Below are 57,671 nucleotides of genomic sequence, written 5' to 3'. Positions count from 1 at the left end.
GGGCTTGCCAATACTTCCGAGGTGAGCCTGAAAAAGTTCCTTGATTCGGGCTTTGTTTTCAATGAGAAAGGCTGGTCAAACAGGGCTATCATCGTTGCGGCTATAAGCGGCAAGGCGGTAGAAAGTTTCAGTTCCTATGCAACAGGTGTTCAGGCACTGGGTGAGGAACGGGAGATAACCGATACTTTCTGTTCCTGCATACTTTCATTGGACGGCAAAGATGCGGCAAAGGAGTACCGTCTTGGCATAGGTGACGAACTGACTGACAGACCCGAGCTGACAAATCTTTTCCCTTACGTATATTCAGATGTAAGCGATATACCCATATTCGTTCGTTTTTCGGAAAATCAGTCACTGAACGATCTTTTTGACAAGAACGAACCTGTTATAAAGGAATTTCAGTCTTTGCGCCCCGAAAGGGATTATGACGAAAAGCGGGAACGGATATGCGCCAACCACAATGTCACTGTGGGCAAAAAGCTGAGGCGTGCGTTTATATACGACCGCAAGGTCATTGCGGATAACCGTTCGCTTTTCAGAAGGATAGAGAATTTTGAAAAGGCGGAGACACTGTTCGGATACTCCTGCATAGCACGATCGATGATATACTCAAACTGCGTAAAGTGGGAACTTTCGGCATATGAGAACTCAAATATATGCGGATGTATAACCGAGGGTGAGATAGCCAATGTGAGCGGCAGAAACACTTTTGCAAACTGCTCCTTTGTGGTTTCGGTAATAGGCGAAGCTCCAGCCACACAGGAGTATAATTCCTATGCTTTCTCACATACGGATTCATTAGTGGCTGATAACAGAAAGCTGCTGAACTATCTTTACGATATAGAAAACAAACTGAACGCAAATGAAGCTTTCTCCGCGGCGGACAGCCTGAAAGCTTTTGTACAGGACTGCGAGCTGAAGCTGCTGTATTCGGATACAGAAGAACTTCCGAATGCTGCTGCTCTGAGCATGGATATAAAACTCAACGGTTTCGACCGCATATGCATTATAAATGTATTTGAGACATACGCTATGAGCACTGTGTTCCCGAAGGCGATAATAGACCTGACCTATAAGAACTATATCACCAAGTGCATGAGTTTTGCCAAGCAGAAGGGCTATAAGGTCTACCATATCAAGGACTGGAACATCGCCATCGGTGCGCCGTCATATATGTACGCACTTTCGGAATTTGTCAGCGATATGGAGATACTGCAGAGAGATCTTTTTGAAACATCTGAGGACTATATCGCCATAGTTCCGCTTTTCAGCGTACTTGACGGCTGTACTGTAGAGAATATTGAGCAGGCTGTACATTCTGCAAGGATCACGATGTCTAGCAAGAACATACAGTTCTGCGTAAGGAATGCAAATTCCGATATACCCGATGAGGAGAGCATTCGCGAGCGGTATCATATGGTGAATGTGATAAACTACGCCATAAATCACGACAAGGTGATACCTTATTTTCAGGGGATACATGATAACACCACCAATACTATACACCACTATGAATCACTGATGAGGCTGGAGGACGAGAACGGGAAAATATATTACCCCGCAAGTTTCCTTGGGGTTGCAAGGTCTTACGGATTGCTTTATGATTCCCTCTCAATGCGCATGATATCCAAGGTATTTGAGAGATTCAAGGATATCACCGATAAAAGCGTCAGCATAAACATAGGAATGAGAGATATAAAGAACCGCGAGATAGTTGAATATATCTATGATTTTCTTGCCACGGTGAAACACCCGGAGAATTTCGTTTTCGAGATACTTGAAAACGAGGATATCGACGATTACGATATGCTTGTGGCTTTTGTTGACAAGATACATGACCTTGGCGGGCAGATATCAATTGATGATTTCGGCAGCGGTTTCTCAAGCCTGAAACATATTGCAAGCATACATTCGGATTATCTGAAGATAGACGGTTCTATCGTACGCAACTGCATACAGGACGAACAGTGTGCAAATCTGATAGCGCTGATAGCAGGCTGGAAGAAGCTCAGCACACATAAGATGCGGATAATAGCGGAATTTGTTGAAAATCAGGAGATACAAGACCTTCTGATGAGCTATGGCATAGATTATTCTCAGGGATATCTGTTCTCGAAGCCTTGTCCCGAGATATGACAGGGGTGAACTGATGGAAAATGTCAGAAAAACCGAAAAAGTCATCTGTATGATACTTGAAGAGATCAACAGTGATTTTTCAAAAGAACTGGTAAAAAACGTTTCCAATGCTATTTCAGAAAACAAGCATATAAGGCTGGTGGTACTGCCCGTAAAGTACGATTACGGCATTGAAGACGACTATATACACAGATACAGAAAAGTATATAACGAAATATTCAGATTCAGCGAGATATGCACTATCGACGGTTTCATTATACACCTCGGCAGTTTCAACGAACAGGACAAGAGGGATGCCGGCGAAGCTGACGGACTTCTTGAAAGACTTAAAGGTATTCCGAAAGTGCTGGTAGCTTCCGACCTTAAAGACGAGATCACGGTGAATTACAACAACGAGAGCGGCATACGTGAAGCTATCGAATTCATTGCAAATATCGAAGGTCTTACCAAAATATGTATGCTTGGCGGCAGAGATGACAACAAGGATGCCCGCGCCAGAAAAGAGATATTCATAAAATGCCTGAATGATTACAAACTGAGTTACACAGAGGAACAGTTTGAAAATACGGATATGACAGATGATTCCGTTGCGGCTGCCGAAAGGCTGCTTGACCGCAACCCCGGTGCAGAAGCGATATTCTGCATAAACGATGCAGTGGCAACGGGTCTGTACACTGCGCTGAAAGCCCGCGGAAAGGTCATAGGAACCGATGTGATGGTATTCGGCTTTGACAACACACGTATGTCCGGTGACTTAGACCCTCCCCTTTCATCTATCGGTGCTGATGATTCATCACTGGGACACAGGGCGCTGGAACTGCTGCTCGCTATGATAAACGGGGATGAGGTAAGTTCTGATACCGTTGATACAAGGCTTTACGGAAGAGCTTCACTGCCTTATGAGATGTATGATTACAACCCGATAGAGCTTTCAAACGGAGATGAATCCTTCATATACAAAATGTTCAACGACGGATTTTACAGATATCGCCTTGAATCCATCGACAGGGAGAAGATCGATCTCAGAAGGCTGTTCTATGAGTTCATGTCACAGATGCTTTCAGCCTGCAAACATTCATATATGAGTGTCGAGACTTTCGGCAGGCTGAATATGATGATAGACAAGTTCTTTGAAAAGGGTGCGATGCAGTATACCGACCCCATCAAACTCACCTCAAGTATCGAGAAGTTACAGGTAAGCCTTAACAGGACTGCACATTCGTTGGCGGCAACAGTATCCATAAACAGGCTGTTCTCACGTATGAAAGACCAGGCACTGGTGAACCAGTCTAAAAAGCTGATAAGCAATGAACGCAAGACCAGCCTTACGCACCAGCATATTAAGGAATACATAATATCGGGTATGGAAAGCACGGACTCACGAAGTCTGTACCGCAATTTTAACAAGCTTGGGCTTGACAATGCACTGCTTTTCATATTTGAAAGACCCGTGATACATAAGCAGGGGAAAGAAGCGGTATTCCCCAAAAATATAATGCTCAAATGCATGATGCACATGGGAGAATTGTACCTTATGCCCGAGGAAAGGCAGAGGTTCAGGGTCGAGGACATCTTCGGGTTCAACAAGCTGACGATGAGATGCAACGGATTTGTATCTTTCCCTGTGGTATGCGGCAGCAGACTGTACGGACTGCTGATGTGTGAGCTGACTGATGATATATTTGAAAACGGCGAGTTCATTGCTCTGGAGATAGGCAGGAACATCGCTTTAACGGAATGATACCCACGGCCCGTTGCTTGCGACTTCGGGCTGTTTTCTTTAGTGGAGTCACAGGTATCGCTATCTGATGCGGTAAATTCTCTGTCCGACATCTTTGCTTTCATTAACTCATATAGTTCTTTCATGGTATTACCTCATTTATCTTTGTCATATTTATTCTTTAAGATGTCTCAGAAAAAACATCTTTCACTATCAGGTAAAAATGCAAAAAAGTTGTACGTTTTTGTACAACTTTTGCAGAAATATGTCTGAGTTAAAAATAAAATCATTTGTTTGCCTGATGACAGAGGTGTTCCTTTGTATGAAATACACACAAAAATGCCGCAGAGGATATGACCTCTGCGGCTCGTTATTTTAGTCTTTCATGCATATCTCGGCGATAGCATTTGCGTACATATTAAGGTTCAGCTTGAATGTTTCCATGGAGATATGCTCGTCATCGCCGTGCATATTGTTGTTCTCCCAGGGGAATTCAGCGCCGAAAGCAACAGCCCCGGGGGTGTTGTGGACGTAGGTAATGCCGCCCTCGGCGATGCATTCGCCTTTTTCGCCCTTCACCCTTTCGTAGACCCTCAGCAGTGCCTGAACGAAATCGCTGTTTTCATCAACGTAATGGGGTTCCATGCCCTCGCAGGTATCGATAACAAAGCCGATACCGCTTACTGCGTCCTTGATGATTCCGCTTATCTCGGCGTAGGTACGGTCTATGGGGAAGCGGATATCGATACCGCCGTTAAGTCTGCCGTCCTTTGTTTTAAGAACTGTCAAAGCACAGGTCATCTTGCCCGACACACTGTCTTCAAAGCCAAGTCCACAGGTCTTTCCGTCGAATTCACCGTGGGGGAACAGCTTTTTCAGACCCATCAGGAGAGAATTTGTGCCCTCGTAGTCAGCAAGGAACTTGGTGATAGCATTATCGCCATTTTCGGGGCGTGAACCGTGTGCTGAAAGTCCCACGGTAAGAGAATCTCTTCCGTCAGCATACTCTACAGCGCATCTGTCGGGGATAGCGTTTATCGCCATGCCTGCATCTATGGACACTATCTCGCTGTCTTCAAAGGGTGCGGAGAAAGTCATGTGGACCATGCCTTTTTCACAGTTCAGCACAGGGAATGATCCATCGGGAGTGAATACCATGGGCGGAAATTTCTCACAGCTTTCGTAGTACTCCATATCGGTGCAGCCGTTTTCCTCGTTTCCGCCGAATATCACGCGGAAATTCTTCATGGGCAGATCCATCTCTCGTATAGCCTTTACTGCCCATAAAACCGCACTTGCAGGACCTTTATCATCTATGGTTCCTCTGCCGTAAAGCACGCCGTCCTTCTGTGTGAGTTCAAATGGAGGATAACTCCAGTTGCTGCTTACAGGTACGGTATCAAGGTGCGCGAGTATTCCGAGAACGGGTTCGCCCTCGTTATTATAATCGCCCCTTATTGCGTAGTTATCGAAATTCTTCGTTGCCATACCAAGGGACTTCATTTTGTTTTCGCCCCAGGCAAGCGCCTTTGCTGAGCCCTCACCAAATGGCTTGATCCCGGCGTTTTCGTCAGCGATACTCTCTATTCCGATTATCTCCGAGAGGTCGGCAAGTATCTCATCTGTGTGCTTGTCAAAATATTCCGCAAAAGCCGCGGCAAGCTGTGTCTTATCCATATCATTCGCCTTTCCTTATTAAAAATACAGGCGGTTTTCTTCCCATACCTAGCCGGGAAGAAAACACCGCGCTGTTTATATCTCGTTAAATATCCCACGCATGACCCTTCATATGCTTGGAGGGCTGCTTTTTGTTTGTCAGCGTCAGTAGCATTATCTCGGAGGGGTCGTTTATCCTGAATTTTCCAAGACCCGCCGTAACTGCCATGACAGTTTTTCCAAGCCTGTACAGACCCTTTGTGTACTTCGGGAAAAATCTGCGCTCGGGGGAAAGCAGGCCGCCTATTATCGGCAGACGTATAACACCTCCGTGAACGTGTCCAGAGAATACTATATCAGCGCCCCACCTTTCGTAGGCTTCAAAAAACAAAGGATTATGCCCTATAAGCAGATCGCAGTGATCGGGGTCGCACTGACCCAGATATCGGGCAATGGTATTGTGGTCGGGCACTGGCAGGTCTTTATATGAACCGTCCTTGTTTATGAAGTATCTCAGGGGCATCTGAAGACCGTAGATATTTATCCTGTCTCTTCCGCGGCATATGACTGCCATCTCGTTGCGCAGGGCGTTGATACCCATGCTTTTCAGCTTGTGGAACATTGCCACGCATAAGTCGGGATGGTGCATCTCGTGATTGCCCGGGGCGTAGTATACGGGCGCTATCTCGTTCAGCGCCTTGATGAACTTTACTTTCCCGTCCAGTTCAAATTCGTCCTTGCTGTAAAGATCGCCTGCAAATATAATGATATCAGGCGAGGCCGCCTTTACCGAATCAAGCAGAAAACACTGATCCTTACCGAATTTCTTATGATGAAGATCGGCTAAAAGCATGACTTTCAAGCCCTCAAAGGAATCGGGAAGCTTTCGGCTGTACACTACTTCCTTTGCAACGACCAGCTGTCTGTTGCCAAGAAAAGCATTAAAGCCCGCAAACAATGATCCTGCCGCGAGCAGAGCAGTTTTCCATTTCATTTTTTAACCCCTTCTATGCTGTCCTGTTTTTGGGACAGAATCTCTATTCGTAGTAAAATTCGTCTTCGCTGATAAGCCCGCGGATAAATTCCTCAAAGGTATCGGCAAGGGGAACTATCCTCATGTCGTTTTCCTGTTCGACATAGACCACCTTTGGTTCACCGTCTGTTCCACATTCGCGGTAATCGAGAAAGACCATCTCATGCCCCGCGGAGGGCGTATCGCATATGGCTACGCCTATTGCTGGATATTCCCAATCATCTATCCAGAATTCCGTACCCGTTTCACCGCATACGGAGTTATCCCTTTTTCTGTCAACGCCGTAGATACCCTCTATGGAGATGTGGTCTTTCGACCATGAGGTGGGGATAGCCGTGCGGAAAGCAGTATTTTTGGGCATACCGCCGTTGTGCTGTTTAATAAGGTATTTATATGAATCGGGCAGTTTATAGTTCATCTTCCACAGACTTTATATACTCCTCCGTCGGAGTCTCGCCCACATATTCATCGAGGGCATATTGGCTGTCATGCCAGAAATCGGAAAAATCAAAGTTTTCAAACATTGTATTGCTCTTTATTGTCACTTCTCAAGATAAGCTTTCAGCTTGTCCATCGCCCACAGAGCGTGCTTATAGCCGTGTTCGTAGAGCTTTTTCAGCTTATCGGCATTGCCCTCGATACGTTCAACGCCGAAGGTGGTCTTGGGCGTGAATACGAATATCTTGCCCTGTTTTGAGAGTTCCATTATCTCATCGACGCACTTGTTATAACGCTCCGCCCTTGTGGTCAAAGCTTTGGCAAATGCGGGATATTTTGCAAATCTCAATGCGCAGAGTTTTGTCATACTGTCGGAATGTTTGCGGTAATCTCTCGGGCGGGTGAGTATCACTATGTTCTTATCACAGCCCATCTCCATCGCCTTTTTATAGGGTATGGAGTCGGCAACTCCTCCGTCAAGATACCTTTTGCCGTCTATCTCTATCTCGGGGAAAAGCATGGGCATGGCACAGCTTGCGCGAAGCTTATACCATTTTCTGTCCTTTTCGTCCACCCGCAGATATTCTGCCTTACCCGTTTCAACATTGGTCGCCACGGCGTAGAATTCCCCCTTGTATCTGCCGAGGGCTTCATAATCATAAGACAGAAGCTTGTTTGGGATAGTATCATAGTCATAATCGAGATTATAGTAGCTTTTGTTGCGTGGGTCGATGAGGTGCTTTACACCCATATACTCGGAGGTGGGCATATATTCTGTCGCCAGCCTGTAATTTCTGCCATGCTGACGCGAAGCATAGCTCACGCCGAAAGCCGAGCCTGCCGATACGCCGAATATCTTATCAGCCATTATATCATTTTCCAGCAGTGCGTCCAGTATGCCGCAGGAGTATATCGTCCTGCTTGCACCGCCTTCAAGAGTAAGTCCCAGCATATATTACTGAGCCGCGGATTCTGTCTCGGATTCCGTACCGGTCGCATTCTCTATGGTATACTCTCTGCCCATTTCAGTAAGTGCATTGGTAAGATCTTCCATAGTATTCTGGGTAGCATTGTCATCCTCGATGAGAGCAACAACTTCCTTGTTCATCTTTTCCATTGAGAATGTGTCTTTAATGTCTTCAAGACTTACTTCACTGCCCTTGTAGAGGTATGTGCTGCCTGATACCTTGATGTTGTCATATACCTTTTTCACCTCAGCCTCAGAGCTTTCGTCTTCCTCTGCAGATACCACAACAGCTCTGTCGGGAGTACCGCTGCCGTCTTCGGTCTCCTTGCCCTTTCCGCCGAAACCAAATCCGCTTCCGTCAAACAGACCCAGCAGCTTCGCCAGCAGCAGTGCCAGTATCACGATAAGTATCAGCACAATGATAGTTGCAGCACGACCGCTTTTCTTCTTTTTCTGATTTTTCTTTTGCTTTTCAGCGTCTTCTCTGTACATCTTCTCAACCTCTTTCTCTATGCTCATAGTTTTATCCTCCTGTTATCTTGCAGTATTTATAAAGGTGCAGTAGAAATTCTTGTAGCTTTTACCAAGCCTGTTCACTGCATCACTTATCTCCGAAACATCGCGAAAAAGTGCGCGGCTTCCGTCGTATACAAAGGCGCACAGCACCACATCATCACTGACGATACCTGCTTTTGTCATCGCCTGACTTATCGCCGAATAAACATCGTTCTCCGAAGTCACAGCAGTTCTTGCAAGCTCGGTATCGCCGTTTGTGACGATAAGCTCACCCCCGGGTGAATACTTCAAATTTATGGTCAGCATCAGCCCTTTGCCGAAATTTTCCAGCGCCCGCTGATTAGCGGCGGCGTCCCTGTTGAGATTATCAGCCCTATCCTGCGCTTTTTTGATCTCGCTGTCAGCCTGTTTTCTCATATTTTCCAGCTTTTCTTCGGCTTCTTCCCTGACCTGTACCACCTCGGCTTCTGCTTGTGCGATACGGCTGTCAGCGTCCTCGCGGACTTTTGTACTTCCTTCCTGCACGTTTATCATCATCCAGAAAAGCATGATGAATATAACGTCAAGAAGCGCGGTCAGTTCGATGATGATGCCTTTATTTTTCCTCATCTTCATCACCCTCGGACATTCCGAAAAGCTCATTCAGCAGAGCTACGCCCTTTTTTGACGACCCGCTTTTCTGCGTTTCTTCCTTATACTCGGGGATATCCTCATCGTCATCTGTGATACCGAAAAGACTGCCCATCATTTTCAGGCTCTTCTTCGGTGAAACAGTGCTTTTATACTCCTCCATCACCGCGGGCTTTTCCTTTATGGTGCTGACTTTTCTCGGTGTCGGTGCAGGATCGGGCTCAACGTCCTCCTGCCTGTTGCGGAAATTTCTTGTAAGATAAAGTTCAACGCTCTTTTCGTTGTCCTCTATCTTAGCGGAAACTATGCCGTCAAGGAACTTGAATATTATAGCGAACACCAGACCCCAGAATGTGGAAGTCAGTGCGCCGTAGAAATTGCCCGTAACATTGGTGCTGTCCGAAACAAGACTCAGCAGGGAAATTACCGTGCCGAGTATTCCCAGCAGAGGGAATATTCCCGTAAGGTTCACGAACAGCGAATACAGCTTGCCCGTGTGGTTCCTCATCGCCACTATATCCTGCTCTCTAATTCCCGATATGTCCTTGTCAGCTTCTCGCCGTGATGCTCCGCCATCCGGAACGAAGACCGTCAAGTGCATTTTTTTGTACAGTTTATCAGCCGAATGCTTCAGACGGCGATATACCACTGCTGTAAAAAAAGCCGCAAAAAATATAAGTATATCATAACCCAAAAGGTTCATGAATATTACCGAAATGAGTTTCATAATGTGTCCCTCTTTATGTATTCTTTGTGCGGAACACCCCGCACACTATACATTATATAATAACACATTTATCAACAAAATGCAAGAACTTTTTCAATATTTTCATGTCATTTTACACAAATCAATTTTACAATGTCTGTAACAGCAAATGACGGATATACAAAAACGGACAGCGTCAAAAAACGCTGTCCGTGTAGTATTTATCAGTTATTATGAGCTTCCTCATACTTTCTGTGGTCGTTGTCCCTTATCTCAACACGGCGTATCTTACCGCTGTCGGTCTTGGGAAGTTCATCAACAAATTCGATGATACGGGGGTACTTGTATGGCGCAGTGGACTTCTTTACATAAGTCTGCAATTCTTTTACAAGTTCGGGAGAACCAGTATAACCCTTTGCAAGCACGATAGTCGCTTTAACGACCTTGCCGCGTATCTCGTCATCGGCGGCAGTAACAGCAACTTCCATTACTGAGGGATGTTCCATAAGTATGCTCTCTATCTCGAAAGGTCCTATACGGTAGCCTGATGCCTTTATAAGGTCGTCGGTTCTTCCAACATACCAGAAATATCCGTCCTCGTCGCGGTAAGCAGTATCACCTGTATGGTAGATGCCGCCGCGCCATGCGTTGTCGGTAAGTTCGGGATTGTTGTAATACTCCTTGAAGAGTGCGGGATGCTTTCCTCTTTCAGCCCTTATGATTATCTCGCCTGTTTCACCAACATCACAGCTGGTGCCGTCCTTGCGGATGATATCAACATCGTAAAGAGGCGAGGGCTTGCCCATGGAACCGGGTTTGGGCTTCATTCCGTAGAAATTCGCAACGATAACAACGCTCTCGGTCTGTCCGAAGCCTTCCATCAGTTCCAGACCAGTGTACTCCTTCCAGCGGTTGAATACCTCTGCATTAAGTGCCTCACCTGCGATACAGCTGTACTTTATGCCCGAAAGGTCGTAATTGCCCAGACCTTCCTTTATAAAGAACCTGTACATAGTGGGCGGAGCGCAGAATGAAGTTATATTGTAGTCCTGCAAAACTTTCAGCATCTTGTCGGGGTGGAATCTGTCCATATCATATATGAATTCTTCAGCTCCGCATATCAGCTGACCGAACATCTTGCCCCATGCGCATTTTGCCCAGCCCGACTCGGAAACTGTCAGGTGAATGGAAGTTTCATCAACATGGTGCCAGTACTTTGCAGTGGTTATTGAACCTGCCGCATAAGCGTTAGCATGGATAGCCATCTTTGGCTGACCTGTTGTTCCTGAGCTGAAATATGCCAGCATATAGTCGTTTTTGGACATTTCCTGCTTTTCAAGAGTGTCGGGATATTTGGACAATTCCGCCATAAAATCTGTCCAGCCATCTTTCTGTCCGCGGCAGATGAATTTCTCCTTTATGCCATCGTACTTTTTGCAGGCTGTATCTATACGATCCGCAACTTCATCAAAATAAGTAGCGCAGACGTACTTCACACCCGCCGCATTGAAACGGTATACATAGTCCTTGGGCATCAGCTGAGAAGTCGCAGGGATAAGTATGCATCCTATCTTTATAAGACCGTAAGCCAGTATCCAGAACTCGTAATGTCTTTTCAGCACTGCCAGCAGCATATCGCCCTTTTTAACGCCGTGAGCCAGCATCATATTGGCGCACTGGTTTGACAGTCTGCTCATCTCTGCATAGGTGAATTCCCTCTCACCGCCGTGGTCGTTTACCCAGTGAAGCATCTTTTTATCGGGATAGCGCCTTGCAAGTTCGTCGATAACGTCATAACCAAAGTTGAAATCATCTTTCAGATTCAGCTCGAACTTTTTAAGCGTGCCTTTCTCGTCAACCTCTACATTGACGAACTGTTTATAAAAATCGTTCATCTCGGACATAAATTTGCCTCCATTTTTCTATTCAGTATTTCAGTATATCTTTTGGTGTGCGGACTATATGGTCTGCTCCCGCTGTTATCAGTTCTTCCTCGGTACGGAATCCCCACGTACAGCCGATACATTCTATACCCGCATTGTGGGCTGTAGCCACATCTACATTTGAATCCCCCGAATGTATACATTCATCGGGTTCAAAGCCAAGTTCTTCCATTATCTGATACATTATATCAGGTGAGGGCTTGGTTGGTACTCCCTCGCGCTTGCCGTGTATGGTGTCGAAAATATCCTTTCCGAAGAGCGATTCAACCACATTGACAGTACAGTCATCAGGCTTGTTTGAAGCCACAGCCAGCTTACAGCCACGCCCTTTCAGTTCAGCAAGTAATTCTTTTATGCCATCATAGGGCTTGGTCTTGCACAGCATCCTCTCGGCATATACCTTAGAATACTCTGCGTGAACAGCCTGTATCACCTCGGGGGTGCGCCTATCTTCCGGGAGGACGCGCTCTATCAGTTTCACTGCGCCGTTGCCGACGAAGTACTTGTATTTTTCGGTATCATGAGTGGGAAAACCATGTCTCTCCAGCACGATATTTACCGAATCTGCCAGATCGCAAAGCGAATCCGCCAGCGTGCCGTCAAGATCGAATATATAAAGCTTTTTCATACGATAAACCTGCCAATATCCTTCAAATAATACATCTATCCAAAATTCTTACAAACATACGAATTTTATACATTAATCGAATTTTTATACATCTGTCAAAATTCCATAGCCTATTATACTATCCTCGCATGAAAATTTTGTGTTTGATATGTTACCATTTAATTAACTTATATGACCGATTGCAATATCAAAAAAGCAGTATTATATTAATATGTATCCAAATAAATCCATTCAGCTTGAATTTTATCCTCTTTGAACAGAAATCTAATAGTAATGTGAAAAATTGTGATGATATTCTAATAAAAGTCTTGCGAAATGAAAACAAGGTCTTCCAGTTTGACAACAAGCGGTTAAAATCCAGCTTTATCCCTTGCAATACCTCGGGATACGTGCTATACTGTCGGTGAAAGGAAACGAAGCGGATAACAGCGGCTGACATCGGACCGATCACCCGATGCAAAATGATCCTGCGTCTGTTGCTCCGCAGACATAACCTTTAGATGTACTTACGGTATACGGCATAAAGTACCGTAAGCCAACACTACGCGCGGCGCAGCCGATACCACTGCCGCCGCAGCCCATCAAGAAAAGAGGTGATTGCACTATGACTTCGCGGCAGCCCGAAGGCTGCAAAAACGCTGGCGCAATAAGCAGCTTGCGCACGGCATATTCATTAAATAATGTAAGTATAAACGCTTGCACACTCAAAAAACTATGCAATAAAAAAACGGGAGGTCGTTGTATGTGACCTCCCGTTTTTCGTTATTTTCTTATCAGAATAGTCTTACCCTGCCGTATTTCAGCAGATCCTTGTAAGGAAAAGGCATTGATATGGACCTTTCCAGACAGGCTTCTATCAGAAGTGCCGAAGAGAGCCTTTTTCCCTGTGCAACCTCCATAGATATATAATTCCTGATCTCAGCTATCTCATTCTCATGTTCTTTGCACCAGTCGTTTACTACATAATACTGGGGCGAGTGTCTGGTTTTATCTTTTTTCTTTTTTCCAAAAAACAACACAATCACCACTCCCTTTAATTATACATATTACATGATTCAATCAAGGTTCTTCCATCTACTTTTAATCATTATATCACATTAAACTTGAGATGTAAAGAGAAATTTATTTTTAAAGCTAATTATTCTTTAGATTTGTTGAAATTCATCAGATAATTAAGACGATTTTACCTGAATTTGATCAAAAAAATTAAGTCCGAAAGCAACTTAAACTTTCGGACTTATCCATATCTTTTATTCATCGCTTCCCGCGATAGTTCCGCGGACGCTTCTTCCTTTGTCGTAATCATCAAGGAAATGGTGGTACTCATCACCAATGTGATAACTGATTATGGTCTGAAGATTGACATTTTCAACGCTTCTGAAAATGTTCTTATCTATAGCAGGGCTGACCTGACGGAGTTTTTTCAGCAGTTCCTTGACTTCCTGCCGCTTGGAATTACTGCTGCCGTCCTCGTATACTTCCCTTTCCTCGGTGAAGCGGCAGGCGCACTGTATAAATGAAAGACCGTTATACTTGCACCAGTTTATGATATCCTCTTCGCGCACCATATATAAAGGGCGTATCAGCTGCATACCCTCGAAATTCTCGCTGTGTATCTTGGGCATCATGGTCTGTACCTGTGAACCGTAGAGCATACCCATAACTATCGTTTCGATAACGTCATCGAAATGATGTCCCAGTGCTATCTTATTACAACCCAGTTCCTGAGCGTTTTTATAAAGGTATCCGCGACGCATCCTGGCACAGAGGTAGCAGGGGTTCTGCTTAACGTTCACCACAGAATCGAATATCTTCGTTTCAAATATCTTTATAGGTATCTCCAGCTTTGCAGCATTGTCGATTATCTTCTGCCTGTTTGCGGGAGCATACCCAGGGTCCATGACGATATACTCAACATCGAAAGGCACCTTTGAATACCTTTGCAGGCGCTTCATACAGACTGCCATCATCATAGAATCCTTGCCGCCGGAGATACAGACAGCTATCTTGTCGCCCTCCTGTATCAGCTGATAATCCTTTATACCTTTGAGAAATCTCGACCATATGCCCTGCCTGAATTTTTTCACCAGCGAAAGCTCGATGTCATTTGGAATCTCCATAAATACTACCCCTTTATATTTTCATCATATCACACGCATTATTTAGCTGATAGGCTCGTATCCCAGCCCTTTCAGATACTCGTCCAGCAGGCTGAACCACTTATCGAGGGCTTTCTTTTCGTCACCCTCGGCTTTCAGCACACATTCAAAGCAGTCCTGACAGGTATTATCTCCGTAGTACCACTCAATGAAATCCGTGAAACCGTAGGGTATTATGATATTCTTAGTGCCGTTGAAAAGTCTGTCGGCTGTTACCATGCCGTCCATATATGTACGCAGGAAAGTTATGCATTCGCACCCAAGGAACTGTTCGGGCTTGGCTTTCAGCATCCTGTAAAATTTTCTTGCTTCGGGAGAGATGTCCCTGTCTTTGTATACCATTTCTTCCACCCTCTGATCTTTTATTTTTGTAGGAACGTCATTTTACCATCTTGTTACGCAATTTTTCATGTATTTCGACCCTGCTATTTTGTGATAAACATATTGAAGCCCATAACAGTCAGCAGTGTTATGATAGCAGCCGCCAGCAGAACGCCACAAATTACAGCGATAACGCTCTTCTTGAAATCAAGGTCCAGCATACTTGCCGCAAGTGTACCGGTCCATGCACCCGTACCCGGGAGAGGTATTCCCACGAAAAGCAGCAGTGCCCAGAACATTCCCTTGTCGCCTGCCTTTGCTTTCAGCTTTTCACCGCCGTGATGTCCCTTCTCAAGACACCATGTGAAGAACTTGCCGATAACAGGCTTATCCTTGCCCCATTCCAGTATCTTTCTCGCGAAAAAGAATATGAAAGGTACAGGCAGCATATTGCCTATCATGGAAATAATTACCGCCTGCTGCCATGGCACCTCGCACTTCATCACGCCGAAAGGTATCGCGCCCCTCAGCTCGACAATAGGAACCATTGAAATGAGAAATGTTATAAAATGACCGTATTTAGTAAGCATTATGTAGTCTCCTTAAAAGTATCATCAGCCGTGTGACGCTTGCCGTAAGCTTCCTCGACTTCAATCATCAGCTCTTTCAGGCGCACTGCCTGTGCTCTTGTCTCCACAAGTTCAGCCGCCGCAAAGCACATATCCTTGGCAGAAGCCCTGTCACCGCTTTGCAGATAGACTTTTCCCAGCCCTATGCAGCACTCGCACTGCAGGCCCTCATCATTCTGCCGCATAGCCGACTGAAAAAGCCTGTAAGCATTTTCCGTCCTGCCATTCAGCAGGCAGAGCATACCAAGTGTATGAAGTATGAACCCGCTGTGCTTTCCCATCACCGCACGGTCAAAGTAATGCCGCGCCTTGCGGTATATGTCATTGGCCAGCTCGGTATTTCCCTCAAGTACGGCGGAATACAGGCAGATGTTGAAGTACTCCTCCTGTTCTTTGCTGCTGAGTTCAGCAAAATCCAGTTCTTTCAGCATCGCACGACAATCAGCAAAACGTCCGCCTTCCAAGTACATCGAAGCCATAAAAAGCTTTCCGCTGCCGCTGTTTGTTGCATGGGAAAATTCAGCCAGCTTTCTGAAATATTCGTCATCATACCCCTTGGTCAGCCTATGCTTTGCCAGCTCATCAAGTTCGATATGCTTCATAACATCTATCCACGCTGAAACAGTCCCAAACAGGCAGAAAAGTGAAACCATCACAATAACCCATATGTTGAAGCACTCCATCAGCGAGATACCCATGCCATTTATCAGCCATACCGCTACCATAATTATATAACCGCAGACCATCGCATATGAAGCGCTGTGCAGAAGATTTACAACAAGACTGTTTACCTTGCTTATTTTCATAAGCTTCATACCGATGACCTCCTGTCCGAAAATTATCCCAGTTTAGCTATTATATCAAAATATCCGCCCAGAGCGGTGGCAAGCCTGTTATCATTGGTTATATCAAAGAATACAGCCTCTCCGCCCTCTTTTATATTGTTTTTCTCCAGCCAGTCAGCTATCTCATCCTCATTTTCAGCAGGGATAGCATCGTAGTATATCTGTGTGAAGATGTGTCTGCGCCTTGAAGCGTCATAAACCTGCGTAGAATGGTCGCATACCACGGAATATGTGTGTTCCTCCAGGAACTTCTTCACACGCTTTTTTGCGTCCTTATCGAGGTCGCTGTAAGTCTTCTTATCCGCAAAAAAACCATCATCGTCCAGATCTTTCAGCGCTTTCCATGCGTCCTCGAAACGCTTTTCCTTTATCATCTGTGCAACGCTCTCGCGAAGTTCGGGACTGTTGTCGAAAGTCGCGTTCTCGTCCTCGATAGTTCCCCTTGCCGTAACGATATTGTTCACGTAGGTCTGGGGCATATTTTCGTCCTTGACCTCATCAAGGGAAGTCAGCGCCGTGTAATCGAAAATGAAATCCTCGTCGATATTGAAAAGCACCTTGCCGTCATTGTCGGGAAGTGTACATTTTAATGACCAGTTATTTTTCAAAAGGGGCATCATATCAATAGTTTTCGTGAGCCACGAATAGCAGTCTTCTTCGTTTTCAATGCGGAACTTAGCATTGACCGAATCGCCCTTGCTGAAATTCAGAAGAAAATACTCATCGTAAAAAAGCATCTCCTTGATGCCCGCACAAACATAGCTGCGGGTATACTGTCCATGCTCGGAATAAGTGTTTTGCAGCCAGTTTTTATTGTTCATATCGGTCTCCGCCCAGTGCGTCCACACCATATCCGCAAAAACTGTCTGCATTATTTTGCTGAGCTGTGCCGATTTTCTGTGGCGGTCAAAAAACTTATAGTAAGCGCTTGACGGTTCAAGAAGATCGCATAAAGTGTTGATATCGCCCGCTTTCACCGCATCAAGAAAAGCGTCCGTCTGCTCACTTATCTGTTCAAGCTGGGCCGAATAGTCGACCTCCTTACCAACGCCCTGAAGCTGCTTGCCTAGTTCGTCGGGGTCGGGCTCATCGGGAACATTTATGTCCGTTTTATCGGACTTTTTATTTGTTGCGGAAGTGCTGATCTTCGTCTTGCCCTCACCGACACTTTTATCACTGCAGCCGCCCATCGAGATACACATCGCAGCGGCAAGCATCAAACATATAGACCTATGCTTCAAACTCATTTTCTATCCTCCGTTTATCTGTTGCCAAAGGCATACACATATACTTTAACAGTATATCACACTCCCGCATATTTTACAATAGCCGCACATTATTTTTGTGAATTTAGCCAAAACCGCATTCCAAAATACACATTATTAATACCTTGTTTTTCATCACGAAAAACAGCGCAGTATAACTTGATACTCTTCCGTCTGACTCACACAATTTATTAAAAAAATTTTCCGCACCATAATCTTTACATTTCGGGGGAAATATGGTATATTGAAAATAGTTTTTTATTTATTGAAAGGAGTTTTATCATGAAGAAAATACTAGTCTGCCGAGAGACAGACCCGAGAGAGACGCGTGTAGCGCTGATCCCCGATGACATCAAGCGGCTCATATCGATGGGCTACGAAGTAAAAGTGACCCGCGGAGCGGGAGAAAAAAGCGGCTTCAATGACGAGGCATATGAGAAAGCAGGCGCTGTTCTTGTATCCTCAAACGAAGCAGGATACGAGGGCAGCGAAATTATTTTGAGGATAATGAAGCCCGAAAGCATACAGGGCGTACCCTCCGGTGCTCTCCACCTCAGTTACCTCGATCCCTTCAATGAGAAGGAACTCCTTAACGAATTCGCAAAATCAGGCGTACAGGCAGTTTCTCTGGAAATGATCCCCAGAACTACCCTCGCCCAGAAAATGGATGTACAGTCCTCACAGACCTCCCTTGCAGGTTATACAGCTGTAGTTAACGCAGCTGCTAAACTGCCTAAGATACTGCCTATGATGGTAACACCTTCAGGTACTATCCAGCCCGCAAGAGTGTTCATCATCGGTGTCGGCGTTGCAGGTCTTCAGGCTATCGCAACAGCTAAGCGTCTCGGTGCTAGAGTTGACGCTTTCGATACTCGTCCCGTTGTTGAAGAACAGGTAAAATCCCTGGGAGCATCTTTCGTAAAGATAGACCTGGGTGAAATGGGACAGACCGATCAGGGCTACGCTAAGGAACTTACCCCCGAGCAGATAGCTAAACAGCAGGAAGCTCAGGCTAAGGTATGCGAAAGAAGCGATATCGTTATAACTACCGCTAAGGTATTCGGTAGAAAGGCTCCCCGCCTTATCGGCAAGGACGTTCTTGACCGTATGAAGAAGGGCGCTGTGGTCGTGGATATGGCTGTTTCAACAGGCGGTAACGTTGAAGGCTCAAAGCTCTTCGAGGACGTTGTTACCGAAAACGGCGTTACCATCATGTGCGGCGATATGCTGGAAAGACAGGTGCCCTATGATGCATCAAAGATGCTCTCGGGTAACTTCTATGCGTTCCTGACTCACTTCTATGATAAGGAGAGCAAGGAGCTCGTAGTTAACCTCGAAGATGAGATAATGCGCGGCTGCCTGCTCACACAGGGCGGACAGATAATCCACGAGCGCTTCAAGAATAACTAAGTCTTAAAGCAAATGAATCGGAAAATGTTTTCTTTAAATTGATCAGGAGGTAAAGTAAAATGGCGACAGGCGAAATTCTTTTGCTGGTATTCGTGTTCGTTATCGCAGGATTTCTGGGCGTAGAGCTTATCTCGAAAGTTCCCTCGCAGCTGCATACACCCCTTATGTCGGGTACAAACGCGATTTCCGGTATCACGATAGTCGGTGCGATTTCTGCTACAGCAGTTGCACTTCAGACAGATGGTATGCTCAGCAATATCTGCGGATTCGCAGCGATAGTTCTGGCAACTATAAACGTTATCGGCGGCTATCTGGTAACAGACAGAATGCTTGGTATGTTCAAGAAAAAAGGGGAGGATAAGAAGTGAATTTTGAAAATATCCGCACCGTCTGCACGACAGTGCTTTATATGGTATCCTCTGTACTGTTTATAAGAGGCATCAAGCTTCTGGGTAAGGCAGACACAGCACGTAAGGGCAACCTTATGTCTTCTGTAGGTATGCTTATAGCAGTAGTTACCGTGCTTTTCGAGAAACAGGTAACAGATACGCTCACAAACGGACCTGCAAGCAACGCTTATATCTGGGGCGTTGCGGCAATAGCACTGGGAAGCATCATCGGTGCTGTATGGGCTAAGAAAGTTGAAATGACAGGTATGCCTCAGCTGGTAGCTCTGTTCAACGGCTTCGGCGGTCTTTCAAGCTTACTGGTGGCACTTACACAGTACATGACCGACGAGAATATAAACACATTCTCTTCCATCGCACTGGGACTTACAGTAGCTATAGGTGCGATAGCATTCACAGGCTCCATAGTTGCATGGGGCAAGCTGAGCGGCAAGATGTTCAAGAAGAACGTAACTATCCCTGCCAAGAACGCTATAAACGGTCTGCTGGCAGCAGTCGGACTTGTGGGCGTTGTTATTTACGCTCTGAGCATCGCAGAAGTTCTTGATGCAAGTGTTGGTACAATCGGTATCATCATCGTAACAGCAGCTTACCTGATCCTGGGCTTCACAATGGTCGTAGCAATCGGCGGCGGCGATATGCCTGTTATCATCTCACTGCTGAACGCTTTCTCGGGACTTGCAGCTGCATTCGCAGGTCTGTCCATCTCGAACAGTGTGCTGGTAGTTTCCGGTTGTCTGGTAGGTACATCCGGACTTATCCTGACCCTCATCATGTGCAAGGCTATGAACAGAACTCTGTACGCACTGCTTTTCAGCAGCTTCGGCGCTGCCAAGAAGGGTGCGGCAGGCGAGCAGAAAGAGCCCAAGTCAATGTCTGTTGAGGACGCTTATCTTATCCTTGAGGCTGCAAGCAGTGTAGTATTCATTCCCGGTTACGGTATGGCAGTTGCACAGGCACAGCACGCAGTTAAGGAACTCTGCGACAAGCTTGAAGCAAACGGTGCAGAAGTAAACTTTGCTATCCACCCCGTTGCAGGACGTATGCCGGGTCATATGAACGTACTTCTCGCCGAGGCAAACGTACCTTACGAGCAGCTGAAGACCGCTGACGAGATGAATCCCCAGATGTCCAACACTGACGTTGCCATCGTTATCGGTGCTAACGACGTTGTTAACCCCTCCGCTATAAATGACGAGAGCTCTCCTCTTTACGGAATGCCCATCATCAACGCATTCGAGGCAAGAACAGTTTTCGTTCTCAAGCGTGGTAAGGGCACAGGCTTCTCGGGTGTTGAGAACCCTCTGTTCACCAACGACAACACTGTTATGATCTACGGTGATGCTAAGAATACTGTAGCTCAGCTGGTCAGTGAGTTTGAGGAATGAAATATAGAAGTACATTTTTGAGGACAGTTCGCTGTCCTCTTTTTTGTGCCATGAATAATTTTCACAAAACGTGGGATACTTCATATATGAGAGAGGTGTTCCGCAATATGAACGAACCATACTTCATTAACATGAAATCCGAACTGCTGCGTTCAGACCTTAAAACCAATCTTGATACAGCTCGTTCCGCCCTTGGTGAAACTGCTGACTTCAACATTATCAACATAGCCATCGGCAGCACCGACTGTGCAGTGCTTTCCATCGAGGGCATGGCATCGACACAGCTTATGGCAGAACTTGTTTTTGAGCCGCTCACCGGCTTTTCAAACAAAGAGCCTACCGCCGGCGATATGATCGAAATGCTTGAAAAACACAGCCTTATGTCCACAGACAGACAAATCGTCACCGATTTCGGAACGCTGTTTGAGCTGTTATTTTCGGGATTTGCCGCGATACTTATTGACGGCATACCCCGCGCAGTCTGCCTTGGGATACAGGGTTTTGAAAAGCGCCCAGTATCTATCCCCGAAACTGAGCAGACCATCAGCGGTTCACGTGACAGCTTCACCGAGACCCTGCGCACAAATATTTCCCTCGTCCGCCGAAGGCTGAAAACTCCCGCGCTGCGTTTTGAGATACTGAAAGTCGGGAAACTCTCCGTTACCGATGTCTGCATCGCTCACATCGAAGGCAGAGCCGACGCCGATTCTCTACAAACCATAAGGCAAAAGTTGCAGTCCATAGAATTGGACACTATTCTCAATGCAGGATATCTCATGCCTTTTGTTGACAAGACTTACAGCCGTTCTGTCTTTTCGGCGGTGACAGTAACCGAGCGCCCAGACAACGCCTGTGCCGCATTGAACGAAGGTAAAATCCTGGTCATCATCGACGGCACTCCAGGGTGTATGCTTTTGCCCACTGTCTTTGCAGATAACTTCCGCACAATGGACGACTACTGTGAAAAGCCTTTTTATGCCGCATTTTCACGGTGGATAAAATACATCTCATTCCTGCTTGCGGTACTTCTGCCCGGACTTTACACTGCCCTAGTCATGTTCCACCCCGAGGTATTCCCACTTAAATTACTGCTGAACCTTGCCGCTGCCGAGGTCGCCACACCATATCCTCCTGTTGTTGAAATGCTCCTGCTGATGGTGCTTTTCGAGATAATGCGCGAGGCGGGTGTACGTCTGCCACGGTCAGTTGGCGGAGCTGTGTCCATCGTAGGCGGACTGATAATCGGTGACGCGGCAGTAAAAAGCGGAATGGTCTCACAGCCATTGCTTATCGTAGTCGGCATGACCGCCACAGCCTCATTTGTACTACCCTCTCTTTATCCCGCGATAACCGTCCTGCGGCTTATTTTCATTATCGCAGGCGGTTTCGGCGGACTTTACGGCATCGCCGTCGCATTGACACTTCTTATATTCAATATCGCCGCCGTTGATCAATACGGAACGGCATTCACTTCGCCGCTGCTTCCTATGCGACCTCACGGACTCACCGATATTTTTTCGCGTGCGGGATTTCCCCAGCTTGCGAAACGTCACACTACTGTCACGAACGATACGGCAGACGAGCAATAATAAATCTGTACAATGAAACGGACAATTTATGACTAAACAAAAAATATCCCCTGCCGCGCTGATATGCCTGCTTCTGTGCGCCAGAAGCTTCACCACCATGACCCACTTTCCCGTCGGCATAGCAGACGGTCTGACCTATATGACAGGCGCAGTGATATCAACGGTATTGCAGGCATTTTTCCTGATACCTGCCGCAAAGCTCGCCGCACGCATTCGCAAAGACCCATGTGCCATCGCTTTCCGGCGCAGCAAAGTCCTCGGCAAAACATATGCGATCGGTTTTCTGCTGTACTTTATATATGCGGCCTTCCGCGTCCTTGGTGATATCGCCTGTTTCACCGACTATTTCTTCAATGTCAACATGACAAGAGTAATGACCGTGCTATGTGTCGCACTCACTGCGATATATGCCGCAAGAACCGGCATTTCCGTTATCAGCAGAACAGCTCGTATCACCTTTGCGGGAGTCATCATCATGCTTGTCATCATAGCCGCAGGCGCTGCCGATGATATGGATATCACCCGATTCAACTACGCCGTCAACGACTTTCCCGCCGAGCTAACAAAGGCTGTATACGCTGAATTTTCACGCTGCGAATGTCTGGTAATGTTCTGCTTTCTTGCGTCAGATACAGAGGGCGGTCCGGAAAAGACAGCTAGGTACTACCTCATTGCAAAAGGTGTCATGGTGACGCTGATCGCTGGCATAGTGACTTCAGCTCTCGGAAATTTTGCATCGCTTGAAAAACTTCCTGTATTCACCCTTGCAGCCTACTCCGAAAACATCATTACCGAACGCAGTGACGCAGTTTTTCTGCTGATATGGGTAATGACAGGCATCGTCAAGCTGACTACCCTGCTTTACTGTTCCGCCTGCTGTCTCCGTATTCTCCGACCCGCATCAACTGAACTCGGCAGTGTTCTTCTGGCTGGATTTCTTCCCGCAGCAGCAGCACTCCCCCTGCTTCTCGGCTACGGCTGGGATAAAGTCATCTACTCGCCGCGTCCTGCCGCCCCGATAATCATTCTTGGGCTGATACTTCCCGCATATCTGCTTTGCATCAAACATGAACCTGCCCCCGAAAGAGAGGTCTGACATGAAAAAGCACTATAAACATTCCGCCCGAACCGTTTACCTACTCGTCACCGCCGTCATGTGCTGTATCCTGCTTTCAGCCCGCGGGAGAAGCATCAGCATCGACAGGCGCGGTATAGTCCACGCAATGGGAATAGATACCTGTGAGAAGGGATACCGCGTATCTATCCAGATATTCCAGCCCGCGGGATCAGGCTCCGATACTGCGGTAGATGTTACTGGCGCAAACGTGGCAGTTGCCGTCAGCGAGGGCAAAACTGTCAGCGAAGCCCTTTCCGCCGCAGGCAGTTCAACAGGAAAAGAGTTATTTTTTGGACACTTACAACTGATATGTCTGGGCAGTGATATCAGACTCGATGACCCACGGGAGCTTTTTGCCTTTGCCCTGGGCGGCAGGAATATCAGTCCCTCAGCCGATATCTGCATGGCTCAGGGCAAGGCGGAGGAGCTGATGCAGCTGAAACTCACCGAGGACGAAACTTCTGCCGAAGCTCTTTCGAGCCTTATCAAAACCTCTGCCGAATACTCACGTACCATCGGCTGTGACCTTAGATCTTTGTTTTCGGACGAAGGCAGTATCGCCATGCCTGTGCTTGAAGTCATAAGTGAGAGCGATACCGACAGCAGTTCTGCCGACAGTCCGACTATATCACAAAGTGTCAAAGTCGCAGGGACAGCCGTCATCACGCATGAGGGCAAAAGCATACTGCCCGAGGACGCGACCCTTTTCGCGGCACTGCTTTCGGGCAAGGCTGAAAAAGGCAGTATAGTTACTATCCTTGATGACATAAGCATCACATCCGAACTTGACAACTGCCGCCGCAAGCGAACCATCACCGCCGAAAACGGCAGGCTGATGCTCACAACCAATATCATTGTATCCGCCCGTCCCGACCATGAGCTTGATACCGACCAGAGCAATAAACTCAGCACAGCAGTTTCCAATACACTCGTATCTGACTGCACTTACCTGCAAACCGGAATGCTCCGGAACGGGACAGATATCTTCGGCACATCGCTTCTGATAAAACAACGTTTTCCCAAACTGTGGCTGAAATACCAAAACACCCCTGAAATATTGCTTTCCGCAGTAGATGTTATTGTGAATATCACTGTAAAAGTCGTATGATGTCACAAAAGATAAATTTGTGATTTTTGAAATTATTCCATATTCTATCACACAGTTTTCACATCGCAAGGTTATTATATTAACATCAGCAGAGAATGCTTCATATTTTTTCTTCATATATTTTTTCTAAACTTCCTTAAAAACGACGTCCCGCATGGCAATGTGCGGGACGTCGTTTTTGCGTTGTAATTCAGTTACCCGATTTTTTCAGCAGAGCAAATCCCGTATGATTTATATTAAAATTTTAAACCTATACAATTTCAGAATATTCGCACACATATAATTCAGTATATTAACAATTTTAACACCACCGTCCAGCTTCACATCCGTGTACATTTTAATGTTAACAAAACTTTAAATTCATATACTCCGCATCACATCTTAACCCAAAATTATCTGTCAAAATGCGTTTTTCATCAACGGGTGACATTTTTTTCACTCAGCCATCACATTAAGTGCTAAAATGAAAGATATGTGATAGATACATACATATTCTTTCAAGCTATTTTCATTTCGGTTTAAATTAGTTTTTAAGTTAGTGAAATATACTTTAAGCATAGAAAACAAACAGCGGCACAGACCGCAAGATAATAAAATCAATGACAAAGGAGTATGTCTTATGGATAACATGGAAAACAACAACATTTACAACACTAATGAAAATTCAGATACTCAGACTTTCAAGCCTGCGGAGTATACCGCTCCCGTGACTGCGGCTCCCCGTACCAAGAACAGCAAGCTTCGTCTTGCGGCACTGGCAGTAAGCTTCAGCCTGCTGGGCGGCGCACTTGGTACAGGCGGAACTTTCGCAGCACTAAAGTACCTGAATGCTGATTCATCTTCCGCACAGACCAAGTCAGCATCTGCCGATACTAAGGCTGAGACCGAGAGCAATACCGAGAAAGGCAAGGCAGTCATCAAGACAGCTGAATCCGGTGAAAAGGCAGTAGCTATGCAGACAGTGAAGACCGACGGCACACAGCTTTCCGCTTCCGAGGTATATAAGAATAATGTAAACTCTACAGTAGGTATCACCACCGAGATAAGCACCAACTACTTCGGCTACACCACCACAGCCGCAGCCAGCGGTTCGGGCTTCATAATCACCGAAGACGGCTACATAGTTACCAACTATCACGTAATCGACGGCGCAAACAAGGTAAAGGTAACTACCTACGATAATACTTCCTACGACGCAGAGATCGTCGGAAGTGATGAAAGCAACGATATCGCTGTACTGAAGATAGATGCAACAGGTCTTGAAGCAGTTACACTCGGTGATTCCGAAGCACTAAGCGTAGGTGATAATGTAGTAGCTATCGGCAATCCCCTCGGCGAGCTCACATTCACCCTGACATCGGGTGTTGTCAGCGCTATGGACAGACAGATCACAACCTCCAACTCCGTTATGATGAACCTCATCCAGACCGACTGCGCTATCAACTCAGGCAACTCGGGCGGTGCACTGTTCAATATGTACGGCGAGGTAGTAGGCGTTACAAACGCTAAGTATTCAAGCAATTCAAGCACAGAAGCTTCCATCGATAATATCGGCTTTGCTATTCCGATTAATACCGTTAAGGATATAGTTACCAGCATCATCGAAAACGGCTACGTTGTTAAGCCCTACATCGGTGTATCTGTTGAGACCGTAAACAGCGATATGAAGTCCTACGGCATCCCCGAGGGCGCAGTTGTAAGACAGGTAAACGATGACTCTCCCGCTAAGGAAGCAGGTCTTGAAGTCAACGATATCGTAACTAAGATAGACGGCAAGGAGATCACATCTTCCACCGATATGGTAGCTGCTATCAGAAAGTGCAAAAAGGGCGATAAGATCACCGTTACCGTATACAGACAGGGCGAGACCAAGGAACTCAGCATAGTTGTTGACGAGACCAAGCCCGAGGACGAAGAAAAAGAAGAAAAGGAAAACACCGAAGATAACAAAGTACAGGGCAGCCCTGATGGCCGCGGCAATTATCAGTACGGCTACGGCGATGACTTCGCAGGCATGGATCCCTTTGAGTTCTTCGGCATGAGATGATAAATAAGATAAAAAAATCTCTTCATTGAGAGTTTTTGCAAAATAACTTCATAAAAACCTTCACCATAGGCAGCCGCGCTCCCTCCCCCTTTCAGCGCGGCTGTATTTTTTTCGTGCTGTATATATGAGAAAACTGCACAAAACTACTTCTTAAATATTTTTTAAGAAAATTTTGTGAAAACACTTGCTTTTTTTAGAGAAGTGTGCTATAATATCAAAGTACTCCGACGAGGAAGATGATTCTATCGGCGGTAAAGACTGGAAACAGATATCCGGACGTTGATTCGATCCGAGATATGGGTGTGCGGGTCCTGTACAATGAAACGCTGTGAACCATGTCAGGCGGGGAACCGAGCAGCATTAAGCGGTTTGTTTCGTGTGTTACAGTTTCGCCTGCACGCCTATATGTCGGATCGATTTTTATTAAGGGAGTGAGAACGTGTATCAGGCTTTATACAGAAAATGGCGTCCGAGGACATTCGATGACGTTGTATCTCAGCCTCATATCACGACAACCCTCAAAAACCAGATAATCTCAGGCAAAACAGCCCACGCTTACCTGTTCACAGGTTCCCGCGGAACAGGTAAGACCACCTGCGCAAGGATATTCGCAAAGGCTGTAAACTGTGAAAACGGCAAGGACGGTATGCCCTGCTGTGAATGTGAGATATGCAAAGCCGCAGATAACGGCTCACTGGGTGATATAATCGAGATAGACGCAGCTTCAAACGCCAGCGTCAACGATATCAGAGAACTGCGTGAGGGCGTTATGTTCACCCCCGAGATGTGTAAGTATAAAGTTTACATCATCGACGAGGTGCATATGCTTTCGGTAGGCGCGTTCAACGCTCTGCTGAAAACTATGGAAGAACCCCCTCCCCACGTAAAGTTCATACTGGCGACTACCGAGATACAGAAAGTCCCCGCGACTATCGTTTCAAGGTGTCAGCATTTTGATTTCAACCGCATAAAGACCGAGGATATCGTGGCAAGGCTAACGTATATCGCAAGTCAGGAGGGCTTCACTCTTCACGAGGACGCTGCTGAACTTATCGCAAGACTTTCCGACGGCGGTATGAGAGATGCCCTTTCGCTTCTCGACCAGTGTGTTGCTTTTTCCGATGATATCACACTGGATACAGTATCCAGCGCTTCGGGTATAGCAGGCAGGGATTACCTCTTTGATATACTCGAAAGCATAGCCGACAAGGACGCAGCAGGTGCCCTGAAAAGGATAAACGAGCTGCACTCGATGTCCAAAGACCTTAAAGTGCTGGCAGGCGAACTTCTCGAACAGATGAGGAACGTGATGCTGGCCGCTACCATAGATAACGGCAGGGAGCTTATCACCTGTCTCCCCGATGAACTGAAACGCATCGAGGATATAGCTAAGAAAATGTCACTTGACGATATACTTGGCTGCATTTCTCTTTTGCAGGAAAGTTCGGACAAGCTGGCAAGAAGCACTTCCAAAAGGATAGAGCTTGAGATGTGCGTAATAAGGCTGTGTACGTCAAGTTTCGGCAAGGCTGCCCCCGCGGCTGTATCTCAGTCCGGTATGCCCGACGGCGAACTGCTCAAACGCCTCACAAGGCTCGAAGATGCAGTGCGCAGCGGTTCAGTGGCAGATATCCCGAAGCAGGAAGTTGAAGCACCGCCCAAACCCGAGCCCGACCCCGATTTCAAAAAGATGGACCCGTCACAGATACAGCCCATCAAGAACTGGGAAGGTCTGGTAGATGAGATAAGCCGCAGAAATCCGGCCATAAGCGGATTTTTAAGGAAATCAAAAGCTTTTCTCGGCGGAAGCACGGTGTTTATCATCGTGGATAATGACTTTTTCTTCCAGCAGTTCAAAAAGCTCAACGCACATCTGCTTATACAGCAAGTGCTAAAGGAAAATTTCGGACAGACCTTCAATATCAAAGCAAAGTCAGCTAAAAACGTTTCGCCCGAAGATAAGGAAAACCCGATCAACAGGCTGCTTGAAAAGGCTAAAAAGCTTGATATCGAAGTCGATATAAAAAAATCAAATTGAATTAAGGAGTTATTGACAATGAAAGCAAGAGTTCCCAACGGAATGGGCAAAGGTCCTTCCAACAATATGAATCAGATGCTGAAGCAGGCACAGAAGATGCAGGATCAGATCACTGCTCTCCAGGCTGACCTCGAACAGAGAGAGTTCAAGGGCACCGCCGGCGGCGGAGTTGTTGAAGTTACCATCAACGGCAAGAGAAACGTTCTTGACCTGAAGATCGCTCCCGAGATCGTAAATCCCGAGGAGATCGAGGATCTGCAGGATATGGTAAAGGCTGCATTCAACGCTGCTGTTGACAACCTCGACGAGATCAGCGACGCTGAGATGCAGAAGCTGACAGGCGGCGTATCCTTCCCCGGCCTGTTCTAAGAAATGGCTGAAACTAACGCACTGCCTCTCGTACTGCTTACCGAGCAGTTCGCAAAGCTTCCAGGCATAGGTATGAAATCCGCCCAGAGACTGGCTTATCACGTTATGCGTATGAGCGATAAAGACGCCGAGGCTTTTGCCAACGCGGTACTTAATGTACATAAAAATGTACATCTCTGCAAGGAATGTCAGAACTATACCGACAGACACCTTTGCCCTATCTGCGATGATGACAGGCGCGACCACGGCGTGATATGCGTGGTGGAAAGTCCACAGGATATCACAGCTATCGAGCGCACGGGAGAGTATAAGGGCGTATATCATGTGCTGCATGGTCTGATATCCCCGATAAACGGAGTATCACCCGATGATCTCAAAATAAAGGAGTTGCTTGCGCGTATAAACTCAGGCACAGCCGATGAAGTCATCATGGCGACCAACCCCACAGTTGAGGGCGATGCAACAGCATTCTATATCTCAAAACTGCTGAAACCTCTTGGCGTAAAAGTCACAAGGTTAGCTTTCGGACTGCCTATCGGCGGTCAGCTGGAATATGCAGATGAGATAACGCTGTATAAAGCGCTTGAAAACCGCAGCGAAATATAAAACACAAAGCATCTTCGTTTTTCAGCGAAGATGCTTTTTCTTTACTAAAAACTAACCCCCTCCGCCACTGACAAAACCTCAATAACGAAGGAGTAAGATCATCTTATAAATTTAAAGTAGACTATCGCCGCAAGTGCGATCTCCGCAAAAAATATCACCGGCAGACCCACAGCGAACAAAGGCTTCTTCGTCTTGTGGTGACACACCACCATGCCCAGAAGAGCGCCTATTATCCCAACAGCGCCAGCTGTCATAAGCTTGATCTCGGGAGTTCGCCACGCGCCTTTCTTCGCCTTTGCTTTATCGGCGGCATACATACCGAACACCACCAGATTCACCAAGGCGTATACACACAAAAGTAACACCCATGTCTTATCCATCATTCTTAGCCTTTCTTATCCGCAGTCCCCTGAAAAACTCCGTAAGTGCCGCGGCACATTCTTCTTCCATCACGCCGCCGATACATTCGGGCTTGTGATTGTATGGCAGAGCAAAAAGATCCACCACCGTGCCGCATGATCCAGCTTTCTGGTCATACGCCCCGAATATCACACGCTCCACCCGCGAGTTTATCACTGCACCAGCACACATTGGGCAGGGCTCCAGCGTAACGTAAAGCTCACAGTCGATGAGCCGCCAGCCGCCAAGTCTGCGGCTTGCCTCCTCAATAGCTACTATCTCCGCATGGGTCAGGGGTGAACGTCCATATTCACGCCTATTGAATCCCCTGCCGACTATCTCGCCCGTACTCTTTTTAACGACTACCGCCCCCACAGGGACTTCGTCCTCCTCAGCCGCAAGAGCCGCCAGCTCCAGCGCCTTGCGCATATACATCTCGTCCCGCGTCACTGACCTATCCTCATATTAACTATCGTGAGTATCAGCGCACACACAAACCACATAGCCACAGTATTCGATGAAAGCATTAGCTTGACCTTCTTTGTAAATGTAAGTTCCGACTCATGGGTATCCGCGTTAAAAGTCCAGTCATTGCGGTAATTGAGCCTGGTATACGCCACCAAAGCGCCTATACAGATCAGTATACACAATGCTATCGCAACTATGCGTCCCAGTGTAGGATTGAGCGTGCCCACATATACCACCATATAATTCACCGTGGTAGTCACCGCGTGCATCAGTATCGCCGTAACAATAGAGCCCGAACGAACGGTGAATACGCCTATCACCATCGAACAGAGTATCGAAAAACCTATATATGTGAGGTCATAGAAACATAACCCGCAGGCTATACTCGCTACAGCCACAGCAAAGGAATCTCCGAACTGACGGAAACTCTGCAAAACAAGTCCCCTGAAAAGCAGTTCGCACAATACAGGCATTATTATGCAGTTGTATACAGCAGAAATGATCTGAACCAAAGGCTCTCTGCTGTCAAACATATAAATATACACGCTGTCCACATTAACAACACTGAGTATCACCGAAAGCAGAGTGTTTGCAAGCCTGCCCATAACTATTATCATGAGCATTATCATAATAGCCGTTGCCCTGAATTCCGCCGTGTTATTGCTTTTGCCCGAAGGCAGTGCGACCTGCCGCGGAAGCTTCATGCGCATCTGGTATATTATTATCGCAGTTATATATTTAAGTATGCTGACACAGGTATAAATTATACAAGCAAATGTTTCAGAAGTTCCGATGGTGTATCTTTTTGAAAAATATAACACTCCGCACGGACCGCCGTTCATATACATAGCAAGCAGATAATTCACAACATCAAACATCAGCATGACCAGCATAACAGCACCCAGCAGTCTCAGACAATTATGCAGCGTCTGGCTTTCAGCAGTATCAGCACCGTGCTTTATGAAGCCTCTTCCTGCCATATATGAATGTTCACGCGAATCGTGTACATAATTAAAGGAATACTGATTTGATTCATCTGCACGCCATTTGAAATAAGCGTCTTCATACTCCTCATTCTGATTTCTGTAAGTACGTTCTTTTGCAACGTTGCGGACAAAACTCTTATCCTTTTTGCCTGCCATTCTCTCACCTCCCGTGAGATAATCAATACTTATGATATTATAACATAATCTGCTCCAAAAGTAAAGTATAAATAAACAAATTTTACAATTACATATTAAAAATATCAGTTCTTGATACTCACACAGCCGCATATAATATTACATGGCTATCCCTTTAACACACCACTGCAAAATCATGTTGATGTTATCCTTCCCCCCGCCTGCGGCGGGGGAAGGATAACCGCCAAGTATTTCAAGTTTCGGTATTTCATCAATTAATTTGGTGTGTCAGCGGGATAACCAGATAATATTATGTACAGCAAACAACTCCACGATAGGAGGCAGATAATATGAGACCCGACCTACAATGTGCCATCGTACTTACCATATGCATGGCACTGATACCCTGCCTGGCCTTTACAGGCGTAAAAGCCCGAGATAACAACACAGAAATGACAGTAGGCGTATACATCACAGCCGAAGACCGAGTCGAAGAATACTCCCTTGAAGACTACACCGCAGGCGCTGTCCTCGCACAAATGCCAGCGGATTTCAGCGATGAAGCCCTGAAAGCCCAGGCTGTTCTTGCCAGGACATACATATACCGCCGTGCCATTACCGAGGAGGACTCCCCCACCAAGTCACTCCACGGCGCACTTATCAGCGATGACGAACACACCTACCAGAGCTTTTTCACCCCCGAAGAAGTCAGGGAATTATACGGTGAAGACTACGAAAAAGCCCGCAGCCGCGTACTGAAAGCCGTCCGCGACGCACCGTGGATACTGACATATAACGGCGAACCTATAACTCCCGCCTATCATTCCGCATCCTCTGGCATTACCGAGAGTGCTCTGTGTGCATGGGGGCAGGATATACCCTACCTTCAGCCCGCTGAAAGCCGCAGCGATACCGAACTGAAAGGAATAGAAAGCAGAACTTCTATCCCCTTTGAGGATATGCGCAGTATCTCCCATGACAGCTTCGGCATCACCCTCACCGGCACTCCCGATAACTGGCTGACCACCGAGCAAAATGAGCGTGATTACGTGACATCCGTCACCATGTGCGGAACCAAGGTAAATGTTCAGGAGTTCATCAATACACTAGGCATATCATCACCGTGTTTTACATATGAGATCAAGGGCGAAGCTTTCGTATTTACCGCAAGGGGCTACGGACATATGGTAGGTATGAGCCTGTACGGTGCAAATTCAATGGCAGAAAATGGCAGTTCCTGCAAGGAAATACTTGATCACTACTTCAAAGACTGCACTTTGCAGGAAAAATAAGCGGTCAAAAAAAGTTTCACCGTCTCTTCACAATGTAAGCGAAATGTAACTTTTTCCGATATTTCAAAATCCGAAAAAATCCTATTTTACGTATGTTCAGAAATATTTAACTTGACAAAAATGCCGAAAATGAGTATAATTATCATTAATGATTACGTTATGGTTACAAATTTTCAAGACAGTTGAAAGGATAGACCGAAAAATGATCACCAACAAATATACAGTCAAGAAAGCCATTGCTATCTGCCTTGCACTTACCATGGCAGCGGGCGTTTTCGGCGGAGCAGGCAAAAGATATAATGCCATCAGCACAGCGGCAGCTCCCAGTCAGGAGCAGTATGAAGCCGATCTGGAAGTGCTGAAAGCCGAGCAGGAGGCTCTTGACAAGAAGATAGCGGAAGCCGATGCAGAGTTTGAAAAGCAGAAAGGCGATCTCGAAGCCCTTAAAGCAAGGTACACCGCAGTAAAAGCCAAGATAGACAACGTTGAGGAACAGCTCACTAAAAACGAAGACGCTATGGTCGAGCTGGACACCCGCCTTATAAATGCCAGAAACGATCTGGAAACCAAAAATAAAGAGATCGAAGTCCTGAAAGACGAGTTCATGCAAAGACTGAAATCGATGTATGTGGCAGGCGGCGTAAGCACATACGAAAACGTCCTCGTTAATTCTACCGATTTCTTCGATGTGCTGATGCGCTTTGAACTTGTAAAGCGCGTTGCATCCCACGATGATGAAGCTCTTGATACTCTTATGGAGAAAAAACGTGAGATCGAAGCAGTTGAAGCCGAGATCAAGGAAAGCTCCGATAAACTGAAAAAAAAGTCAGCTGATTACTCAGCAATGATGGAAGAACTCAACACCGAGAAAAAATCGCTGAAAGAACTCATTGACAGTGCAGACGGCAAACTGGATACCATGGCTCTCGATAAGGCAGCCCTTGAACTTCGCTCAGCACAGCTGACAGAAGCCAAAAAGACCGCCACAACTACCACAACCACGGCTTCCAAGACTACTACTGAGGATAAAGACGACGAAATCTCAAGCAGCGAAGCATCGTCAACAAAGCAGACAACTGCACCCTCTGAGGACGAACCCGAGGATACACCTACCGAGACCACTAAAAAGAAGAAAACGACCACAACTATAGAACAAGAAGAACCCAAGCCTGAGCCCGAACCAGTTCCGGAGCCTCAGCCCGAACCTGAGCCCGATCCTGAACCTCAGCCGGAGCCGGAACCCGAACCTGAGCCCGAGCCTCAGCCGACAGATGATTCAAGACAGAGCAAGATCGACACTGTATTGAGCTACGCACGCAGCAACGTCGGCGGAGCATATGTATGGGGCGGAGCAAGCTACCGTGCCAACGACTGCTCGGGACTTGTAATGCTCAGCTATGCACAGATAGGCGTATCGCTTCCACACCTTGCATCGTCACAGGCAGGCTACGGCACAGCAGTCAGCTACGGCGACCTTCAGGAGGGCGACCTGATATTCTTCGGCTACGGCGGAATAGGCAGTATATACCACGTTGCGATATACAACGGCAACGGAAGGATAGTACACGCCGCTAACAGCAGCGAAGGCATCATATTCTCCGACCTCGCAAGCTTCTCTATGTACAATCCGATAGTATGTATGCGCAGGATAATATGATAATACAAAATACATAACGTAAAAACAGCCCCGAAGCATTTCAACACGCTTCGGGGCTTTATTTCATTGTCAGTTCACACGAACCTTTATTCATCTTCTGCTTCTGCTTTGACAAGCTGATTAGTACGATAAGTCAGCGTCAGAAGACTGTCACCCAGATGCACGTTCTCGACCTCGATACCCTTGTGGTCAATGGTAAGATCATAGTGCGAAAAATTCCAGAATGACTTTATACCGAGTTCAACAAGCTTGTCAGCTATCGCCTGAGTATTTGCCTTGGGTATGCAAAGCACTGCTATAACAGGGTGTTCCTCTTTGCAGAATTCCTCTATCTCATCGGTGTGACGTATCGCTATACTGCCCACAGTCTCACCCGTAAGCCTTGGATTAGCGTCAAAAATGCCTGCCAGCCTGCATCCTCTCGTGCTGAAATTTATGTGCATGGCTATCGCCTTGCCTAGATTTCCCGCACCAATCAGAATGGTAGGGAATTCCTTGTCCACCCCGAGGATATGTCCTATCTCGTCCCTCAGAGATGCAACATGATAGCCGTATCCCTGCTGACCGAATCCGCCGAAACAGTTTAAATCCTGTCTTATCTGCGAAGCCGTGAGCTTCATCATCTCTGAAAGCTCCCGCGATGATATCCTCTCGACTCCCTGCTTTTCAAGCTCGCCAAGAAATCTGTAATACCTCGGCAGACGCTTTATCACCGATGTTGATATATTACCGTTTTTAGCCATCTTCTAAGCCCTCCCGAGTTATCCCGCTTACCGTTAAGTTTCGTTAAGCTGAAATTAACCGTATTGTCATAAGTTGCCTTTGTCAAATAAATAACGATAATATTATATACCCAAATCCAGCATTTGTCAAGTACAAAAGCCCGATATTCTCGGAAATCACCCAACATTCTTTATGAAATTCGTCAATATCAACATAATGCTGTCAGGTAACGGTACTATCTTACTGCTGTGTATCCTGCACACCTTGTTCTAAACCATGCTTTTTCCTCAGCTCTTCAGCTATCTCCGAAAGCTTCTGCAAACGGTGGTTAGCTCCTGAACGTGATATGGGCGGAACCATCTCCGCGCCAAGCTGTTTCAGGTTGTAATCAGGATTCTCCAGACGAAGCTCCGCCATCTCCTTTAACTGTTCGGGCAAAGCCGAAAGTCCTATTTTCTGATCGATAAGCTCTATATCCGCCACCTGACGTTCAGCCGCACGCAAAGTCTTGTCGATATTTGCATTGTCACAGTTCATGGCACGGTTTATCTTGTTGCGGACATCCTTCTCCATCTTCACGTTCATAAGCTCGATAGAACACATGGTAGCCCCCATAAGGGTCAGCATATCTATTATGTTCTCCGACTCCTTTATGTACATCACCTGCGCACCCTTGCGCTCAACGTGCTTGGGTATTATCTCATGACGCTCGATAAGCAGCAGACCCAGGTCGTTGCACAGGTCAAGTGTTGGCATAACGAACTCCATGTGATACTTCTTGCTTGGGTCGTTCACCGAACCGCAGGCAAGGAATATACCAGCTGTCAGGAACGGAAAGAACTTGTCCTTTGGCAGATACTCCTCCGTCAGTCTCCTGCTTTCGTCCATACCGAAATAGTCCAGCAGATATATCCTCTGACCCTCATCGGGTATAGTCAGGCTGAACAGCGTGACACCGCTGCGCCTTTCAGCCTCGCTGATATCCACCGCATTGTCATCTTTAAGCACCCTGCAAACGTTCCTCACAAAGAAATCCTTGACCAATGAGTTTTCTGTGAGAAAAAGGATCTCCCTGTCGCTGAGTTCGTTGCAGCAGCAAAGCAGACCCATCAGGCAGGCATCAGCCTTCTGTGAGGTGTTTATCTTATCTATTATCTCAGATTTTACTCTGTATGAAAAAGACATCTCGTCCATTGTCATCACTCCTGATGGTATTATAGCATATATCAGCGCAAAAGTAAAGCAAGATCATCATCTTTCTCACGATGCAACGAAATTGCATCTTCTTAAAAAATTCATAAAAAATCAGATAGTTATTGACAAATGGTAAGGGTTAAGATATAATTATAAATGTGAGCAGAGTCCCGAAAACACAACATCTGCAAATAAATTTCGTATTAATAATCTACAACCAGAGAGGAGACAAAATGAATAAAGAATTGTTCAAAAGAATGGCGGGGCTGATATCCGCCTTTGCTATCACAGCATCGTCAGTTCTGCCCTCCGCAGCCCAGGCGGTAGAGATAGCGGACACCCGCACCGACTATGACAATATCGTACATGTCATAGTCGAACTCTACGGCGACCCGATCCTTGCAGCCGATACAGGCGATATGAGCTCGGATTATCTCGATACAGCCGACGCACAGAGAAGGTCTCAGCAGCTGGAAGCTCTCAGAAAGAACGCTTTCGGCGAGATACTTTCCATTTATCCTGATGCAAAGATGGATTTCACCTACGATGCCGTATTCAACGGCTTCTCCTGCACTCTGCCCGATGAACTTCTCGATAAAGCAGAAGACCTTCCTGCAATTAAGAATGTCACTGTTTCTCAGAAAAATCAGGCTCCGGATCTTTATCAGGCTATTGAGGGTACGGGCTCTTACTATTTTTCTTCCGAAACAGGTCTGACAGGCAAAGGCAAGGTTATCGCCATTATAGATACCGAACTCAAGACCGACCACGAGATGTTTGCCCCTCTTACGGACGTATCTTCTGTAAAACTCACAAAGGCTGATATCGCTGACGCAGCCCAGAACCGAAATCTCAATTTCGAGATCGATCCCGACTCCGCCTACATCAGCAGCAAGATACCCTATGCCATATCACTGGTAGATTCCGAAAACCGCTACAATGTCGAAAACTCAGACGATATTATGTACCACGGCACCCATGTATGCGGCATCGCGGCAGGTAACAGAGTAAAGCCTTATATGGAAGAATATGAAGACTACGTCGATATGAGCGGAGTTGCACCCGATGCACAGCTGATATTCATGGCAGGCTTCACACAGGAATTCGATGAGATCCCCTCCATGGATGATAACGTTGCAGTCGCAGGTATTGAAGATGCCATAAAACTCGGCGCAGATGTTATAAGCCTAAGCTTCGGCGGTCAATACTCTACCGATGAACAGGAAGATCTTTACGTTAAAGTTCTCAAAAACGCAGATAATGCAGGCATTGTGATATGCTGCGCCGGAGGCAACTCAAACTGGCCGATCCATACCCCTGATAACGTCGAAAGAAACTCGCTCAATTCTCCGGGTCTCATGGATGATATGTTCACCATCGCAGCAGCAAGCGTTCTCTCCACCGAGCTCAACATCATAAAACTCGCCGACGGTACTAAGCTGCCCTGCTCAATAATGTCGCCTAAGTCTGTCAACAAAGATACCGAATACGAATTCGTGTACTGCGGCACAGGCAGCGAGGAAGAACTCAAATCCGCAAATGTCAAGGGCAAGATCGCCCTGGTAGATTATTTTGACTATGATAGAGGTCTCATTGCGCTGATAGAAGAAGCAGACAAAGCAGGTGCGGCAGGGCTGATGTTCTGTTCCAATGATGAATCATACTATAACCCCTATTATGAAGACGAAAACTTCTTCGTCATAGGCACCAACATCGAGGGTTCAAAGCTCATCAAAGCACAGGAAGATAACCGTCTTTTCTTCAGGACAGATACCTTTATGGATTTCTTGATTTCAGATATGGCAACCTTCTCCTCCCACGGCGGTCTTCAGTCACTGGAACTCAAACCCGACATCAGCGCCCCCGGTGAGAATATTTACTCCGCTTCATATTCGTACACCGGCTATAGTTATATGGACGGCACCTCGATGGCAACACCATTTGCCGCAGGCTGTTCCGTACTGGCTGAGCAGTATATCGAAAAAAATGGCTGGGACGTTTCAGGAACCGAAAAAGTCAGCCTTGTGAAAAATCTGCTGATGAACACTGCCGACCCTGTACGTAAATGCGACATACCCTATTCTCCCAGGATACAGGGCGCAGGTCTTGTAAATATGGAAGACCTGGCAGACTGCACTGTTACCATGACAAACAACGGCAAAGCCTCAGTCTGCTTAGGTGAAAAGGTGGGAGATAACTTCAGCTTCGATGTGACTCTGCATAATTACGGCAGTTCCGAAGTAGTATTCAACAGTGCCGACCTTGAAATGATACACGAGACCACCGAGTTCAGTGACCTGCTAAACAATGATGCTATCTCAGATACCCCTGCCGTTCTTGGTTCAACAGCGTCATTCTCTGCTGATACCGTCAAAGTACCCGCAGGCGGCGAAGCTACCCTGACCGTATCCGTCACCCTTGATACCGATGACGTGACTGCCCTCAACAGTGTGTTCACCAACGGCTGGTTCACCGAAGGCTATCTCACCCTCTCGGGAGCAGATAACTGCAGTGATATCTCTATCCCGATCACAGGCTTCCACGGCGACTGGAATTCTATCCCAATCATCGGAAAGGATTACTCCGCTGATAATACAATGCTTGCCGAGAACGTCCTCAGAAAACACCTCTTCGGAAATCATATCCCTGCTTCGGCATCTATCGCCAAGGCTCTCTCGCTGTACAAAAACCGTTCCGCTGAGGATTACTGTCCCAATCTCGACCCTGCGCCTCGTCATGGATACGTGGTATCGAACAGCTCATCATTAACACCTTCAACATCTGATTTTATGCAATATAATTTCTTCCCCAACCGCGCAAGCACTATCAAGGAGTATACCCTGACCGACGAGAACGGCAATGTATATTTTGAGAGCGAACCTGAGGAAAGGTGTCCTCAGGACAGTGAGAAGATCCTGTATATCGAGCCCGAAAATACTTTGAAAAACGGCAGATATTTCCTGAATATCACCACCGAGCTTTTACAGAGCCCGAGTGAAAAGGTGCAGCAGAAAAAGTCCATAGAAATAACTATTGATAACGATCCACCCGAGTTCAGCGATATCAGCATAAAGAAAGAAAATGGCAGAAAGATACTTACTGTCACTGCCAAAGATCCTGAGCTCGAAGGCTTCTATATCACCGGAACAGGCAAGGGCTGTATTAAGGGCTCTTCCGATAACAGGGGATATACCTCAGATGATATAAAAAAAGTTCTCGAATTCCTTGACCCCACTGCCAATTACTATTCTTCCTCAGAAGGAGGTGTAGGGTCATACGGCAGAAACTTCACCTGTTCCGCAACATTCGATGACATCCTCTTTTATTTCTGGCTGGATGAACCCGATAATCTCAGTTTTGATTTCATCGATGCAGTACCCGCAGAACCCGATGAAAATGGCTGTATGACCATTGAATACGATATCACAGACCTTACCGACTATACCATAAGTGTTGCCGACAGAGGCTATAATATCGCAAATTATTCCGAAGATGCGCCTTTAGTAAGCAATATTCCCGGTATCTTCGAGGTAAAGGAAGATACTCCCGTAAGCAAGCTCACTGTCCCGACTTACTCTTTTGACGGCAAAGTGACCTCCAAGGGCTGGGAGTACTACGATTTCTACTCAGCCGAATGGATACCCTTTGAGGCTTCAAAAAAGATCGACAGCTTCTTCCACGGCGAAAAGATCAGGTACGCTGTATATTCCGGCGATAAGGCCGGTTACAGTAACGCCGCGGTAATATCGATAACCAACAGAATGATGATACATGTATCTGTCTATGCAGACGATCAGCTGTTGATGGACGAAATGATGTACCGAGGACAACAGCTGGATCGCATGATGTTCGGTTATGACAAAACCACATCCTACCGCGTCGTTATGGAGGCTGAAGGATATGTGACAAAAGTCATGGAATTTATGGGCAGAAACAGCCCAAGTGATCTGGATGTGTATTTATACCATCTCGGCGATACCAACGGCGATAAAATCATAAACATCTCCGATATTACCAGAACAGCGGCCTTTGTAAAGGGCAAAAAAATGCTCAGCGACTACGAACAGAAAGTTGCAGACATAAACTACGACGGCAAAATCAATATTACCGATATCATAAGACTGGCAGCTAAAGTAAAAGGCAAAAGAGATTTCTCATAGCCCATATAACAACAAAGGCATTTCTGCTATATCCATGCAGAAATGCCTTTCCTTATTATGCGAAAAGAAGTACCGCCCGCAGACGGTACTTCCTTTTCGTAAATCATTCAAAATATTCAGATGGTGATATTCTCACCCTTCAGACCAACATAAGCGCCCTGCTTAGCCTCAGCAGAATCAGCATGAGCCAGCAGCCACTTGTTTCTTGCCCACAGAGTCTTGTCCTCTGCATCTATGATCTCACCCTTGGGCAGATCGGTATTGGTGTTTCTGGGCAGAACTATCGCAACCCTGAAACCGCCGTCAGCAGTCTGGCAAGGAGCATAGTGCAGTGAAGTAGCGTATACCTCAACAACAGCTCCCGCAGGTGCACGGAATGCCTTTACATCAGCAGTATCCAGTACGCCGTCAATTATCTTTTCCTGCTTAGCCAGAAGCAGTATAAAATCATCAGCACCGATATTTATCTCACTGTTTCTGTGGTATTCAAGGCAGTTCAGCGCCTTGTTGTGACCCCAGCACATACCCAGTTCAATGGGCATACCGCCGAAAGCGTTGTTCTCCAGCTTGGTGAAAATGCCGCACTTTTCAAGAGAATCGATCCAGGGCTCATAGGCAACGCCCTCCGCAGGCATCTCAACAGCGTTCATCGCAGCGATGAGTTCCTTGGTGTCATAACCTTCAAGCACCTTACCGAACTCTCTGAATTCGGGATCATTAACCGAATAGATCTTCATTATATGTGTCCTCCTTTACGGTATCATGTGCAAAAATACACAAAAAATCGTCGGCAGGCAGAAACATCTGCCACCATGATAACACAACTATTATATCACATTATTAGTTACAAGTCAACGAGAATAGGCGCTGTGAATGTTCATTTTTTGTGATTCTTTTACTGATTTTTGCTGACTTGCAGAGAAGCGCTTTTTAATTCATAATTCATAATCACCACGATTTGACACCCCCGCCCTTTTGTGCTATACTGTATACGCAAGAATATGCCCGTTCACGCCTTTCGTCAACGGGTATCCTAATCATAACCCCATACAAGGAGATCATCATGAGCCTTAAACTGAAACTCAGGCAGCTTGCTAAAATGTTTTTGCAGAATGTACTGCTGCCATTTATATATTTCATCTTTTCCCGCGGCGAAATCGAAAAAGGTCTTGTTATATTCGCTGATGCCCACCACGATACCTGCCCTTTCAGTATGCGCGTTATGCGCCACAAGGTGGCAAAGCTGGAAGGTGTTCACGTCAAAGAGTTCTACCTCGATTTCAAAAAATGCTCCAAGCCCGCTCTTGTGCGCTTTATACTGGATTTCATGATTGCTTTCGGCAGGGCTGAACAAATATTCATCTGTGATACTTTCCTGCCCGTTTCAAGCTGTCATAAGCGCAGTGAAACTTTCGTCACTCAGCTGTGGCATTCTGGCGGTCTGCTGAAAAAAGCAGGCTACGATTCCGAGGACTGCGTGCCATCGTTCTACAAGGGCGATGTCTTTGGTGGCTACGACCTCTGGACAGTCAGCGCACCCTGCGTTGCCCCCGTGATAGCAAGTTCTTTCCGCCAGAGATACGATAATGTACGCCCTCTCGGCATCAGCCGCACAGATATCTATTACAGCAAAAAGTACAACGACCTCTGCCGAGAGAAATTCTTCAAATCCCACCCCGAAGCATTCGGCAAACAGATCGTCCTCTGGGCACCCACATTCCGCGGAAATGCCGCCGAGCCCTATGTTGTGGGTGGTGAGGATATCGAAAAGGTCTGCGCCGCTCAGGGCAGATACCTTATAAAGAAGCTGCACCCTCATATGCAGCCCGATGACGGTTTCCCTACCGAAAGCCTTTTCGCCATTGCGGATATACTCGTCACCGATTATTCCAGCGTAGTTTTCGACTGGCTTATCTACCGTAAGCCTTTCGTATTCTTCGCCCCCGACCTCAAAGACTTTGATACCGAGCGTGGATTCTACGTTGATTACCACAGCTTCCCCACAACCGTCGCACAAACAGCCGATGAGCTTTTCACCGCCATCGACCACGAACTTTCCTGCCGCAGCACCGCAGAACTTGAAAAGTGCGTATCCTACCACATGGGCAGCTGTGACGGACATTCCACCGACAGGATAATAGCTGAGATATTCGGCAGAAAGGGGGCAGACAAATGAAGCTTTCAGTATTGCTGACAGTAGGTGCCTCCGACAGGGTAGCCCTTGATACCGTTCTGAACATCGCAGGTCAGTCGGGCGAACTTGTAAAGGATATATTCCTTATCATCGCAGGTGATTTCACCGAAGACGACAGAAAAAAGCTCTACCTTGAACGTTCCTCCGCTTTCGGAATGACCGCCTTTATCAACATCGGCGGCAAAAGCGAAGCAGAACTGCTGAACACTTTTATAAAGTATGCAAACGCCGATTACTGCACCGTCATGCGTGCAGGCGGCAAGGTTGACCCCTCATATTTTCCGAGACTTATAGCCGCCCTTGACAGCGACCCAGAACTGCATATAGCCTGCGGCAGACTAGCAGGAAGCGGTAAAAATACCTTCTTCCCCTTATCGGTCAGGGCAGCAGTCATCGACCTTAATAAAAGCCACAACTGCTTTCCTTCGACTTTTGAAGCCGTGGTGGTGCGCACCTCATTTGCCGCCGAACACCGTTTTGAGACAGAAGCAGGCGATTTTACTCAGCAAAAATGTATGCTGAAAGCCCTCTGCGAAGAAAAGAGATTTTTCTACGATGACCGCCTTACCGCATGGCTGGCTGAAAAAAGGATCTCCCCCGCGCAGAAAGATATGCTCCCCGAAAATTCGGACAAAGCCGAAACTTACACCGCCATCTTCGATAACTGCCTTATCCCCCTTACTGAGACCTGTAAAGGAAAGGACGGCAGACTTCCCCTTTTCCTACAGCATTTCATCACCGCAAAGGTAATGGAATGTAACGATAGAGGTCTGCGCATAAAAGAATTTCCCGAGGATGAAAGAAGCAGGGTCATCGACACCATACAAAAAGTCCTGCGTCCAATCGAGGACAAGGTGATATGTGATGTATACGGCTTATTCTCCGCAAATCCCGAAGAAAAGCGCCTGCTTCTGGGCTTGAAGCACGGCCACGAGAACTACTTCCCCGATATCAGCTACAACAGTGACAGGCTTTTCTCGGTGCAGAAAGATATCGTCCTTTTCGACAGCACAAGGCTCTTCATCGAGATTGTCCAGCTGAACCTGTATAAGAACAATTTCGAGATAGACTGCTGTTTCGATAACATATTCAGCGAGCGCCGCACAAAGCTGACCGCCGAATACGCAGGCGACGAATACAAGCTGAACTACGACCGCAAAGGCGAGCCTGTTATGTATTTCGGTAAAAAGCTTGAAAGACAGCGAACATTCCACCTGAGCATACCTATATCGGAGGAAAGGGCCGAGCTGTGTTTCTTCATACTCTTCAAAGGCTGTAAATACGAGCTAAAGACAATATTCCGCACTCCCGGCAGCCGAATTGAAGATGGCTGTCACGAAAGTATATTCCCTCTCGGAAACAATTTCTTCGCCCGCGCCGAAAACGGCAGACTTGTCACTCTTGCACTCTCCGAAAAGGCACAGCGCAGAGCTTTCCGCGGTTCGATGAAAAGGGCAGCCGAGGAAGGCGTGTCTTTCAACCTGAGGACAGCCTACCGCTGTACTGAATTCTGGTTCAGAAACAAGAATATCTGGCTTTTTGCAGATGATACCCAAAAAGGCGGCGGTGCGGCAGAGGATATGTTCCGCTATGCCATGACCCGCCATGACGAACTCTACTGCTATTACATCACCGATAGGGAAAGCCCCGCGGCACAGCGCCTTATCGAAGACGGCTACAAGCCCCTGTACAGAGGTTCTCTGCTGCATAAACTGCTTTTCCTGAACGCGCAGGTATATATCACAACCGTTCCCGATATCCTGCAAAAGAATTTCCCGGGAAATGATGATACATCGTACAGCCTTACAAGGCTCAGCACAACAACAAATGTTTTCCTGCAAAATTCTCCCGAGGACAAGCCCGCTATCACGAAAAACCATCGTCTGCACGACAATGTCAGACTTTACTTCTGCGGTACCGGTGACTACATAGAAGAACTGAGAAAGCCCGAATACGGCTATGAGAACACCGAGGTGCTGAAACTCACAGGTCTTACAAGCTATGACCTCATAACCGATAATTCAACAAGCAGTGATATGCTGCTGATGCTTGCAAAATACGTCCCCGAGGAACAGGCACCCTTCAAAGATACCGAGTTTTTTAAGCTTCTGAAAGAACTTCTCGAAAACGAAAAACTAAAAACAGCCCTCAATGACAGCGGCTATTCCCTTACCATTGCTTTTGAGGGTGTGACCAACGATGAAGCAAACGCCCTGCCAAGACTTGATAAAGTCACATTCCTGACCGATGATTTCAATGCCGATGAACTTAAAAGCCGTTCGTCCCTCATCATCACCGATGACCCCGAGGAACTTTCCGCAGGCATAATGCGCAAGCCGCTGATATACTTCGGCACCGAGGGCAAGCCCTTCGGCGAAAAAGCCGATACCCCCGAACAGCTTGCCGATATCCTCTGCGGATATATCGAAAACGGCATGAACATCAAAGAAGAAATGTCCCAAAAAGCGGACGAATATCTCGGCTCAGCCCGTGATGGCTGCAAACGGGAGATTTATAACACTATCATAACCTATCTCTACGATAATCACGAGATAGAAGGCTATGAAGATTTTGAGGTGGCAGACAACTATGAAGAGAACAACTATAACGAAGAAAACAATTAAAACAGCCGCGCTGATACTGACCGCAATGCTGATGATGTGCGGCTGCAGCACAAATAACGATACCAAGGCGGATACTTCCTCAGCCGCAGGCACCGAGAAAGCCGCAGATATCTCCGCCGAAGAACTCCTTGCCGACATAAGCCATGATAATCTTGACGGCAGACTTTCCAAGGGTGACGGAAAATACGACAAAAACGCGGCACAGTTCTATGAAACAGGCTTTGCTAATATCCTCGATGGTGCCATACTCTACAACGAGAACGGCGGATATCCCGACGAAGTCTCCGCCGTAAAGTTCGATGAGGGCATCGATGGTCAGGAACTTCTTAAACAGCGCCTTGAAAGCCGAACCGCAACTTTCCGCGATTACCGCCCCGAGGAAGTACCCAAGCTTGAAAACGCCAAGATATTCAACGCAGGCGGATTTGATATACTGATAATCTCCGATGATGCAGACAGCATCGAAAAACAACTGAAAGAAAAGCTGTCATGACAGCATCAGCCCCGTATTTTTAGCAGAATTGTCAATTGAAATATGAGCAAAATATGGTATAATGATTATATATTAATTAAAATAATTTACCGGAGGTAATCTGACATGGCAATGATACTCGTTACAGGCGGCGCAGGCTTCATCGGCAGCCACACCGTCGTTGAACTGCTTAATGCGGGATATGACGTAGTTATAATGGATAACTTTTCCAATTCCAAACCCGAAGCCCTTAACAGGATAAGAAAGATAACAGGCAAGGAATTCGGCTTCTATGAGGCTGATATGCTTGACCTCACTTCAATGGACAGGATATTCGAGGAAAACAAGATAGACGCTGTCATCCATTTTGCAGGACTCAAAGCTGTAGGCGAAAGCGTTGAAAAACCCGTTGAGTACTACCATAACAATATCACAGGCACTCTCCTGCTGATACAGGCTATGCGCAAGGCAGGCTGCAAAAAGATAGTATTCTCTTCATCAGCTACGGTATACGGTCCCGTGAACAAAGCGCCCTATACCGAGGATATGCCCACCTCTGCCACCAATCCCTACGGCTACACCAAGGTGATGATAGAACAGATACTCCGCGATGTATGTGTTTCCGATCCCGAATGGTCTGTATCCCTGCTGAGGTACTTCAACCCCATCGGCGCCCATGAAAGCGGACTTATCGGCGAAGATCCCAACGGCATACCCAACAATCTGCTGCCCTATATCTGTCAGGTAGCAGTCGGCAAGCTGGAAAGACTTGGTATCTTCGGTGATGATTACGATACCCCCGACGGCACAGGTGTCCGCGATTATATCCACGTGGTAGACCTTGCAAAGGGTCACCTCTGCGCACTTAAATACGTTATGGAGCATACAGGCTGTGACGCAGTCAACCTCGGCACAGGCAAGGGTTCTTCCGTTTACGATGTTCTCCACAGCTTTGAAAAAGCCTGCGGCAAGGAACTCCCCTACAAGGTCATGCCAAGGCGTGCGGGCGATATCGCCACCTGCTATGCAAACCCCGAAAAAGCCAAGAAGATCTTCGGCTGGGAGGCTAAGCTGACCCTCGATGAAATGACAGCCAGCAGCTGGAACTTCATCAAGAACAACCCCAACGGTCTATAAAAATACGAAATACAAATGACACTGTCGCGCCCGAAAAAAATTCACCTTTTTCGGGCGTTTTTTCATTGACAAAGCTTTCCCGTTGTGGTAAAATCAGAACAAAGAAAACAAGTTCACCGCTGTAAAACCTATAAAGGGGGTGCCAATATGCCGCACATCATCGGTCTTGTCTTTACATGGATATTCCGGATATCACTGGGATACTATGTCTTATGGCTGTACATCGGCATACACTGCGCTATCTTCGGCATAGAAGAGGGCTGGGCTGCACCCGCCCTGAAAAACAGCAAATGTCGCCGTAAATACGGCAGAGAAGGTTTCACAAACGGTATCGCCATTGGGTTCATACTGACTGCGTGCGGCGGCTGGGTAGTTCCGCTTTATCAGGCGGTTTACCTCATCATCAGGCTGATATTACGTTTACTATAAAATCAATCGGGTATAAACAGGAGGGATAATCATGTTGAAATGTTCACAGATGTTTTCAGACAGTATGGTTCTCCAGCGTGAGAAATGCATAGCTGTCTGGGGCACAGGCGAAGACGGAAAGATCATCACCGCGGCTATCGGCGAAAACAAAACCGAATGTACCGTCAAGGACGGCAAATGGCAGTGTGAACTGCTTCCCATGGAAGCGGCAGAGGGTCTTACCCTGACAGTTACCGACGGCACCGATACCATTACTTTTACCGACATTGCGATCGGTGAAGTCTGGTTATGCGGCGGTCAATCCAATATGGAACTGGAGATACAGAACGCCAAGGACGGCGCAAAATGCCTCGCCGAACTGAATAAGGACACCCCCATACGCTACTACTACACCCCGAAAGTCGCTACCGCCGAGGAAGCCGAACGTCAGGGTGAACAAGCCGTATGGCAAAGGGCTGACAGCGAAACTTCAAAATGCTGGAGTGCAGTAGGTCTCCACTTTGCACGCAAGCTTTCAAAAGACCTCGGAGTTGTAGTCGGTCTTATCGGCTGTAACTGGGGCGGCACCTCCGCTTCAAACTGGGTCGACAGAGAAACTCTTGAAAACGACAGGCGCATATCCTCCTATATCACCGAGTACGAAGATACCATAAAAGGCAAGACCCTCGAAGAACAGAAAGCCGAGTATGAAGCCTTTCTCGAACATGAAAAGAACTGGCTGAAAAAAGCGCAGGTCTACTGGGATGTTGACCCGAATATGTCATGGGGTCAGCTTGAAGAAAAACTGGGCATATACGGCTGGCCGGGTCCCAGAAACGAATTCAACCCCTTCAGACCCTGCAATATGTATGAAAATATGCTCACAAGGGTCTGCCCCTATACCCTCCGCGGCTTTCTCTACTATCAGGGCGAATCCGACGACCACAAACCTGACAGCTACTATGTACTGCTGACAGCGCTGATAGCAAAATGGCGTGAGATATGGGGCGACGATACCCTGCCTTTTATAATGGTACAACTTCCAATGCACAGCTACGCCGCAGACCCCGACTATAAAAACTGGTGCAAGATACGTTCAGCCCAGATGAAGACCTTCCGCACCGTGAAAAATACAGGCATCGCAGTTATCCTCGATTGCGGCGAGTTCAACGAGATACACCCCAAGGATAAACTCCCCGTGGGCGAAAGACTCTGCCTGCAAGCCGAAAAGATTGTCTACGGTATGGACGTTGACGCATTCGGCCCTATCTACGAAAGCTGTATCTTCAACGATGGCAAAGCCGAAGTGAGCTTCTCCCACGCCGAAAACGGTTTCAAAGTCAAAGGCTCCATCAAAGGCTTCGAGATAGCAGGCGATGACGGCAAATTCACCCCCGCTCAGGCAGCTATTGGCGGCGGAAAAGCCCTCGTATGGTCTGAAAAAGTCCCCTCTCCCAATGCTGTCAGATATAACTGGACAAACTACGGAGAGGTCACTGTATTCGGGAAAAACGGCATACCAATGGCTCCTTTTTCCACATCTGATGATGTGTAACTTAACATTAATTAAGCATAATATTATGTAAATTATATATAATGCACATAGTATACACATATAACAAAATTTCTTGTACGTTTTAAACAAAGTTATATATATGCTCTTGAAATTTCAAACGATTTATGCTATCATAGATAATGTCAAAGAGGAGATAGTCGAGGGCTATACCTAAAAAAGATTTGAGTTTGGAGGAATATGACATGATAAAGAAGATTTCTGCATTTGCAGCAGCAACTGTTATAGCAGCTTCAATGTCTATATCTGCATTTGCTACTACATATGAAGATGCAGTTCAGGCAGCAAAAGACGCAGGCGTTCAGGCTAACAACGTTCAGGAACTGGACAACTTCCTGCAGGTACACAAGGATTGCTTCACCAGCGATGAGTACGATGATATGATTGCTGAACTTAACAACATAAAGAACACTTATGTTGCACCTTACTGCCTTGGCGGTGCTAAGCAGAAGGTTGATAAGGCTCCGGCTGACCTTAGCGAACAGGATAAGATCCTTATCGGTAAGGAGTGGACTGAGGACGAGAAGAAGGCTATTCAGGACGCACTTATCAACCTCGGTAAGAAGCACAACGTAACCGTTACTATCACCAAGGTAGATGACGTTCATTTTGCAGTTGCAGCTGAGCACAAGCACGACAACAGCTCTTCCAATGGAAACGGCAATGGCAACGGCGGCAGCAACAACAATGCAGGCGGCACTACTATCAAGAGCGACAATCCTGTTGCTTCCACAGGTGCAGGTGAGACTGAGACATCCAGTGCAGCAGCAGCTGTAGCAGCTGTTACTCTTGCAATGGCTGGCTTCGGTGTGTTCATGGTTGCTAAGAAGAACAGAGCTTAATCAAAATTATATTTCGGAGTGATTTATCATGAGTGATGCCGTAAAGAAAACGGAACAGCACGCTCATAAGCATAAAACTTCGTCATCACGGGTGTTGAGGACAGTTACCTATGTTCTCACACCTTTTTTGATATTAGTTTTATTGTGCAGCACGGCTGTTCTCGCATTATTTAAACCATTCAAGAACTTTAAACCATACCTCGATACGACATTCGGCGCTACACCAATGGAGGTAAGAAATCTCCGTACTATCAATAAATACCGCGACGACGATGCCCCCGATCAGATCAAGGAAGTCGAAGTCGAAGTCAACGGCAAGCAGGAAACTCATACCATGGTCTATCCTTACTATGGCGATTATTATGCCGAACTCAACTGCGAAGCCGCCGGATTAAAAAAGGTCCCCGTTTACAGCGGCCAGGACGCCTATGTACTTGAAAAAGGCGCAGGCTGGTACAACGGTTCCGTATTTATCGGCAGACCGGGCAACGTCGTTATTGCGGGTCATAACCACACTTTTTTCTATAATCTGCCTAAGTGCGAAATAGGCGACGTTGTCACACTTGAGACCTCTTACTGCAAATGCACCTATATAATCGATGAAAGAGTTGTTTTCCACGAATCTGATTATACATATGTCTACCCCACCGATGATGACAGACTGACTATGTATACCTGTTGGAACGAGGGCAGACTCGGTATGTCCCAATACCGCCTTGCTTTCATATGCAAGCTGAAGGATATAGAATGGAAAGAGGTCGAGACAAAGGAATGAAACGACTATATCACTACCGCCCGATGCTGGCCTTAGCCATATTTGCAAGCCTGTTTGCAGTACTGACAGAGGCTCTTATATTCTGCCATAAAATGGTCTTCAATACCGATTATTATGTGTGGACTATAAGCAGCAGCGGCTCTGATAAAGCACTGTATGACGAGATAGACGAATACCTCGGTCAGTATTCCAATCCAACCGGGATCCCGAAAGAGGTCTACACCAAAAGCCTTGATGAAGAAAAAGTTTCCGTCACCGCGAAAAAACTCACCAGAAGTTCCCTTGATTATATGTTCGGCAGATCTCTTTCAAAACCGGATGTCGATTACGACTTCACCGAATTCGAGAACGATATTATCGAATATGTAGAAAAAGATGCCGATGACAGAGGGATCGAAAAAGACAAAGATTACTACGCTTCCATAGATAATACCATCGATATTGCAGAAAAGAAAATAAATTCCACATTCGATGTCCTGATGGCAAAAAAACTGGCGCTGAGCTCATCAGCTTCTGTCTTCAGAAAGATAGTTCCCGAACTTAGCCTTGGTATCGGCATATGTGTCTTTGTTCTTGCAGTGCTGCTGGGTCTTATGTTCTACATCGACCGCCACCACCCATTCGATATGCCCTACTGGTTTGGAACGCTGTTTTTCTCCTGCTCTGGAGTTTTCCTTATTCCGTCACTTTTCTGCCGATTTACAAATTATTTCGACGGTCTGTTCATGGAAAACAAAAGTGTTTACTATGCTATCACAAGCGCTATATATGGCGTGACCGACAGACTAATCTTCGTAAACGGCATACTTTTCGGACTGGGTATCGTCCTCATTATCTTTGCACAGGTGATACATATTTTCCGTGTACGTGAAGCAAAATCAAGGTCACACGAACACTAATGATCAACAAAATCAACACGACTACAAACTCCTCAAACTTCTGAACCCAAAAGTCGCGACAATATAAACATTCATAGCGTGGACAATACAAATGTCCACGCTATTTCTTTGTTGGAAATATTGCCGCGCTAGAAGTCGGCAACTATACACCAAAGCAAATATCCGCTCAGCCCACACACTTATATAAAAACAGGGAGTCCCTCTTCAAAAGGAACTCCCCGATTTTATATTATCAAATACCCCGAAATATTCAGTTTAAGGGTGCTCGGCATGATACCGCTCCTTGTCGGCACGCATATTCTCATATGCGGTTTTCAATGCAAAACGTATATCCTTAACGGACTCAGCAAAGCATGATCCCGCCGCAAAGGTGATACTGCCTGATTCTTCCAGACTTTTTCTGGAATCATCAACAGACTTCGTGTATCTGTCAAACTCTTCTTTTTTAAAACCCCAGAACACCACTACGAACTCGTCACCGCCGAAGCGATAGTACTCACCTCTGCATTTGGTGGCTTCCTCTATTACCAAAGCCACTTTTCTGATCTGCAGATCGCTCATCGCATGACCGTGATAATCATGATATTTTTTCAGATCATTTATATCCGTAAACAGCACGCCTATCGGTACGCTTTTGAATTTGTCTTCACGTTCTGCCATATCGGCAAATTCTTCAAAAGCTTCCTTTTTTAAATAGCCTGTCTGTACATCATATTTATCGGATATAGTCATGATATCACCTCATTTTCGGGAGTGGCTGCTTTATATTATTTCAGAAGCTTTTCCCAAACGCCCAGTGAACCCAGCAGCAAAAGGAAAAGCAGTACAGGCTCGATAAATTTTACCATAACGATGTACATCCCCTTTCTGCCGAAACGTTCGCCGTTTTTAGTAGCTTCGTCGATGATGGTCTTGGGCTTTACTATCCAGCCTATGAGTATGCAGGTGCTGATAGCAACAACGGGCATCAGGATATTATTGGAGATATAATCGAAGATATCCAGTATCTGACCTACGCTTCCGTTGGGCAGTTTCAGGTCGAAGTAGAATACATTGTAGCCCAGGCAGATAACTACGCCCAGTGCCAGTGCAGCAGCTGTTTCGATAGTAACAGCCTTTTTACGAGACCATCCGAACTTGTCCATCAGACCCGAAACAACGGCTTCAAGTATGGATATGGAACTTGTCAGCGCAGCGAACAGTACCATTATAAAGAATGCCGCGCCTATCCATGTGCCCGCAGGACCCATAGCTTCAAATACCTTGGGGAGTGATTTGAACATCAAACTGGGACCTGCTTCTTTCAGACCCTCATCGCCCATGAAAGCGTATACAGCAGGGATTATCATAACGCCTGCCAGGAAAGCTACCAGTGTATCGAATATCTCGATGCGGTTTACAGACTTCATCAGGTTCTCGTCGTCCTTGAAGTATGAACCGTAAGTTACCATGATACCCATAGCAACGCTTATTGAGTAGAACAGCTGTCCCATAGCGTCAAGCACAACGTTGAATATATCCTTTGCGCCCATGCCTTCCAGATTCGGTACAACGAAAATCTTGAAGCCGTCCAGACCTGTTCTGCCGTCATTGCCTTTCAGTGTCAGCGCGAATATCGATATACCTATTATCGTCAACAGAAGCAGAGGCATAAGTACCTTTGATATGGACTCAATGCCCTTGTTTACGCCCAGTGCGATAACGATAGCCGTCGCACCAAGGAAAATAACGTCGAATATAATGGGCGAAACAGGTGCGGTGATGAATCCGCCGAAATAATCGTCAGACGCCGCAGCAGTGCCGTTGCCCGTTGCGAATACAGTAAAATACTTCAGCACCCAGCCGCCTATCAGGCAGTAGTAAGGAAGTATCATAAAAGGTACTATCTCCGCGAAAACGCCTATCCACTTTGACTTTTTGTGAAGTTCACCGTAAGCTGTCAGACATCCCTGCCTGGTCTTTCTGCCCATTGCAACTTCGCTGACCAGCAGGGTGAAGCCGAAGGTCAGGGCGAGTATCAGGTATATAACCAGAAAGATACCGCCACCGTTTTTAGCCGCCAGATAGGGAAATCTCCAGATGTTTCCAAGTCCCACAGCCGAACCTGCCGCAGCAAGCACGAAGCCCAGGGAGCTTGAAAATGAATTTCGCTTTGTTCCGCTTGTTTTTTCCATTTTCTAACACTCCAGTTTCCTTGATATCCCTCACACCGCAAAACGTCCCGACGTGAAAATATCAAAAATATAAATAAAAATTACCTTTTGACATTATAACATATTTAAGAATTTTTTTCAACCCAATAAATGAATTATGGTCAGGTTTTTTATGAACTTTCAGCAGGTAAAATTTAGTATGTTATCATGACACCGTATAATCACGTTAACATGGTCAATAATAAAAACAGTGAACGGCAGATAAGAACCGTTTAACGATAGTATGCCATAAAAGAAAGGAAAGATAACTATGAAAAGATATCTTGCAGTGACCATCTGTGCGCTGTCGGCAGCGGCAGCCATTACAGCCTGTTCGGCAGGCGAACGCAATGATTCTGAGTATAAGACGGGAAAGTACGAGGAAAGCAGTACCGTGACCACAACACGCCCCGCTGTTACCTCAAAGGCTGAGACTTCACGTAAAGATGAGGTATCATCACGCCGTGAGGAAAGTTCTTCCAGGAGGGACGAGGAATCATCACTCCGCGACAATGACATATCCCGCGATGATTCGGGTGACGTTATGAGCCGTATCGGTGAGGGTATAGACGATATCCTCGAAGGGGGCAACGATGTCATTGATGACACCATCGACACAGGCAGAGATGTTGCAGACGATATTATAGACTGATCGTAAGGCGGGGCTACCCGCCTTTTATCATGTTCCCAGAGAGCTCGATACGTTACGGACGGTTATACAAAGTATACCCGATAAATTATTCCCGATGCCTTTACAATCGGGAAATAATTTGTTATAATATATAACGGACTTGTTACTGACCCCATACCGAGGTCGGAATAAAGTCATTAGATCCGATAAAGACAAAGTAGAACAAAACGGAGGTAGAAAACTATATGCAAAAAACAATACTTATAATAGAAGACGATGCCGAGATAAACGATATGCTCCGCATACTGCTAAGGCAAAACGGATACAGCACCATAAGCGCCTATTCGGGCACTGAGGGGCTTCTCGCCCACAGCAGGGACGTTGACCTTATACTACTTGACCTGATGCTTCCCGGGCGCAGCGGTGAAGAAGTTATACGTGACCTTAAAGAGAAGCACAACGTCCCTGTGATAATTACAAGTGCCATACACGATGTTGAAAAAAAGGTCGATCTTTTTTCATTGGGGGCAGATGACTACATCACAAAGCCTTTCAATAATGACGAGCTCCTTGCACGTATCGGCGCAAGGCTGAGGGCGAATTCGGGGACTGCATCGGGTGAGATGATAACCTTTAAGGATATAGAGCTGAATGTCACTAATTTCACAGTGAAAGTAGCAGGCAAGGAAGTGGAACTCCCCCGCTATGAATTCGCACTGCTGAAACTTTTTATGGAAAACCAGAACCGCACCTGCACCAAAAGCCTTATATACGATACCGTCTGGGATTATGAAAATTCCGCCGACGACAATACCCTGAACGTGCATATGAGCAAGCTTCGCAAAAAGCTGAAGGAGTGCAGCGACGAGGAATACATAGAAACTGTATGGGGCATAGGCTACCGCATGAAGAAATGATCGGTTAAGATTTTTTTAAGGGTTGATTTAAGTGTTTATTAAGACCTTACTGTTATAATAAAAACATAGCAAACGACATCGTTGTTATCCCGCGACATACGACATAAACAGCGGTTTTACAGAACTTAAAGTGCAGTTTCTGATGTCGTTTACTATAACAGAAGAACGGAGGTCAGGAAAATGCGAGAGATCGTACTTCAGACAAAGAAGCTTACAAAAAGCTACGGAAGATCCACTGCCCTCGACCATGCTGATATGACTGTATACAAAGGAGATATCTACGGTCTTATCGGCAGGAACGGTGCAGGCAAGACAACTATGATGAAAGTGGTTTCTGGTCTTACCGCCCCTACAAACGGCGAGTATTCCCTGTTCGGAAAAACAGGTCTTGCGGCGGAAAACGAAAAGCGGCGCATAGGCTGTCTTATTGAAAATCCTGCATTTTTCGGGAATATGACAGCTTACCAGAACCTGCGCTACTACTGCTATCAGAAAGGCATAGCTGACCGCAGGCAGATAGACGAAGTGCTTGACCTTGTAAAACTGAGCGACGCCAGGAACAAAAAGTTCAAGACCTTTTCACTGGGTATGAAGCAGAGGCTGGGCATAGCCTTTGCTGTACTGGATAATCCCGATATAGTCATACTTGATGAACCGATAAACGGTCTTGACCCCATAGGCATCAGCGAACTGCGTGATACTTTCCGCAGGCTTTCACACGAAAGGGGCATGACGCTGATAATATCCAGCCATATCCTTTCGGAACTCTATGCGGTGGCTAACAGATTCCTGTTCATCGACAGCGGAAAAGTCCTGAAAGAGGTATCAAGATCCGAACTGGACCTTGAATGTAGCAGATGTATAACACTGGGTACAGACGATACCGCAAAAGCTTCGACTATACTTGAAAGAAATCTGGGCATCACTGATTATAAGGTGATAGACAACCATGAGATAAGGATATACGACGAGAATGCAAAGTCCAATATCGTTAACAGGACACTGGTGCAGAACGATGTGGATGTAATGAAGATACATGAATCAGGCGTTTCGCTGGAGGATTATTTCAAGCAGCTGGTCGGGGAGGTGAAGTCATGATAAATCTTATGAAAGCGGATCTTTACCGCATAGTAAAGACAAAGGGCTTCATCATATTCTGGCTGATATCTATAATGGTCTCAATGACGTCCATAGCCTTGCATGAGCCCGGCGGCATACTTCTGGGCGGAGATTTCGACCTGAACGGTGCTCAGAAGCTGGATATCAAGCAGACAGCCATGAACCTTCTGTACTACTTTCTGCTTATAATGCCTGTTTTCGGAATAATCACTGCGGAATTCACCGAGCATACCATCAAAAACACCATAACCTCAGCCGTCAGCAAGGGCAGGTTCTATGTCGCTAAGACCCTGTTTGCTATTGTTTACTGCCTGAGCTGTTTCCTCGGTGCGAACTACATATTCTATTTCGTAAACCGCGCTGTCAACGGCAGCAAGTACAGTTCGTCCCTCGGTGAATTTTCAAAAGTCCTTTTCGGACAGTTCCCTGTTTTTGTGGCGATAGTATCCTTGTTCATTTTCCTTGCTTTCTTCTTCAAAAAGGGTGCTGCATTCAACTCCATTGTGATAATCTCACCTCTGGTGTATTCAGTTATCCTGTCAATACTCTGTGATATAGATAGTGCGCAGAAGATCACCGAAAAATTGGTAAAATTCGAGGTCAGCACCATGATAGGCAACCTTGCTTTAGGCTGTTCGCAAAGCTACCGCACCGACTGCTACATAGTATCCGCAGCCGTGACCGTGATATCATGTGTGCTTGGATATATCACCTGGAAAAACAGAGAAGTCTGAAATACTATACGCCGCAGCAAAAGACTGAGCTGCGGCGTTTGATGATGAATAAATATCGATCTTAGGATTGGGGGTGCCGATATGACAGCGGCAGTTATAATTTTATCGGTGATACTTGCTGTCGTGACGGCGCTTTTTATGCTTGAAAAGAAAGAGCTGGCTAACATAGCAAAACAGCTCGCCGAGCTGAGAAATCAGGACACGAACCGCCTTATCAACGGCGAAAACGGCATGGCAGATAAGCTTATCGTTGAGATAAACTCCATGCTGAAAGAGATACGCGAGACAAAGGCTGAATACAAAAAGAAAAATCACTCTCTTGAGCAGATGATAACCAATGTATCCCACGACCTGCGCACACCGCTGACCTCTGCCATGGGTTATATCGACCTGATACAGCATTCGGATCTATCCGAGGAAGAAAAAAGACGGGAGCTCGCCATAATCGAAAACCGCCTTATCAGACTTC

The 57,671-nt window shown here is 46.4% G+C and carries 52 protein-coding genes and 1 other RNA gene (2 of these 53 cut by a window edge); 30 read left to right on the top strand and 23 right to left on the bottom strand.

From position 1 onward, the window contains the following. Nucleotides 1-2,136, top strand: partial view of an EAL domain-containing protein gene (locus N773_RS0100850; RefSeq protein WP_024855992.1) — the 3' portion only. It extends 468 nt beyond the left edge of the window; the window shows 2,136 of its 2,604 coding nt (coding positions 469-2,604); the start codon falls outside the window, past its left edge; the stop codon is at nucleotides 2,134-2,136. Between the two features lie 13 nt (nucleotides 2,137-2,149). Continuing rightward, on the top strand, nucleotides 2,150-3,877 hold the full coding sequence (locus N773_RS0100845) for a LacI family DNA-binding transcriptional regulator (RefSeq protein WP_024855991.1): 1,728 nt from the start codon (nucleotides 2,150-2,152) through the stop codon (nucleotides 3,875-3,877). Between the two features lie 354 nt (nucleotides 3,878-4,231). Here N773_RS0100845 and N773_RS0100840 read toward each other — a convergent pair whose 3' ends face one another. The 15 genes from N773_RS0100840 to N773_RS0100770 form a co-directional block, all read right to left on the bottom strand. Continuing rightward, nucleotides 4,232-5,533: a M20/M25/M40 family metallo-hydrolase gene (locus tag N773_RS0100840; RefSeq protein WP_024855990.1), complete on the bottom strand. Its 1,302-nt coding sequence runs from the start codon at nucleotides 5,531-5,533 to the stop codon at nucleotides 4,232-4,234. A gap of 85 nt (nucleotides 5,534-5,618) precedes the next feature. Next, the gene (locus tag N773_RS0100835) at nucleotides 5,619-6,506 is read right to left on the bottom strand and encodes a metallophosphoesterase (RefSeq protein ID WP_024855989.1); all 888 of its coding nucleotides are present in this window, start codon (nucleotides 6,504-6,506) and stop codon (nucleotides 5,619-5,621) included. A 43-nt stretch (nucleotides 6,507-6,549) separates the two neighbouring features. Continuing rightward, on the bottom strand, nucleotides 6,550-6,963 hold the full coding sequence (locus N773_RS19475; protein ID WP_347495388.1) for an SMI1/KNR4 family protein: 414 nt from the start codon (nucleotides 6,961-6,963) through the stop codon (nucleotides 6,550-6,552). A 123-nt stretch (nucleotides 6,964-7,086) separates the two neighbouring features. After that, nucleotides 7,087-7,935: a patatin-like phospholipase family protein gene (locus N773_RS0100825; RefSeq protein WP_024855988.1), complete on the bottom strand. Its 849-nt coding sequence runs from the start codon at nucleotides 7,933-7,935 to the stop codon at nucleotides 7,087-7,089. A 3-nt stretch (nucleotides 7,936-7,938) separates the two neighbouring features. Then, complete coding sequence (locus N773_RS0100820; RefSeq protein WP_024855987.1) at nucleotides 7,939-8,469, bottom strand: hypothetical protein; 531 nt, start codon at nucleotides 8,467-8,469, stop codon at nucleotides 7,939-7,941. A gap of 15 nt (nucleotides 8,470-8,484) precedes the next feature. After that, nucleotides 8,485-9,081, bottom strand: coding sequence for a hypothetical protein (locus N773_RS0100815; protein ID WP_024855986.1), 597 nt, complete (start codon nucleotides 9,079-9,081; stop codon nucleotides 8,485-8,487). Continuing rightward, a complete protein-coding gene (locus N773_RS0100810; RefSeq protein WP_024855985.1) occupies nucleotides 9,062-9,823 on the bottom strand; it encodes a MotA/TolQ/ExbB proton channel family protein in 762 nt (253 codons plus the stop codon). The genes N773_RS0100815 and N773_RS0100810 overlap by 20 nt, the downstream gene beginning before the upstream one ends. A gap of 203 nt (nucleotides 9,824-10,026) precedes the next feature. Next, nucleotides 10,027-11,706, bottom strand: coding sequence for an AMP-binding protein (locus tag N773_RS0100805; protein WP_024855984.1), 1,680 nt, complete (start codon nucleotides 11,704-11,706; stop codon nucleotides 10,027-10,029). Between the two features lie 22 nt (nucleotides 11,707-11,728). Further along, nucleotides 11,729-12,373, bottom strand: a complete 645-nt coding sequence (locus N773_RS0100800) for an HAD family hydrolase (protein WP_024855983.1) — start codon at nucleotides 12,371-12,373, stop codon at nucleotides 11,729-11,731. Between the two features lie 773 nt (nucleotides 12,374-13,146). Further along, nucleotides 13,147-13,392, bottom strand: coding sequence for a hypothetical protein (locus N773_RS0100795; RefSeq protein ID WP_024855982.1), 246 nt, complete (start codon nucleotides 13,390-13,392; stop codon nucleotides 13,147-13,149). A 231-nt stretch (nucleotides 13,393-13,623) separates the two neighbouring features. After that, the gene (locus N773_RS0100790; protein ID WP_024855981.1) at nucleotides 13,624-14,493 is read right to left on the bottom strand and encodes a tRNA lysidine(34) synthetase; all 870 of its coding nucleotides are present in this window, start codon (nucleotides 14,491-14,493) and stop codon (nucleotides 13,624-13,626) included. Between the two features lie 42 nt (nucleotides 14,494-14,535). Then, on the bottom strand, nucleotides 14,536-14,874 hold the full coding sequence (locus N773_RS19470) for a hypothetical protein (protein ID WP_037286842.1): 339 nt from the start codon (nucleotides 14,872-14,874) through the stop codon (nucleotides 14,536-14,538). Nucleotides 14,875-14,957: 83 nt separating this feature from the next. Further along, nucleotides 14,958-15,443, bottom strand: coding sequence for a COG2426 family protein (locus tag N773_RS0100780; RefSeq protein ID WP_024855980.1), 486 nt, complete (start codon nucleotides 15,441-15,443; stop codon nucleotides 14,958-14,960). Then, on the bottom strand, nucleotides 15,443-16,297 hold the full coding sequence (locus N773_RS0100775) for a tetratricopeptide repeat protein (protein WP_024855979.1): 855 nt from the start codon (nucleotides 16,295-16,297) through the stop codon (nucleotides 15,443-15,445). The genes N773_RS0100780 and N773_RS0100775 overlap by 1 nt, the downstream gene beginning before the upstream one ends. Nucleotides 16,298-16,320: 23 nt before the next feature. Next, nucleotides 16,321-17,574 (bottom strand): hypothetical protein, encoded by a 1,254-nt coding sequence (locus N773_RS0100770; protein ID WP_024855978.1) that lies wholly within the window; start codon nucleotides 17,572-17,574, stop codon nucleotides 16,321-16,323. A gap of 300 nt (nucleotides 17,575-17,874) precedes the next feature. On the opposite strand from N773_RS0100770, the gene N773_RS0100765 reads away from it, so the two are divergent. From N773_RS0100765 to recR, 11 genes are all read left to right on the top strand, one after another. Beyond that, entirely contained in the window at nucleotides 17,875-19,002 is a 1,128-nt protein-coding gene (locus tag N773_RS0100765) for an NAD(P) transhydrogenase subunit alpha (protein WP_024855977.1), read from the top strand. A 59-nt stretch (nucleotides 19,003-19,061) separates the two neighbouring features. After that, the gene (locus N773_RS0100760) at nucleotides 19,062-19,370 is read left to right on the top strand and encodes an NAD(P) transhydrogenase subunit alpha (RefSeq protein WP_024855976.1); all 309 of its coding nucleotides are present in this window, start codon (nucleotides 19,062-19,064) and stop codon (nucleotides 19,368-19,370) included. Continuing rightward, nucleotides 19,367-20,797: an NAD(P)(+) transhydrogenase (Re/Si-specific) subunit beta gene (locus N773_RS0100755; RefSeq protein WP_024855975.1), complete on the top strand. Its 1,431-nt coding sequence runs from the start codon at nucleotides 19,367-19,369 to the stop codon at nucleotides 20,795-20,797. The genes N773_RS0100760 and N773_RS0100755 overlap by 4 nt, the downstream gene beginning before the upstream one ends. Nucleotides 20,798-20,904: 107 nt before the next feature. Next, nucleotides 20,905-22,386: a spore germination protein gene (locus N773_RS0100750; protein WP_024855974.1), complete on the top strand. Its 1,482-nt coding sequence runs from the start codon at nucleotides 20,905-20,907 to the stop codon at nucleotides 22,384-22,386. 28 nt (nucleotides 22,387-22,414) lie between these two features. After that, a complete protein-coding gene (locus tag N773_RS0100745; RefSeq protein WP_024855973.1) occupies nucleotides 22,415-23,482 on the top strand; it encodes a GerAB/ArcD/ProY family transporter in 1,068 nt (355 codons plus the stop codon). Between the two features lies 1 nt (nucleotide 23,483). Next, a complete protein-coding gene (locus N773_RS0100740; RefSeq protein WP_024855972.1) occupies nucleotides 23,484-24,611 on the top strand; it encodes a Ger(x)C family spore germination C-terminal domain-containing protein in 1,128 nt (375 codons plus the stop codon). 619 nt (nucleotides 24,612-25,230) lie between these two features. Further along, entirely contained in the window at nucleotides 25,231-26,658 is a 1,428-nt protein-coding gene (locus tag N773_RS0100735; RefSeq protein ID WP_024855971.1) for a S1C family serine protease, read from the top strand. 302 nt (nucleotides 26,659-26,960) lie between these two features. Next, nucleotides 26,961-27,060: signal recognition particle sRNA small type (ffs, locus tag N773_RS21705), an RNA gene on the top strand. Between the two features lie 37 nt (nucleotides 27,061-27,097). Further along, nucleotides 27,098-28,696 (top strand): DNA polymerase III subunit gamma/tau, encoded by a 1,599-nt coding sequence (dnaX, locus tag N773_RS0100730; protein WP_024855970.1) that lies wholly within the window; start codon nucleotides 27,098-27,100, stop codon nucleotides 28,694-28,696. An 18-nt stretch (nucleotides 28,697-28,714) separates the two neighbouring features. Then, nucleotides 28,715-29,065 (top strand): YbaB/EbfC family nucleoid-associated protein, encoded by a 351-nt coding sequence (locus N773_RS0100725; protein WP_024855969.1) that lies wholly within the window; start codon nucleotides 28,715-28,717, stop codon nucleotides 29,063-29,065. A 3-nt stretch (nucleotides 29,066-29,068) separates the two neighbouring features. Beyond that, nucleotides 29,069-29,671: a recombination mediator RecR gene (recR, locus tag N773_RS0100720; protein WP_024855968.1), complete on the top strand. Its 603-nt coding sequence runs from the start codon at nucleotides 29,069-29,071 to the stop codon at nucleotides 29,669-29,671. 98 nt (nucleotides 29,672-29,769) lie between these two features. On the opposite strand, the gene N773_RS0100715 is transcribed toward recR, so the two are convergent. Genes N773_RS0100715 through N773_RS0100705 form a run of 3 tightly spaced genes read right to left on the bottom strand, consistent with a single transcriptional unit; the run spans nucleotide 29,770 to nucleotide 31,680 of the window. Continuing rightward, nucleotides 29,770-30,054 carry a DUF1294 domain-containing protein gene (locus N773_RS0100715; RefSeq protein WP_024855967.1) on the bottom strand — a complete coding sequence of 95 codons (285 nt, stop codon included), beginning with the start codon at nucleotides 30,052-30,054 and terminating at the stop codon, nucleotides 29,770-29,772. Beyond that, complete coding sequence (tadA, locus tag N773_RS0100710; protein ID WP_024855966.1) at nucleotides 30,044-30,520, bottom strand: tRNA adenosine(34) deaminase TadA; 477 nt, start codon at nucleotides 30,518-30,520, stop codon at nucleotides 30,044-30,046. Before tadA ends, N773_RS0100715 begins: the two co-directional genes overlap by 11 nt. Beyond that, complete coding sequence (locus tag N773_RS0100705; protein ID WP_024855965.1) at nucleotides 30,517-31,680, bottom strand: CPBP family intramembrane glutamic endopeptidase; 1,164 nt, start codon at nucleotides 31,678-31,680, stop codon at nucleotides 30,517-30,519. Before N773_RS0100705 ends, tadA begins: the two co-directional genes overlap by 4 nt. 329 nt (nucleotides 31,681-32,009) lie before the next feature. On the opposite strand from N773_RS0100705, the gene N773_RS0100700 reads away from it, so the two are divergent. Further along, nucleotides 32,010-32,951 carry a SpoIID/LytB domain-containing protein gene (locus N773_RS0100700; RefSeq protein WP_024855964.1) on the top strand — a complete coding sequence of 314 codons (942 nt, stop codon included), beginning with the start codon at nucleotides 32,010-32,012 and terminating at the stop codon, nucleotides 32,949-32,951. A gap of 202 nt (nucleotides 32,952-33,153) precedes the next feature. Further along, the gene (locus tag N773_RS0100695; RefSeq protein ID WP_024855963.1) at nucleotides 33,154-34,608 is read left to right on the top strand and encodes an NlpC/P60 family protein; all 1,455 of its coding nucleotides are present in this window, start codon (nucleotides 33,154-33,156) and stop codon (nucleotides 34,606-34,608) included. Between the two features lie 86 nt (nucleotides 34,609-34,694). Here N773_RS0100695 and N773_RS0100690 read toward each other — a convergent pair whose 3' ends face one another. After that, nucleotides 34,695-35,351, bottom strand: coding sequence for a redox-sensing transcriptional repressor Rex (locus N773_RS0100690; protein ID WP_024855962.1), 657 nt, complete (start codon nucleotides 35,349-35,351; stop codon nucleotides 34,695-34,697). Nucleotides 35,352-35,571: 220 nt separating this feature from the next. Next, complete coding sequence (gene whiA / locus N773_RS0100685) at nucleotides 35,572-36,525, bottom strand: DNA-binding protein WhiA (RefSeq protein WP_242836124.1); 954 nt, start codon at nucleotides 36,523-36,525, stop codon at nucleotides 35,572-35,574. 233 nt (nucleotides 36,526-36,758) lie between these two features. Here whiA and N773_RS0100680 point away from each other — a divergent pair, with 233 nt between their 5' ends. Continuing rightward, nucleotides 36,759-40,685 (top strand): S8 family serine peptidase, encoded by a 3,927-nt coding sequence (locus N773_RS0100680; protein ID WP_024855960.1) that lies wholly within the window; start codon nucleotides 36,759-36,761, stop codon nucleotides 40,683-40,685. 116 nt (nucleotides 40,686-40,801) lie between these two features. Here N773_RS0100680 and N773_RS0100675 read toward each other — a convergent pair whose 3' ends face one another. Beyond that, nucleotides 40,802-41,422 (bottom strand): DUF4867 family protein, encoded by a 621-nt coding sequence (locus tag N773_RS0100675; RefSeq protein ID WP_024855959.1) that lies wholly within the window; start codon nucleotides 41,420-41,422, stop codon nucleotides 40,802-40,804. 326 nt (nucleotides 41,423-41,748) lie between these two features. Here N773_RS0100675 and N773_RS0100670 point away from each other — a divergent pair, with 326 nt between their 5' ends. From N773_RS0100670 to N773_RS0100630, 9 genes are all read left to right on the top strand, one after another. After that, nucleotides 41,749-42,861, top strand: coding sequence for a CDP-glycerol--glycerophosphate glycerophosphotransferase (locus N773_RS0100670; protein ID WP_024855958.1), 1,113 nt, complete (start codon nucleotides 41,749-41,751; stop codon nucleotides 42,859-42,861). Next, on the top strand, nucleotides 42,858-45,503 hold the full coding sequence (locus N773_RS0100665) for a hypothetical protein (RefSeq protein WP_024855957.1): 2,646 nt from the start codon (nucleotides 42,858-42,860) through the stop codon (nucleotides 45,501-45,503). Before N773_RS0100670 ends, N773_RS0100665 begins: the two co-directional genes overlap by 4 nt. Further along, nucleotides 45,469-45,996, top strand: a complete 528-nt coding sequence (locus N773_RS0100660; protein WP_242840335.1) for a DUF4358 domain-containing protein — start codon at nucleotides 45,469-45,471, stop codon at nucleotides 45,994-45,996. The genes N773_RS0100665 and N773_RS0100660 overlap by 35 nt, the downstream gene beginning before the upstream one ends. A gap of 105 nt (nucleotides 45,997-46,101) precedes the next feature. Next, nucleotides 46,102-47,112, top strand: a complete 1,011-nt coding sequence (gene galE / locus N773_RS0100655; protein WP_024855955.1) for a UDP-glucose 4-epimerase GalE — start codon at nucleotides 46,102-46,104, stop codon at nucleotides 47,110-47,112. Between the two features lie 147 nt (nucleotides 47,113-47,259). Next, the gene (locus N773_RS0100650; RefSeq protein WP_024855954.1) at nucleotides 47,260-47,541 is read left to right on the top strand and encodes a hypothetical protein; all 282 of its coding nucleotides are present in this window, start codon (nucleotides 47,260-47,262) and stop codon (nucleotides 47,539-47,541) included. Nucleotides 47,542-47,572: 31 nt separating this feature from the next. Further along, the gene (locus N773_RS0100645) at nucleotides 47,573-49,075 is read left to right on the top strand and encodes a sialate O-acetylesterase (RefSeq protein ID WP_024855953.1); all 1,503 of its coding nucleotides are present in this window, start codon (nucleotides 47,573-47,575) and stop codon (nucleotides 49,073-49,075) included. Between the two features lie 203 nt (nucleotides 49,076-49,278). Next, entirely contained in the window at nucleotides 49,279-49,935 is a 657-nt protein-coding gene (locus tag N773_RS0100640; protein WP_024855952.1) for a hypothetical protein, read from the top strand. Nucleotides 49,936-49,963: 28 nt separating this feature from the next. Then, complete coding sequence (locus tag N773_RS0100635; RefSeq protein WP_024855951.1) at nucleotides 49,964-50,710, top strand: class D sortase; 747 nt, start codon at nucleotides 49,964-49,966, stop codon at nucleotides 50,708-50,710. A 23-nt stretch (nucleotides 50,711-50,733) separates the two neighbouring features. Continuing rightward, nucleotides 50,734-51,609: a hypothetical protein gene (locus N773_RS0100630; RefSeq protein ID WP_242840334.1), complete on the top strand. Its 876-nt coding sequence runs from the start codon at nucleotides 50,734-50,736 to the stop codon at nucleotides 51,607-51,609. Nucleotides 51,610-51,864: 255 nt separating this feature from the next. Here the strand turns inward: N773_RS0100630 and N773_RS0100625 are convergent, their stop codons facing one another. Both N773_RS0100625 and N773_RS0100620 read right to left on the bottom strand, forming a co-directional pair. Further along, nucleotides 51,865-52,341 carry a GGDEF domain-containing protein gene (locus N773_RS0100625; RefSeq protein ID WP_024855949.1) on the bottom strand — a complete coding sequence of 159 codons (477 nt, stop codon included), beginning with the start codon at nucleotides 52,339-52,341 and terminating at the stop codon, nucleotides 51,865-51,867. Between the two features lie 35 nt (nucleotides 52,342-52,376). Further along, nucleotides 52,377-53,783, bottom strand: a complete 1,407-nt coding sequence (locus N773_RS0100620) for a sodium-dependent transporter (RefSeq protein ID WP_024855948.1) — start codon at nucleotides 53,781-53,783, stop codon at nucleotides 52,377-52,379. A 289-nt stretch (nucleotides 53,784-54,072) separates the two neighbouring features. Here N773_RS0100620 and N773_RS0100615 point away from each other — a divergent pair, with 289 nt between their 5' ends. From N773_RS0100615 to N773_RS0100595, 5 genes are all read left to right on the top strand, one after another. After that, the gene (locus N773_RS0100615) at nucleotides 54,073-54,453 is read left to right on the top strand and encodes a hypothetical protein (protein WP_024855947.1); all 381 of its coding nucleotides are present in this window, start codon (nucleotides 54,073-54,075) and stop codon (nucleotides 54,451-54,453) included. 224 nt (nucleotides 54,454-54,677) lie between these two features. Then, nucleotides 54,678-55,349 (top strand): response regulator transcription factor, encoded by a 672-nt coding sequence (locus N773_RS0100610; protein WP_024855946.1) that lies wholly within the window; start codon nucleotides 54,678-54,680, stop codon nucleotides 55,347-55,349. A 180-nt stretch (nucleotides 55,350-55,529) separates the two neighbouring features. Continuing rightward, the gene (locus N773_RS0100605; RefSeq protein ID WP_024855945.1) at nucleotides 55,530-56,447 is read left to right on the top strand and encodes an ATP-binding cassette domain-containing protein; all 918 of its coding nucleotides are present in this window, start codon (nucleotides 55,530-55,532) and stop codon (nucleotides 56,445-56,447) included. Further along, nucleotides 56,444-57,202 carry an ABC transporter permease gene (locus N773_RS0100600; protein WP_024855944.1) on the top strand — a complete coding sequence of 253 codons (759 nt, stop codon included), beginning with the start codon at nucleotides 56,444-56,446 and terminating at the stop codon, nucleotides 57,200-57,202. The genes N773_RS0100605 and N773_RS0100600 overlap by 4 nt, the downstream gene beginning before the upstream one ends. Before the next feature lie 81 nt (nucleotides 57,203-57,283). After that, nucleotides 57,284-57,671, top strand: partial view of a sensor histidine kinase gene (locus tag N773_RS0100595; RefSeq protein WP_024855943.1) — the beginning only. The gene runs 494 nt beyond the window's last position; only the first 388 of its 882 coding nucleotides appear in the window; its start codon is at nucleotides 57,284-57,286; the stop codon falls past the right edge of the window.

It is taken from the genome of Ruminococcus albus AD2013 (assembly GCF_000526775.1).
In the GTDB taxonomy this organism is placed as follows: Bacteria; Bacillota; Clostridia; order Oscillospirales; family Ruminococcaceae; genus Hominimerdicola; species Hominimerdicola alba_A.
This window is presented reverse-complemented; position numbering and strand designations above follow the sequence as displayed.

Bases quoted from the DNA above. Each gene is read 5' to 3' on its own strand.
- N773_RS0100695 (WP_024855963.1), top strand. From the start codon at position 33,154: ATGATCACCAACAAATATACAGTCAAGAAAGCCATTGCTATCTGCCTT.
- N773_RS0100760 (WP_024855976.1), top strand. From the start codon at position 19,062: ATGGCGACAGGCGAAATTCTTTTGCTGGTATTCGTGTTCGTTATCGCA.
- N773_RS0100775 (WP_024855979.1), bottom strand. From the start codon at position 16,297: ATGAAGCTTATGAAAATAAGCAAGGTAAACAGTCTTGTTGTAAATCTT.
- N773_RS0100725 (WP_024855969.1), top strand. From the start codon at position 28,715: ATGAAAGCAAGAGTTCCCAACGGAATGGGCAAAGGTCCTTCCAACAAT.
- N773_RS0100810 (WP_024855985.1), bottom strand. From the start codon at position 9,823: ATGAAACTCATTTCGGTAATATTCATGAACCTTTTGGGTTATGATATA.
- N773_RS0100765 (WP_024855977.1), top strand. From the start codon at position 17,875: ATGAAGAAAATACTAGTCTGCCGAGAGACAGACCCGAGAGAGACGCGT.
- N773_RS0100670 (WP_024855958.1), top strand. From the start codon at position 41,749: ATGAGCCTTAAACTGAAACTCAGGCAGCTTGCTAAAATGTTTTTGCAG.
- N773_RS0100820 (WP_024855987.1), bottom strand. From the start codon at position 8,469: ATGAGCATAGAGAAAGAGGTTGAGAAGATGTACAGAGAAGACGCTGAA.
- N773_RS0100750 (WP_024855974.1), top strand. From the start codon at position 20,905: ATGAACGAACCATACTTCATTAACATGAAATCCGAACTGCTGCGTTCA.
- N773_RS0100805 (WP_024855984.1), bottom strand. From the start codon at position 11,706: ATGTCCGAGATGAACGATTTTTATAAACAGTTCGTCAATGTAGAGGTT.
- N773_RS0100675 (WP_024855959.1), bottom strand. From the start codon at position 41,422: ATGAAGATCTATTCGGTTAATGATCCCGAATTCAGAGAGTTCGGTAAG.
- N773_RS0100815 (WP_024855986.1), bottom strand. From the start codon at position 9,081: ATGAAGATGAGGAAAAATAAAGGCATCATCATCGAACTGACCGCGCTT.
- N773_RS0100790 (WP_024855981.1), bottom strand. From the start codon at position 14,493: ATGGAGATTCCAAATGACATCGAGCTTTCGCTGGTGAAAAAATTCAGG.
- N773_RS0100840 (WP_024855990.1), bottom strand. From the start codon at position 5,533: ATGGATAAGACACAGCTTGCCGCGGCTTTTGCGGAATATTTTGACAAG.
- N773_RS0100615 (WP_024855947.1), top strand. From the start codon at position 54,073: ATGAAAAGATATCTTGCAGTGACCATCTGTGCGCTGTCGGCAGCGGCA.
- N773_RS0100630 (WP_242840334.1), top strand. From the start codon at position 50,734: ATGCTGGCCTTAGCCATATTTGCAAGCCTGTTTGCAGTACTGACAGAG.
- N773_RS0100735 (WP_024855971.1), top strand. From the start codon at position 25,231: ATGGATAACATGGAAAACAACAACATTTACAACACTAATGAAAATTCA.
- N773_RS0100745 (WP_024855973.1), top strand. From the start codon at position 22,415: ATGACTAAACAAAAAATATCCCCTGCCGCGCTGATATGCCTGCTTCTG.
- N773_RS0100700 (WP_024855964.1), top strand. From the start codon at position 32,010: ATGAGACCCGACCTACAATGTGCCATCGTACTTACCATATGCATGGCA.
- N773_RS0100705 (WP_024855965.1), bottom strand. From the start codon at position 31,680: ATGGCAGGCAAAAAGGATAAGAGTTTTGTCCGCAACGTTGCAAAAGAA.
- N773_RS0100690 (WP_024855962.1), bottom strand. From the start codon at position 35,351: ATGGCTAAAAACGGTAATATATCAACATCGGTGATAAAGCGTCTGCCG.
- N773_RS19475 (WP_347495388.1), bottom strand. From the start codon at position 6,963: ATGAACTATAAACTGCCCGATTCATATAAATACCTTATTAAACAGCAC.
- N773_RS0100640 (WP_024855952.1), top strand. From the start codon at position 49,279: ATGATAAAGAAGATTTCTGCATTTGCAGCAGCAACTGTTATAGCAGCT.
- N773_RS0100650 (WP_024855954.1), top strand. From the start codon at position 47,260: ATGCCGCACATCATCGGTCTTGTCTTTACATGGATATTCCGGATATCA.
- N773_RS0100845 (WP_024855991.1), top strand. From the start codon at position 2,150: ATGGAAAATGTCAGAAAAACCGAAAAAGTCATCTGTATGATACTTGAA.
- N773_RS0100620 (WP_024855948.1), bottom strand. From the start codon at position 53,783: ATGGAAAAAACAAGCGGAACAAAGCGAAATTCATTTTCAAGCTCCCTG.
- N773_RS0100635 (WP_024855951.1), top strand. From the start codon at position 49,964: ATGAGTGATGCCGTAAAGAAAACGGAACAGCACGCTCATAAGCATAAA.
- N773_RS0100660 (WP_242840335.1), top strand. From the start codon at position 45,469: ATGAAGAGAACAACTATAACGAAGAAAACAATTAAAACAGCCGCGCTG.
- recR (WP_024855968.1), top strand. From the start codon at position 29,069: ATGGCTGAAACTAACGCACTGCCTCTCGTACTGCTTACCGAGCAGTTC.
- N773_RS0100610 (WP_024855946.1), top strand. From the start codon at position 54,678: ATGCAAAAAACAATACTTATAATAGAAGACGATGCCGAGATAAACGAT.
- N773_RS0100800 (WP_024855983.1), bottom strand. From the start codon at position 12,373: ATGAAAAAGCTTTATATATTCGATCTTGACGGCACGCTGGCGGATTCG.
- N773_RS0100740 (WP_024855972.1), top strand. From the start codon at position 23,484: ATGAAAAAGCACTATAAACATTCCGCCCGAACCGTTTACCTACTCGTC.
- N773_RS0100605 (WP_024855945.1), top strand. From the start codon at position 55,530: ATGCGAGAGATCGTACTTCAGACAAAGAAGCTTACAAAAAGCTACGGA.
- N773_RS0100645 (WP_024855953.1), top strand. From the start codon at position 47,573: ATGTTGAAATGTTCACAGATGTTTTCAGACAGTATGGTTCTCCAGCGT.
- N773_RS0100715 (WP_024855967.1), bottom strand. From the start codon at position 30,054: ATGATGGATAAGACATGGGTGTTACTTTTGTGTGTATACGCCTTGGTG.
- whiA (WP_242836124.1), bottom strand. From the start codon at position 36,525: ATGGACGAGATGTCTTTTTCATACAGAGTAAAATCTGAGATAATAGAT.
- N773_RS0100680 (WP_024855960.1), top strand. From the start codon at position 36,759: ATGAATAAAGAATTGTTCAAAAGAATGGCGGGGCTGATATCCGCCTTT.
- N773_RS0100780 (WP_024855980.1), bottom strand. From the start codon at position 15,443: ATGCTTACTAAATACGGTCATTTTATAACATTTCTCATTTCAATGGTT.
- N773_RS19470 (WP_037286842.1), bottom strand. From the start codon at position 14,874: ATGGTATACAAAGACAGGGACATCTCTCCCGAAGCAAGAAAATTTTAC.
- N773_RS0100625 (WP_024855949.1), bottom strand. From the start codon at position 52,341: ATGACTATATCCGATAAATATGATGTACAGACAGGCTATTTAAAAAAG.
- N773_RS0100600 (WP_024855944.1), top strand. From the start codon at position 56,444: ATGATAAATCTTATGAAAGCGGATCTTTACCGCATAGTAAAGACAAAG.
- N773_RS0100835 (WP_024855989.1), bottom strand. From the start codon at position 6,506: ATGAAATGGAAAACTGCTCTGCTCGCGGCAGGATCATTGTTTGCGGGC.
- N773_RS0100770 (WP_024855978.1), bottom strand. From the start codon at position 17,574: ATGAGTTTGAAGCATAGGTCTATATGTTTGATGCTTGCCGCTGCGATG.
- galE (WP_024855955.1), top strand. From the start codon at position 46,102: ATGGCAATGATACTCGTTACAGGCGGCGCAGGCTTCATCGGCAGCCAC.
- N773_RS0100665 (WP_024855957.1), top strand. From the start codon at position 42,858: ATGAAGCTTTCAGTATTGCTGACAGTAGGTGCCTCCGACAGGGTAGCC.
- N773_RS0100825 (WP_024855988.1), bottom strand. From the start codon at position 7,935: ATGCTGGGACTTACTCTTGAAGGCGGTGCAAGCAGGACGATATACTCC.